At 71.7% G+C, this 57,671-nt stretch carries 49 protein-coding genes, 2 pseudogenes and 1 riboswitch (2 of these 52 cut by a window edge); of the genes and pseudogenes, 19 read left to right on the top strand and 32 right to left on the bottom strand.

Features of this window, described 5'->3' with window-relative positions; translation table 11 throughout:
- The 5 genes from ung to IF46_RS0118795 form a co-directional block, all read right to left on the bottom strand.
- On the bottom strand, positions 1 to 323 hold the start of the coding sequence (gene ung / locus IF46_RS0118815) for a uracil-DNA glycosylase (protein WP_030489653.1). 379 nt of this gene lie to the left of the window's left edge; only the first 323 of its 702 coding nucleotides appear in the window; its start codon is at positions 321 to 323; its stop codon lies beyond the left edge, outside the window.
- Positions 324 to 389: 66 nt separating this feature from the next.
- Positions 390 to 872: a tRNA (adenosine(37)-N6)-threonylcarbamoyltransferase complex ATPase subunit type 1 TsaE gene (gene tsaE, locus IF46_RS0118810; RefSeq protein ID WP_030489652.1), complete on the bottom strand. Its 483-nt coding sequence runs from the start codon at positions 870 to 872 to the stop codon at positions 390 to 392.
- Positions 869 to 1,972, bottom strand: coding sequence for an alpha/beta fold hydrolase (locus tag IF46_RS0118805; protein ID WP_030489651.1), 1,104 nt, complete (start codon positions 1,970 to 1,972; stop codon positions 869 to 871). The genes tsaE and IF46_RS0118805 overlap by 4 nt, the downstream gene beginning before the upstream one ends.
- Complete coding sequence (gene alr, locus IF46_RS0118800) at positions 1,969 to 3,087, bottom strand: alanine racemase (protein ID WP_030489650.1); 1,119 nt, start codon at positions 3,085 to 3,087, stop codon at positions 1,969 to 1,971. Before alr ends, IF46_RS0118805 begins: the two co-directional genes overlap by 4 nt.
- Positions 3,088 to 3,178: 91 nt before the next feature.
- Entirely contained in the window at positions 3,179 to 4,648 is a 1,470-nt protein-coding gene (locus IF46_RS0118795) for an NAD(P)H-hydrate dehydratase (RefSeq protein WP_030489649.1), read from the bottom strand.
- Between the two features lie 188 nt (positions 4,649 to 4,836).
- On the opposite strand from IF46_RS0118795, the gene IF46_RS0118790 reads away from it, so the two are divergent.
- The gene (locus IF46_RS0118790) at positions 4,837 to 5,133 is read left to right on the top strand and encodes a hypothetical protein (RefSeq protein ID WP_030489648.1); all 297 of its coding nucleotides are present in this window, start codon (positions 4,837 to 4,839) and stop codon (positions 5,131 to 5,133) included.
- Positions 5,130 to 6,737 (top strand): alpha/beta hydrolase, encoded by a 1,608-nt coding sequence (locus IF46_RS0118785; protein ID WP_030489647.1) that lies wholly within the window; start codon positions 5,130 to 5,132, stop codon positions 6,735 to 6,737. Before IF46_RS0118790 ends, IF46_RS0118785 begins: the two co-directional genes overlap by 4 nt.
- Positions 6,738 to 6,740: 3 nt before the next feature.
- On the opposite strand, the gene glmS is transcribed toward IF46_RS0118785, so the two are convergent.
- Entirely contained in the window at positions 6,741 to 8,654 is a 1,914-nt protein-coding gene (gene glmS / locus IF46_RS0118780) for a glutamine--fructose-6-phosphate transaminase (isomerizing) (RefSeq protein WP_030489646.1), read from the bottom strand.
- A gap of 237 nt (positions 8,655 to 8,891) precedes the next feature.
- Here glmS and IF46_RS33855 point away from each other — a divergent pair, with 237 nt between their 5' ends.
- Together IF46_RS33855 and IF46_RS0118770 are read left to right on the top strand one after the other, a co-directional pair.
- The gene (locus IF46_RS33855; protein WP_084597953.1) at positions 8,892 to 9,893 is read left to right on the top strand and encodes an MmpS family transport accessory protein; all 1,002 of its coding nucleotides are present in this window, start codon (positions 8,892 to 8,894) and stop codon (positions 9,891 to 9,893) included.
- Between the two features lie 78 nt (positions 9,894 to 9,971).
- On the top strand, positions 9,972 to 11,129 hold the full coding sequence (locus IF46_RS0118770) for a pyridoxal phosphate-dependent aminotransferase (RefSeq protein ID WP_051724005.1): 1,158 nt from the start codon (positions 9,972 to 9,974) through the stop codon (positions 11,127 to 11,129).
- On the opposite strand, the gene IF46_RS0118765 is transcribed toward IF46_RS0118770, so the two are convergent.
- Positions 11,095 to 11,727 (bottom strand): helix-turn-helix transcriptional regulator, encoded by a 633-nt coding sequence (locus IF46_RS0118765; RefSeq protein WP_051724002.1) that lies wholly within the window; start codon positions 11,725 to 11,727, stop codon positions 11,095 to 11,097. The two genes, IF46_RS0118770 and IF46_RS0118765, sit on opposite strands and share 35 nt — an antisense overlap.
- A 75-nt stretch (positions 11,728 to 11,802) precedes the next feature.
- Here IF46_RS0118765 and IF46_RS0118760 point away from each other — a divergent pair, with 75 nt between their 5' ends.
- Both IF46_RS0118760 and IF46_RS0118755 read left to right on the top strand, forming a co-directional pair.
- Entirely contained in the window at positions 11,803 to 14,628 is a 2,826-nt protein-coding gene (locus tag IF46_RS0118760) for an FtsX-like permease family protein (protein ID WP_030489642.1), read from the top strand.
- Positions 14,629 to 14,634: 6 nt separating this feature from the next.
- The gene (locus IF46_RS0118755; protein ID WP_030489641.1) at positions 14,635 to 15,381 is read left to right on the top strand and encodes an ABC transporter ATP-binding protein; all 747 of its coding nucleotides are present in this window, start codon (positions 14,635 to 14,637) and stop codon (positions 15,379 to 15,381) included.
- 18 nt (positions 15,382 to 15,399) lie between these two features.
- Here the strand turns inward: IF46_RS0118755 and glmM are convergent, their stop codons facing one another.
- The 11 genes and pseudogenes from glmM to IF46_RS0118700 all read right to left on the bottom strand — a co-directional run bounded on the left by glmM (position 15,400) and on the right by IF46_RS0118700 (position 22,380).
- The gene (gene glmM, locus IF46_RS0118750; protein ID WP_030489640.1) at positions 15,400 to 16,755 is read right to left on the bottom strand and encodes a phosphoglucosamine mutase; all 1,356 of its coding nucleotides are present in this window, start codon (positions 16,753 to 16,755) and stop codon (positions 15,400 to 15,402) included.
- A gap of 117 nt (positions 16,756 to 16,872) precedes the next feature.
- The gene (gene rpsI, locus IF46_RS0118745) at positions 16,873 to 17,364 is read right to left on the bottom strand and encodes a 30S ribosomal protein S9 (protein WP_030489639.1); all 492 of its coding nucleotides are present in this window, start codon (positions 17,362 to 17,364) and stop codon (positions 16,873 to 16,875) included.
- A 20-nt stretch (positions 17,365 to 17,384) separates the two neighbouring features.
- On the bottom strand, positions 17,385 to 17,828 hold the full coding sequence (rplM, locus tag IF46_RS0118740) for a 50S ribosomal protein L13 (RefSeq protein WP_030489638.1): 444 nt from the start codon (positions 17,826 to 17,828) through the stop codon (positions 17,385 to 17,387).
- A 209-nt stretch (positions 17,829 to 18,037) separates the two neighbouring features.
- Positions 18,038 to 19,420 carry a nitrate/nitrite transporter gene (locus tag IF46_RS0118735; RefSeq protein WP_030489637.1) on the bottom strand — a complete coding sequence of 461 codons (1,383 nt, stop codon included), beginning with the start codon at positions 19,418 to 19,420 and terminating at the stop codon, positions 18,038 to 18,040.
- Between the two features lie 157 nt (positions 19,421 to 19,577).
- On the bottom strand, positions 19,578 to 19,871 hold the full coding sequence (locus IF46_RS0118730) for a hypothetical protein (protein WP_030489636.1): 294 nt from the start codon (positions 19,869 to 19,871) through the stop codon (positions 19,578 to 19,580).
- Positions 19,861 to 20,118, bottom strand: a complete 258-nt coding sequence (locus IF46_RS0118725) for a DUF6364 family protein (RefSeq protein ID WP_030489635.1) — start codon at positions 20,116 to 20,118, stop codon at positions 19,861 to 19,863. Before IF46_RS0118725 ends, IF46_RS0118730 begins: the two co-directional genes overlap by 11 nt.
- A gap of 89 nt (positions 20,119 to 20,207) precedes the next feature.
- The gene (locus IF46_RS0118720) at positions 20,208 to 20,903 is read right to left on the bottom strand and encodes a class I SAM-dependent methyltransferase (RefSeq protein ID WP_030489634.1); all 696 of its coding nucleotides are present in this window, start codon (positions 20,901 to 20,903) and stop codon (positions 20,208 to 20,210) included.
- Between the two features lie 117 nt (positions 20,904 to 21,020).
- Positions 21,021 to 21,218, bottom strand: a complete 198-nt coding sequence (locus IF46_RS0118715) for a DUF397 domain-containing protein (RefSeq protein WP_030489633.1) — start codon at positions 21,216 to 21,218, stop codon at positions 21,021 to 21,023.
- Positions 21,209 to 21,313 (bottom strand): annotated as a pseudogene (locus IF46_RS34460) (XRE family transcriptional regulator); the annotation flags it as partial. The pseudogene IF46_RS34460 and the gene IF46_RS0118715, both read right to left, overlap by 10 nt.
- Before the next feature lie 108 nt (positions 21,314 to 21,421).
- Entirely contained in the window at positions 21,422 to 21,616 is a 195-nt protein-coding gene (locus IF46_RS0118705; protein WP_030489632.1) for a DUF397 domain-containing protein, read from the bottom strand.
- Positions 21,613 to 22,380, bottom strand: a complete 768-nt coding sequence (locus IF46_RS0118700; protein ID WP_030489631.1) for a helix-turn-helix domain-containing protein — start codon at positions 22,378 to 22,380, stop codon at positions 21,613 to 21,615. Before IF46_RS0118700 ends, IF46_RS0118705 begins: the two co-directional genes overlap by 4 nt.
- A gap of 273 nt (positions 22,381 to 22,653) precedes the next feature.
- Here IF46_RS0118700 and IF46_RS0118695 point away from each other — a divergent pair, with 273 nt between their 5' ends.
- From IF46_RS0118695 to IF46_RS0118665, 6 genes are all read left to right on the top strand, one after another.
- On the top strand, positions 22,654 to 22,983 hold the full coding sequence (locus IF46_RS0118695) for a hypothetical protein (protein ID WP_051724000.1): 330 nt from the start codon (positions 22,654 to 22,656) through the stop codon (positions 22,981 to 22,983).
- 425 nt (positions 22,984 to 23,408) lie between these two features.
- Positions 23,409 to 25,541 carry a molybdopterin oxidoreductase family protein gene (locus IF46_RS0118685; RefSeq protein ID WP_051723999.1) on the top strand — a complete coding sequence of 711 codons (2,133 nt, stop codon included), beginning with the start codon at positions 23,409 to 23,411 and terminating at the stop codon, positions 25,539 to 25,541.
- A complete protein-coding gene (locus tag IF46_RS0118680) occupies positions 25,538 to 26,977 on the top strand; it encodes an FAD-dependent oxidoreductase (protein WP_030489627.1) in 1,440 nt (479 codons plus the stop codon). Before IF46_RS0118685 ends, IF46_RS0118680 begins: the two co-directional genes overlap by 4 nt.
- Positions 26,974 to 29,496, top strand: a complete 2,523-nt coding sequence (nirB, locus tag IF46_RS0118675) for a nitrite reductase large subunit NirB (protein WP_030489626.1) — start codon at positions 26,974 to 26,976, stop codon at positions 29,494 to 29,496. Before IF46_RS0118680 ends, nirB begins: the two co-directional genes overlap by 4 nt.
- Positions 29,493 to 29,840, top strand: coding sequence for a nitrite reductase small subunit NirD (gene nirD / locus IF46_RS0118670; RefSeq protein ID WP_030489625.1), 348 nt, complete (start codon positions 29,493 to 29,495; stop codon positions 29,838 to 29,840). Before nirB ends, nirD begins: the two co-directional genes overlap by 4 nt.
- Positions 29,840 to 30,928 (top strand): uroporphyrinogen-III synthase, encoded by a 1,089-nt coding sequence (locus tag IF46_RS0118665; RefSeq protein WP_030489624.1) that lies wholly within the window; start codon positions 29,840 to 29,842, stop codon positions 30,926 to 30,928. The genes nirD and IF46_RS0118665 overlap by 1 nt, the downstream gene beginning before the upstream one ends.
- A 44-nt stretch (positions 30,929 to 30,972) precedes the next feature.
- Here the strand turns inward: IF46_RS0118665 and IF46_RS0118660 are convergent, their stop codons facing one another.
- The 4 genes from IF46_RS0118660 to IF46_RS0118645 form a co-directional block, all read right to left on the bottom strand.
- Positions 30,973 to 31,596: a GTP-binding protein gene (locus IF46_RS0118660; protein WP_030489623.1), complete on the bottom strand. Its 624-nt coding sequence runs from the start codon at positions 31,594 to 31,596 to the stop codon at positions 30,973 to 30,975.
- Positions 31,577 to 31,942, bottom strand: coding sequence for a DUF742 domain-containing protein (locus IF46_RS0118655; RefSeq protein ID WP_007465174.1), 366 nt, complete (start codon positions 31,940 to 31,942; stop codon positions 31,577 to 31,579). Before IF46_RS0118655 ends, IF46_RS0118660 begins: the two co-directional genes overlap by 20 nt.
- Positions 31,943 to 32,031: 89 nt before the next feature.
- Complete coding sequence (locus IF46_RS0118650; protein WP_007465177.1) at positions 32,032 to 32,439, bottom strand: roadblock/LC7 domain-containing protein; 408 nt, start codon at positions 32,437 to 32,439, stop codon at positions 32,032 to 32,034.
- Positions 32,436 to 35,558, bottom strand: a complete 3,123-nt coding sequence (locus IF46_RS0118645) for a sensor histidine kinase (RefSeq protein ID WP_030489622.1) — start codon at positions 35,556 to 35,558, stop codon at positions 32,436 to 32,438. Before IF46_RS0118645 ends, IF46_RS0118650 begins: the two co-directional genes overlap by 4 nt.
- Before the next feature lie 446 nt (positions 35,559 to 36,004).
- On the opposite strand from IF46_RS0118645, the gene IF46_RS0118640 reads away from it, so the two are divergent.
- A complete protein-coding gene (locus tag IF46_RS0118640) occupies positions 36,005 to 37,183 on the top strand; it encodes an ABC transporter substrate-binding protein (RefSeq protein WP_030489621.1) in 1,179 nt (392 codons plus the stop codon).
- Positions 37,184 to 37,387: 204 nt separating this feature from the next.
- Here the strand turns inward: IF46_RS0118640 and IF46_RS0118635 are convergent, their stop codons facing one another.
- Together IF46_RS0118635 and IF46_RS0118630 are read right to left on the bottom strand one after the other, a co-directional pair.
- Positions 37,388 to 38,245, bottom strand: coding sequence for an ABC transporter permease (locus IF46_RS0118635; protein ID WP_030489620.1), 858 nt, complete (start codon positions 38,243 to 38,245; stop codon positions 37,388 to 37,390).
- A 103-nt stretch (positions 38,246 to 38,348) separates the two neighbouring features.
- Positions 38,349 to 39,374: an ABC transporter substrate-binding protein gene (locus tag IF46_RS0118630; protein WP_030489619.1), complete on the bottom strand. Its 1,026-nt coding sequence runs from the start codon at positions 39,372 to 39,374 to the stop codon at positions 38,349 to 38,351.
- Positions 39,375 to 39,643: 269 nt separating this feature from the next.
- Here IF46_RS0118630 and IF46_RS0118625 point away from each other — a divergent pair, with 269 nt between their 5' ends.
- The 4 genes from IF46_RS0118625 to IF46_RS0118610 all read left to right on the top strand — a co-directional run bounded on the left by IF46_RS0118625 (position 39,644) and on the right by IF46_RS0118610 (position 44,490).
- Entirely contained in the window at positions 39,644 to 40,429 is a 786-nt protein-coding gene (locus IF46_RS0118625) for an ABC transporter ATP-binding protein (protein ID WP_030489618.1), read from the top strand.
- Positions 40,430 to 40,431: 2 nt separating this feature from the next.
- Positions 40,432 to 41,382, top strand: a complete 951-nt coding sequence (locus tag IF46_RS0118620) for an LLM class F420-dependent oxidoreductase (RefSeq protein ID WP_030489617.1) — start codon at positions 40,432 to 40,434, stop codon at positions 41,380 to 41,382.
- Positions 41,379 to 41,687: a cupin gene (locus tag IF46_RS0118615; RefSeq protein ID WP_030329959.1), complete on the top strand. Its 309-nt coding sequence runs from the start codon at positions 41,379 to 41,381 to the stop codon at positions 41,685 to 41,687. Before IF46_RS0118620 ends, IF46_RS0118615 begins: the two co-directional genes overlap by 4 nt.
- A 76-nt stretch (positions 41,688 to 41,763) precedes the next feature.
- Positions 41,764 to 44,490, top strand: coding sequence for a hypothetical protein (locus tag IF46_RS0118610; protein WP_030489616.1), 2,727 nt, complete (start codon positions 41,764 to 41,766; stop codon positions 44,488 to 44,490).
- Between the two features lie 158 nt (positions 44,491 to 44,648).
- On the opposite strand, the gene thiC is transcribed toward IF46_RS0118610, so the two are convergent.
- From thiC to thiE, 7 genes and pseudogenes are all read right to left on the bottom strand, one after another.
- A complete protein-coding gene (thiC, locus tag IF46_RS0118605) occupies positions 44,649 to 46,241 on the bottom strand; it encodes a phosphomethylpyrimidine synthase ThiC (RefSeq protein ID WP_030489615.1) in 1,593 nt (530 codons plus the stop codon).
- Between the two features lie 17 nt (positions 46,242 to 46,258).
- Positions 46,259 to 47,044: a bifunctional hydroxymethylpyrimidine kinase/phosphomethylpyrimidine kinase gene (gene thiD, locus IF46_RS0118600; RefSeq protein WP_030489614.1), complete on the bottom strand. Its 786-nt coding sequence runs from the start codon at positions 47,042 to 47,044 to the stop codon at positions 46,259 to 46,261.
- 194 nt (positions 47,045 to 47,238) lie between these two features.
- Positions 47,239 to 47,811, bottom strand: a pseudogene (locus tag IF46_RS32615) (thiamine phosphate synthase); the annotation flags it as partial.
- Positions 47,812 to 47,876: 65 nt separating this feature from the next.
- Positions 47,877 to 48,656 carry a thiazole synthase gene (locus IF46_RS0118590; RefSeq protein WP_030489612.1) on the bottom strand — a complete coding sequence of 260 codons (780 nt, stop codon included), beginning with the start codon at positions 48,654 to 48,656 and terminating at the stop codon, positions 47,877 to 47,879.
- The gene (gene thiS, locus IF46_RS0118585) at positions 48,653 to 48,853 is read right to left on the bottom strand and encodes a sulfur carrier protein ThiS (protein ID WP_030489611.1); all 201 of its coding nucleotides are present in this window, start codon (positions 48,851 to 48,853) and stop codon (positions 48,653 to 48,655) included. The genes IF46_RS0118590 and thiS overlap by 4 nt, the downstream gene beginning before the upstream one ends.
- Entirely contained in the window at positions 48,844 to 50,007 is a 1,164-nt protein-coding gene (thiO, locus tag IF46_RS0118580; protein WP_157563158.1) for a glycine oxidase ThiO, read from the bottom strand. The genes thiS and thiO overlap by 10 nt, the downstream gene beginning before the upstream one ends.
- Positions 50,004 to 50,630, bottom strand: coding sequence for a thiamine phosphate synthase (thiE, locus tag IF46_RS0118575; RefSeq protein WP_030489609.1), 627 nt, complete (start codon positions 50,628 to 50,630; stop codon positions 50,004 to 50,006). Before thiE ends, thiO begins: the two co-directional genes overlap by 4 nt.
- Positions 50,625 to 50,734: riboswitch (TPP riboswitch) on the bottom strand. Its footprint overlaps the gene before it by 6 nt.
- A 369-nt stretch (positions 50,735 to 51,103) precedes the next feature.
- On the opposite strand from thiE, the gene IF46_RS0118570 reads away from it, so the two are divergent.
- Complete coding sequence (locus IF46_RS0118570) at positions 51,104 to 56,878, top strand: ThuA domain-containing protein (protein WP_232234081.1); 5,775 nt, start codon at positions 51,104 to 51,106, stop codon at positions 56,876 to 56,878.
- Between the two features lie 71 nt (positions 56,879 to 56,949).
- A complete protein-coding gene (locus IF46_RS0118565; protein WP_030489607.1) occupies positions 56,950 to 57,498 on the top strand; it encodes a hypothetical protein in 549 nt (182 codons plus the stop codon).
- Positions 57,499 to 57,561: 63 nt separating this feature from the next.
- Here IF46_RS0118565 and IF46_RS0118560 read toward each other — a convergent pair whose 3' ends face one another.
- Positions 57,562 to 57,671 carry the 3' portion of an aldo/keto reductase gene (locus IF46_RS0118560; RefSeq protein ID WP_030489606.1) on the bottom strand. Its footprint extends 853 nt past the window's final position, so the window shows 110 of its 963 coding nt (coding positions 854-963); its start codon lies off the right edge, out of view; its stop codon occupies positions 57,562 to 57,564.

Raw genomic sequence — 57,671 nt, 5'->3', positions numbered from 1 at the left:
TCGCCCAGCTCCTTGAAGACGTTGCGCAACGACGGCGGCACCGTCACACCGTCGCGGACGCTGAAGCTCAACCCGTGTGCCTGCCCGGCCCGGTGGTAAGGATCCTGCCCGAGGATCAGCACCCGGGTGCCCTGCGGCGGGCAGAGCCGATAGGCAGAGAACAGGTCCTCCAGCGGCGGGAAGACGGTCTGCGTCGCATATTCCCGGGCGACGAACTCGCCCAGCGCGGCGGTGCGCGCCGGGTCGAGGTGCGGGGTGAGCACGGCACGCCACTGCTCCGGCAGCAGGGCCAGCAGATCAAGGGCGGGGGCGTCGTCGGGCATCAGGGAACCTCTCACAGCGCGGGTCGGTCCCCCGCACTCTAGGCATCGGGTACGACAGCGGCCGACCTAACCCAGGTCGGCGAGCCGCCGGGCCCAGTCCCCACCGATCGGGTCCAGCTCGACGATGCGGGTGTCGTCGTCGCGGCGGTCGATGCGAACCCGCAGGTGCGCGTCGACCAACTGCTCCACCAGGCCCTCGCCCCACTCCACCACGGTCACCGAATCGTCCACCGACGCGTCGAGGTCCAGGTCGTCGATCTCGGCGCGGGGGTCGGTGGCGTCACCCAACCGGTAGGCGTCGGCGTGCACCAGTGCCACCCGGCCGCCCCGGGCCGGATCGGGGCGGTGCACCCGGGCGATCACGAAGGTCGGCGAGGTGATGTCCCCGAGGACGCCGAGCCCGGCGCCGATGCCCTGGGTGAGGGCGGTCTTGCCGGCGCCCAACGGGCCGGTCAACAGCACCAGGTCGCCGGCGCGCAGCGACCCGGCCAGCCGCCGGCCGAATTCCCGAGTGTCCTCGACGCTCGGCAGCTTGACGACGTAACTCACCGTTCCTCCACGCTCTGCAATGACTCCAGGAACCGCGCCAGCGCGGCGTTGACCTCGTCCGCGTGCTCCAACATCACCACGTGACCGCTGTCCTTGATCTTCACGAACTCGGCGTGCGGCAACCGACGGACGATCTCCTCGGAGTGCGTCACCGGAGTGATCATGTCCTTGTCGCCGACCACCACCAGCACCGGAGTCGCCGCCAACGCCGCCAACGCCGGGAAGCGCGAGTGGGTGGCCAGGGTCCGCAGGTAGCGGGTCACCGTGTCGGCCGACGTCCGGGAGTTCATCGTCTCCACGTAGGACACCAGCGACGGGCTGGGCTTACGGGTGCCGAAGCCGTACTTGCGGGTCAGCAGCCAGGCCACGTTCGACGTCGACTTGCGGGCCTTGTCGATCACCGGCCCGCCGTACCGGGTGGCGTTGCTGACCATGTAGAGCACCGGGCCACCGACCCGGCCGAGCAGCGCAGGCGCGACCAGCTTGGTCTCCGCGATGAGCCCGCCCGACGTGGCCATCAGCACGGTGCCCACCACCCGGTCGCCGAAGAGCTCCGGGAACAACTCGGCGAACGCCATGATGGTCATGCCGCCCATCGAGTGGCCGACCAGCACCAACGGCCCATCCGGGGCGGTCCGGTCGATCACCTGGCGCAGCGTCCGGCCGAGGACCGCGAGGTCGTACTCCCCGGTCTCCAGTCGGCCGGACCGACCGTGACCCGGCTGGTCGTACGACACGATCCGGTAGTCACCGCGGGCGGCGAGCATCTGGCGCTGGAAGTGGAACGTCCCCATGTCCAGGCAGAAGCCGTGCACCAGCACCACTGTCGGGTGCCCCGGGACCGGCCTGGTCGGCTCGACCACCTCGACGTGGATGTCAGTGCCGTCCGGCAGCTCCAGGCGGAACGCCTCGTCGTACCGCTGATCGTCGAACGTCTCGTGCGCGTAGCGGTCGGCCGGGTCGGCCTTGAGCCGGCGGACCAGGGTCCGTTCGGTCGCGACCCCAGCCGCCAGACCCGCCGCGGCGACCCCCACCGCCGCGCCCACGATCCCCGCGACCCGGCCCGCGGCCGTCCGCGGACGCGGAATGCGGTAACTCATGGCCTCTCGCCGTCATAGACCCGAGGCACCCGCGTGCCGCCGAACCGGGTGACGATCTCGTAGTTGATCGTGCCGACCGCCTCGGCCCAGTCGTCCGCGGTCGGCTCGCCGTCGACGCCGCTGCCGAAGAGCGTCGCCACGTCGCCGTCGGCCACCGGGTCGTCGCCGCAGTCGAGCACGAACTGGTCCATGCAGACCCGCCCCGAGATCGTCCGGCGTACGCCGCCGAGCTGCACCGGCCCGGTGTTGGACGCGTGCCGGGGAACCCCGTCGGCGTACCCGAGGGGCACCACGGCCAGGTTCGCGTCGGCTTGCGTCGTGTAGGTGTGCCCGTAGGAGACGCCGGTGCCGGCGGGCACCCGCTTGGTGAGCATCACCCGGGCGCGGGCGGTCATCGCCGGCTTCAGCCCGTACGTCTCGCCGGCCACCGGGGAGAGCCCGTAGATGGCCAAGCCGGGGCGGACCATGTCGAAGTGGGTGTCCGGGCGGGTGAGGGTGGCCGCCGAGTTGGCGAGGTGCCGCCAACGCGGTCGCAGCCCGGCCCGCTCGGCCATGGCGAGCCCCTCGTGGAAGACGGCCAGTTGACGGTCGATGGTCGGGTGACCGGGTGAGTCCGCGTACACGAAGTGGCTCCACACGCCGACCACCTCGACCAGGCCGTCGGCCTGCGCCTTCGCTGCGGCATCCAGCAGTGCGGGCCAGTCGGCGACGGTCGCCCCACCCCGGGACAGCCCTGTGTCGATCTTCAGATGCAGGCGGGCGGGACGCCCGGCGAGGCGACCCGCCTCGATCATCTCGTCCAGCTGCGCCAGGCTGGCCGCACCCAGGTCGACCCCGGCGCTGACCCCCTCGTGCAGCGGCAACCCGGGGGCGAACAGCCAGGCCAGCACCGGCGCGGTCACCCCGGCCCGACGCAGGGTGAGCGCCTCGTCGAGGGTGCAGACGCCGAGCCAGTCCGCCCCGGCGTCGAGCGCCGCGCGGGCGGCCGGAAGCATGCCGTGGCCGTACCCGTCGGCCTTGACCACCGCCATCAGCTCGGCGGTGGTGCCGGAGCGGAGCCTGCTCACGTTCTCGCGGATGGCGTCAAGATCGACGCGTACCTCGGCCTGCCACATGTGCCCAGCCTACTTTCCGCTGTGATCACCGCGGGCGGCGACGCACTCGCCCGACGGGGTGATCCGGTCAACGCACCCGGAACCGACAGGTTCAGCCCAGCCGGGCCAGCACCGGACGCAACGCGGCCGCCACGTCGGGCGCGGTCACCGGGCCGCCCCGGGCCGCCTCCCGCCCGGCGAGCCCGTGCAGGTACGCGGCCGAGGCCGCCGCCCGATCGGCGGGCACTCCGGCCGCCAGCAGCGAGCCGAGCAGCCCGGCCAACACGTCGCCGGTGCCGCCGGTGGCCAGCGCCGGGGTGCCGGTCGGGTTGACGTACGCCCGACCATCCGGCGTGCCGATCACCGTGCGGTCCCCCTTGAGCAGCACCACCGCGTTCATCCAGGCGGCCAGCCGCAGCGCGGCGCTGACCCGGTCGGCGCCGGGCTCCTCGCCGCAGAGGCGCGCGAACTCCCGGTCGTGCGGGGTGACCACGATCGGCGCGTCCCGGCCCCGCAGCCGGTCGGCGAGCGAGCCGTCCACCAGCAGGGTCAGCGCGTCGGCGTCGAGCACCACCGGCACCGGCGCAGCCAGGACGGCGCGCAGCTCGGCCGCCGCGTCCGCGCCAGTGCCCAGCCCGGAGCCACAGACCCAGGCCTGCACCCGGCCCGCGTCGGCGACCCGGCCACTGGCGATCACCGAGGGGTGCTGGTGCAGCACCTCGGCGCGGGCGCTGCCGGCGTAGCGGACCAGGCCGGTCGGCCCGGCCAGCGCGCCGCCCACCGAGAGCACCGCCGCACCGGGGTAGGTCGCCGAACCGGTCGCCACCCCCACCACGCCCCGGGTGTACTTCTCCGACGCCGGGCCCAGCTCGGGCCACCACTCGACCAGGTCGGACCACTCGGTGACCCGCAGCGCCGGGGTGCCGCGCAGCCACGGCCGCAGCCCGATGTCGACAAGCTCGACCTGCCCGGCCAGCGCGGCGGCCGGCCCGACCACCAGGGCGGGCTTCAGCGCACCGAAGGCCACCGTCACGTCGGCGCGGACCGCGGTGGGCCGGCCGGACGCGGAGAGCGGCACGTGGCCGGTGTCGACGGCGACCCCGCTGGGGACGTCGACCGCCAGCACGGTGGCCCGCTCACCGTCGCGTCCGCGCAGCTCACCAAGGTGCTCGACCACCTCGTCCGCGTTCGCCCGCAGCCCACCGGTGCCACCGATGCCGACGATGCCGTCGATGACCAGGTCGACCGGGCCGGCCGGGCCCGGCACCAGCCGGCCGCCAGCGGCTCGCAGCGCGGCCAGGCCGGCGGCGTGCGCCCGCCCGGGGGTGAGCAGCAGGGCGGACACCTGGACGCCTCGGCGGGCCAACCGCTCCCCCGCGTAGAGCGCGTCGCCGCCGTTGTCGCCGGAGCCGACCAGCAGCAGCACCCGGCCGCCGTAGACCCCGCCCCGCTCGGCGAGCAGGAACGCGGCTCGACGGGCCAGGCCGGCGGCGGCCCGCTGCATCAGCGTCCCCTCCGGCAGCGTGGCCATCAATCCCGCCTCGGCCGCCCGTACGTCGGCCACCCGCCACGCCGCTCTCATGCCACCGTGCCCATCACCCCACCCTACCGGCGGGCGAGGCCGCAGATTAGCCGTCGGGCTCGCGCCGGGCAACGCCTGTGGACAGGCCGGCGTACGCCTCGACGCCGGCTGTCCACAGGGCACCGCGCGAGTTCCCCTACGCGCCTAGCGTCAGCGCGTCGATGCCGATCGTCCACGGGGGTGTGGTCATGACCGAGGAGCCGTTCGCCGTCCGGCCGGAGGAGTTGCGCGCGCTCGCCATCCTGCTCGATGACGAGGTGCACCGGTTGGCGTTGGGCGTTGCGGGGCTGCCCGCGCTGCTGGTGGCGGCCCCCGAGTGGGGAGCCGGCACGGCCCTGACCGGGCTGGAGGAAGCTACGCACGCCTGGTTCTGCCGGTTGGCTGCCCGGGTCGCGGCGGTCTCGGGCGGGGTGCGGGCGGCGGCTGAGGCGTACGAGACGGTGGATGACCGGGTCGCCGACCGGTTCTCCGCTCTGCCCCGGTGAGCAGCGTCGGCTACCGACAGCTCTGGGCTGTCGACCCGGGCGGCTGGCGGGCCGCCGGGGCGGCGTGGGCGGGGTTGACCGGGTCGGTCGACCGGAGCGTCGGCGGGCTGCGTACGGCCGGCGGGCGGTTGCGGGGCGGATGGTCGGGTGCGGCGGCCACGGCGGCGGACTCTCGGCTCGCCGGTCTCCGCGACGAGTTGGCCTCGATCGCGCCGGCGCTGATCGAGGTCGACCAGGTGCTGGCCGAGTTTGCTGGTCGACTGACCGTGGCGAAGGCACGGCTCACCGAGGCGGTCGCTCAGGCCGATGCGGCCGGCCTGCTGGTGGACCGCTCGGGCGGGGTGCACGTCGATCCCGCCCGGGTGCGGTCCACCGACCGGGCCGCCGTGGTGGTGGCCAGCACGGCGGCGGCCGGGGTGACCGAGGCCCTACGGTCCGCGCTCGACGGGGCAGCATCGGCGGACCGGGCCGCCGCCGACCGGTTGGACGACCTGGCCCGGGCCGCCGGCACCGGCTGGGCGTCCCCACCACCGCCGGGGCGGCCGCCCCTCGGTGCCGCGCCCGCGCTGGTCAACGCCTGGTGGTCCGGGTTGACCTCGGCGCAGCGACGGTGGCTGATCGGGCGCGAACCGGCCCTGGTCGGCCGGCTGGACGGGGTGCCGGTGGCCGCCCGCGACCAGGCCAACCGGTTGCGGCTCGGGGCCTGGCGTGCGGAGTTGCTGGCCGAGCGGCGACGGCTGCTGTCCCGGGTGCCGCCGGGGCCGCTGGCCTCGATCCGGCTGCGCGGGGTGGCCGGACGGCTGGCCGGCTTGGACGCGCTGGTCGGGCGGTTGACGGCCGACGGGGCACCCCGGGCGTACCTGCTCGGGTTGGATCCGGCCGGTGAGGGCCGGGTGGTGGTGGCGCTCGGCGATCCGGACCACGCCGACCGGGTGCTGACCCACGTGCCGGGGACAACCGCCGGCCTGGACGACACCCCTGGCGAGCTGGGCAGGGCGGCCCGGGTGCTGCAGCGGTGCGCCGCGCTCGCCCCGGGTGAGCGCAGCGCGGCGGTGCTCTGGTTGGACTACGACGCTCCAGATTTTTTGACCGAGGCCGCCTCGGCGGGTCAGGCCCGGGACGCCGGCCCGGCGTTGCACCGCTTCCAGGAAGGGCTGCGCGCAAGCCACGAAGGACCGCCGGCCCGACAGACCGTGCTCGGGCACAGCTACGGGTCGCTGGTGGTGGGGGTGGCGGCCCGGGAGCACGGGCTCGCCGCCGACGCGTTGATCTTCGTCGGCTCGCCCGGTGTCGGCGCGTCGCACGCCGCCGAGCTGGGCGTGCCGCCCCGGGAGGTCTGGGCGAGCAGCGCCCCCGACGACGTGATCCGGGCAGCCCTGCACCCCGACGAGCTGGGCCGACGGGCGCTGCTGCGTACGGCTCCGCTCGCTGCGGTGCTGGGCTGGCCCGGCCAGAGCGGGCACGAGCTGTGGTTCGGGCACGACCCGTCCGATCCCGGCTTCGGCGGTCGGGTCTTCGGCAGTGCGCGCGGTGGCCACAGCGGTTACTGGGACCCGGGCAATCCCGCGCTGGACGGGATGGCCCGGGTCGTGCTGGGCCGCTGAGGGTTACTCGACGGTGACCGACTTGGCAAGGTTTCGCGGCTGGTCCACGTCGTGCCCCCGGGCGGCGGCGATCTCGGCGGCGAGCACCTGCAACGGCACAGTGGTGACGAGCGGGGCCAGCAGGGTGGGCGTACGCGGCACGTAGATCAGGTGGTCGGCGTACCGGACGACGGCCTCGTCGCCCTCCTCCGCGATCACGATGGTCCGCGCGCCGCGCGCCCGGACCTCCTGGATGTTGGAGACGACCTTGTCGTGCAGCATGCCTCGGCCGACCGGCGAGGGCACCACGCAGATCACCGGGGTGCCCTTGTCGATCAGGGCGATCGGGCCGTGCTTCAGCTCACCGGCGGCGAAGCCCTCGGCGTGCATGTACGCCAACTCCTTGAGCTTCAGCGCGCCTTCCAGGGCCACCGGATAGCCGACGTGGCGGCCGATGAACAGCACCGTCGGCTCGGACTTCAGCTCTCGGGCCAGCTCGCGGACGGGCTCGATCCGGTCGAGCAGCTCACGCAGCTTGCCGGGAATCTCCTGCAACTGCGCGACCACCGCGCCGACCTCGTCGGCGAACTTGATCCCGCGCACCTGGGCCAGGTGAAGGCCGATCAGGTAGCAGGCGACGACCTGGGTGAGGAACGCCTTGGTGGAGGCGACGGCGATCTCCGGCCCACCGTGGGTGTAGAGCACCGCGTCCGATTCGCGAGGGATGGTGGAGCCGTTGGTGTTGCAGATCGCCAGCACCCGGGCCTTCTGCTCCTTGGCGTGGCGCAGCGCCATCAGGGTGTCCATGGTTTCGCCGGACTGCGAGATCACCACGATCAGCGTGGACCGGTCGAGCACCGGGTCGCGGTAGCGGAACTCGCTGGCCAGCTCCACCTCACACGGGATCCGGGTCCAGTGCTCGATGGCGTACTTGGCGACCATGCCGGCGTGGTAGGCCGTGCCACAGGCCACGATGAAGATCTTGTCGACGTCGCGCAGATCCTGGTCGCTGAGGCGGACCTCGTCGAGGGCGATCTCACCGCTCTCGGTGAGCCGGCCGAGCAGCGTGTCGGCGATGGCCTGCGGCTGCTCCTCGATCTCCTTGAGCATGAACCAGTCGTAGCCACCCTTCTCGGCGGCCGAGGAGTCCCAGTCGATGTGGAAGTCCTTGCCGGCGGCGGGCTGACCCTCGAAGTCGGTGATCTCGATGCTGTCACCGGTGATCAGCACGATCTGGTCCTGGCCCAGCTCGACCGCTTCCCGGGTGTGCTCGATGAACGCGGCCACGTCGCTGGCCAGGTAGTTTTCCCCGTCGCCTCGGCCGACCACAAGCGGCGAGTTGCGCCGGGCGCCGACGACCGCGCCGGGCACGGCGGCGTCCACCGCGAGCAGGGTGAACGCGCCTTCCAGTCGCTGGCAGACCACTCGCATGCCGGCGGCGAGCAGCTGCGGGCTGTCCGGTTGGCCAGCGGCGCGCAGGTCGGCCAGCGCGGCGGCGAGCAGGTGCGCGGCGCACTCGGTGTCGGTGTCACTGGTGAACTGGACGCCTTCGGCCTCCAGCTCGGTGCGGAGCTTGGCGAAGTTCTCGATGATGCCGTTGTGGATCACGGCAACCCGCCCGTCGGGGGCGACGTGTGGGTGGGCGTTGCGGTCGGTCGGGCCGCCGTGGGTGGCCCAGCGGGTGTGCCCGATGCCGGTGGTGCCGTCACCGATGCCGATCGGGCTGGCCGCGCAGGAGGTCGGGTCCTCGGCGGCCCGCTCGGACAGCACCTTCTCCAGGTTGGCCAGCTTGCCGGCCTTCTTCTCGGTCAGCAGCTGGTCGTCGCAGACGATCGCGACGCCCGCCGAGTCGTAGCCGCGGTATTCCAGCCGCCGCAGCCCGTCGAGGACGATGCCAAGAGCGGGGCGCGCGCCCGCGTATCCCACGATTCCACACATGGCCCGCAGCCTAACCCAGTTTCACTCATGATGGGTGCTCGAAAGTGGGGTTATCAATCACGGAATCTGAGCGATCAGGGCCTGGGCGGCGCCAACGGGACGAGCGTCACACGCCGCTCGCACCCCGCCCTGGACGGCGGGGTTGCGGCACGCCTTCGGGTGCGAAAGTCTCTCGGCGGGTTTGGCGCTCCCGTCCACGGCCCGCTCGTTCCATACCCACTCCCGCCCGGAGCAGCCATGTCCGACGCGTCGTCGCCCGATCCGTCCCCATCATCCGCACCGGACCCGGCATCCTCCGCACCCCCGCCGGATCCGACGGCGTCGCCCTCCTCGGCTCCGTTCCCGGCCTCCGACCCCCTGGCCCCGGGCCAGCCATGGGCACCGCAGGCCCCGTGGACGCCGTCCCCGTGGACGCCATCGCCGCCGGCCGCGCCGTGGGCGCCACCTCCGCCCGCCACCCAGTGGACGCCACAACCACCCGCGACGCCGTGGACGCCCGACGGGCAGACGCCCCCCTGGTCGCCCGACGCCTCGGGCCCGATCCCCGCCGGATCGCCACCGCCGGCGGGGTGGCCCACGCCCGACGGGCAGCCGCCGGCCGCTGGCTGGCCGCCGCCCGGCACCGGATGGCCGCCGCCCGGCTATCCGCCGCCGTACGCCTACCCCGGGTATCCGCAGGTCCCCGGCAAGCCGCCCACGAGTGGCGGGCGGATCGTCGGGATCGTCGTCGCGGCCCTCGTGGTGCTCGTCCTGACCGTGTGCGGCTGCCTCTGCGCGGGCGGTCTGTGGCTCGACTCGACCAACCCGGACCCGACCGCCGAGGAGCCGTGGGGCTATCCCGACGACGACGGCTGGACCCCACCGAGCGCCGGGCCGCTCATCCCGGAGCGGCCCAACACCGAACGGCCCACCGTGGCACCCACCCCGAGCAAGCAGCCGATCACCCGACCGACCTCAGGACCGGCCCCGGTGACTGTGGTCTACGAGGTCACCGGAGCGGGCACCGTCGACCTCGCGTACTTCGACGCCGAGAGTGACCTCATCCACGTCGACGGCCAGAAGCTGCCCTGGCGCACCACCATCCGCACCAACGGCAAGAGCCGGGTCATGGTGGAGGCCAGATGGGTCGATGACGACGGTCAGAAACCACTCGACTGCACCGTCACGGTCACCGGCGTCGGCAAGCCGGTCGTCGTCAGTTACCAGGGGTACTGGGCGACCAGCTGCACGCCAAATTGAGGCTGGGGTTCAGCCGGGGGCACCCGTAGGCTGGCGCAGGTGACGAAGAGCACCGATGTCGACCCGCTGGTGGCCCGGATGCGGCCGTTCGGCACGACGATCTTCGCCGAGATGTCCGCCCTCGCCGTACGCACCGGCGCGGTCAACCTCGGCCAGGGCTTCCCCGACACCGACGGCCCACCGGAGATGCTGGCCGCCGCCGCCGAGGCGCTACGCGGCGGGCACAACCAGTACCCGCCCGGCCCGGGGATCCCCGCCCTGCGCGCGGCGGTCGCGGCCCATCAGCGGCGGTTCTACGACCTGGCGTACGACCCGGACAGCGAAATCGTGATCACGGCAGGCGCGACCGAGGCGGTCGCGGCGAGCATCCTCGGCCTCTGCGAACCGGGCGACGAGGTGGTCTGCTTCGAGCCGTACTACGACTCGTACGCTGCCTCGATCGCGCTGGCCGGCGCGGTCCGCCGGCCGGTGACGCTGCGTCCCACGGCCGACGGCCGGTACGCCTTCGACCCGGCGGCGCTGCGCGCGGCGTTCGGTTCGCGTACTCGGCTGGTGCTGCTGAACTCACCGCACAATCCGACCGGAAAGGTCTTCACCCCGGCCGAGTTGGCGCTGGTCGCCGAGTTGTGCCAGGAGTTCGGCGCGTACGCGGTCACCGACGAGGTGTACGAGCACCTGGTCTTCGCCAACGCAGCGAGCCCACACGTGCCGCTGGCTACCCTGCCGGGGATGCGGGAGCGGACGCTGCGCATCTCGTCGGCCGGCAAGACGTTCTCCTGCACAGGGTGGAAGGTCGGCTGGGCGAGCGGTCCGGCCGCGCTGGTCTCGGCGGTGCTGCGGGTGAAGCAGTTCCTCACCTACGTCAACGCCGCGCCGCTGCAACCGGCGGTGGCCGTGGCGCTGGCCCTGCCGGACGACTACTACACCAGTTTTCGAGACGGGCTACAGCAACGGCGTGACCAGCTCGTCGGTGGTCTCACCGACGCCGGGTTCGAGGTGCTCGACTCGGAGGGGACGTACTTCGTCACCGCTGACATCACCGCCCTCGGCGGCCGGGACGGGGTGGAGTTCTGCCGTTCACTGCCGGAGCGTTGCGGCGTGGTGGCGGTGCCGACGCAGGTCTTCTACGACGACACCGACGCGGGGCGGCGGCTGATCCGGTTCGCCTTCTGCAAGCGCCCGGAGGTGCTGACCGAGGCGGTCACCCGGCTGCGCGCTCTGCGCCCGAGTCGCTGACCGGCCCATCGAGGCCTGCCTCGGGGTCGCTCGACGCCTGAGACACCGTCGACGTCGCGAGTCGGGTGAGCAGTTGACCCCCGTCACCGAGCAGCACCGATTCGGCGTCGTCCACGAACGAAAGATCCGCCGTCACGTGCCGGCTGGCCGCGGTGAGCAGCAACCCGACCACCGGATCCTCGGCGGCCCGCCGTAGGCCGTCCAGATTGCGCAGCTCGCGCAGCAGGTGCCCGCGCTGGTTGCTGAGCACCGCGCGAACCGTGTCCGGTGAGCCGGACCGGGCGGCGGCGGTGACCTTGAGGAAGAAGTCGTCTCGAAATCCGCCGCTGCGCGGGCTCGGTTCGGCCAGCCACCGCGTCAGCTCGGCGCGGCCCTCCGGGGTGATCTCGTAGACCACCCGGTCCGGCTTGATCGGCTGCGGTTGTCGTTCGGCGACGACCAGCTCGTCCCGGGAGAGCCGGTCGAGGATCTGGTAGAGGTGCCCGATGTTCAGCGGCCCCCACTGTGGGCCGACGGCGGCTTCGAACGCGCCCTTGAGCTGGTAGCCGTGGCTGGGGCCACCAGCGAGCAGGGCGAGGACGGCGTGCTGGATCGCCATGTCACCTCCGGTACGGGTCTTGCATTGTCACAATGTATCGCGCAGAGTGGGAGACAGCACACGGGGAGGCGCGACATGTTCGGCTTCATCTGGAGACAACTGCGCGGCCGTGCTGGGAGGTCGGTGGCGCTGCTGGTCGGCGTGCTGGTGGCCACCACCGGCTTCGTGGTCCTGACCGGCGCCACCACCACCTCCCGCCTGGACGTCACCGGCACCGTCGAGCGCAACACGCAGGTCGCCTACGAGATCCTGGTCCGTCCGAAGGGGACCCGCACCCCGCTGGAAGCCGAGCGTGGGCTGGTCCGCCCCAACTATCTCTCCGGGCTCTTCGGCGGCATCACCACCCAGCAGTACGAGCAGGTGAAGCAGGTCCCCGGCATCGAGGTGGCGGCCCCGATCGCGATGCTCGGCTATTCCACCACCTTGCTACCAGCCCCGATCGACCTCACCGACGCCGTCGACCGCTCGCTCGATCGTCAGGTCATCCGGGTCGACCCGACCTTTCACGCCGAACGCGGCCTCTCCAGCGCGCCGGGCAAGCCCCGGTACGTGTACGTGACCACGAAGCCGTTGATCTACCCCCGAATCGAGCAGGGGGCCGACAGCGACACCACACCGTACTCGGATGGGCGGTCCTACCCCTGGTCGGACACCTGCGGGCCCGCTCCGCGGGAGGTACAGCCGGACGGAGGCAGCCTCCCCATCTGCGATCCGGGATTCGCGCTGCTGGGCAACCCGGGCACCTACTCCGAGCGCGAGGACTGGTCCCTGCACGCCGTCCAACTGCTGCCCGACGGCCGGTTCCAAGCCGACTCCTCCGTCCTCGCGACCGACCGGGACGGCTCCTCGACACCCGCCGACCGGCTGGTGATGGCGTACGACCTGACCGTGCCGTTCCTGCTGGCCGCGGTTGACCCGGCGGCCGAGGAACAACTGGTCGGCCTCGACGAGGCCGTGGTCACGGGTCGAGCCGTCCGCACCGACGACACGGTCGCCGTCAACCGCCGGGGCACGGCGGACAACCACGAGGTCCCGGTCCTCGTCACGAACCGACCCTTCATCGACGAGTCGTTGGCTGCCACGTTCACCCGGCTCGCGATCAGCCCCGCAGGGGTGGAGGCGATCGACCTGGAGAAGACGTTGAGCCGCCCTGGGGGGACTCCCGCCGGGTCCGGTCGGCACGACCTCGCCGCCGGGCACCAGGCAATGCTCACCGAGGAGCTTTCCCTGGCTGGGTGCTGCCACGGCCAACTTCAGACGGTCGTGCAGTCGGCCGAAGTGCAGTACGACCGGCTACCCGACGGCAGCCTGCGGGCCCGCCAGCAACCGCCGGGCGACCCCAAGGTGTACGGCAAGATGGAGGCGTTCAACCCGCTGCCCCGCCCCTGGCTCGCCGACGACACCGGTTCCCGATCGATACGGGCGCTGCCGCTACCCGTAGGCGCGAACACCGCCAATCGTTTCTGGCGAGCCGTCGGTGTCTTCGACCCGGGCCGGCTGACCGGGTTCAGTGACCTCGGCCAACTGCCGCTGGAGACCTACCAGGCGCCGACGGCGCGGGGTGCCGACGACCGCAGCCGGGCAGCCCTGGGCGGTCAGCCGCTGGCGCCCAGCGGCAACCCCGCCGGCTACCTCTCCGCCCCGCCGCTGCTGCTCACCAACCTCGGCAGCCTGCCGAAACTCCTGCAAGGCAGCGGCGCACCGCAGGCCAAGGCCCCGATCAGCGCGATCCGGGTACGGGTGACCGACGTGGGCGGCTACAGCGAGCGTTCGGCCGAGCGGGTCCGACTGGTCGCCGAACAGATCGCGGCACGGACCGGGCTGGACGTCGACATCACCCTCGGCTCGTCCGGCGCGCCGCAGACCGTGGAGCTGCCCGCCGGCTCGTTCGGGCGGCCGATGCTGCGGCTGACCGAGAACTGGTCGGCGCTCGGCGTGGCCTCGATCATCACGCAGGCGGTGGACCGTAAGAGCGTGGTGCTCTTCGTGCTGGTGCTGGTGGTCTGCGTGCTGTTCCTCGGCAACGCGGTAAGCGCCGCCGTCCGCGACCGGCGCTCCGAGTTGGCGGTGCTCGCCTGCCTCGGCTGGCCGGTCCGTCGGATCGCGGCGCTGATCCTGGGCGAGGTCGCCCTGCTCGGGCTCGCCGCCGGTCTGCTCTCGCTGGCCCTCGCGATGCCGCTCGGCATGGCGCTCGGCATCGACCTCGACTGGCGGCGAGCCGCTCTGGCCGTACCCATCGCCTTGCTGCTCGCGCTGACTGCGGGCCTGGTGCCAGCGCTGCGGGCCGCGCGCACCCACCCGGCCGCCGCCCTGCGTCCGATGGTCGCTGCCGCCGGCTGGGCACGCCGGCCGCGTACCCTCTTCGGGTTGGCGCTGGTGAATCTGGCCCGCACCCCCGGACGTACGTTCCTTGGCGCCGGTGCGCTGGCAATCGGGGTGGCCGCGCTGACGCTTGTCGCCGCCGCCGCGTGGGCGTTCCGGGGCGCAATCGTCGGCAGCCTGCTCGGCGACGTGGTCTCGCTGAGCGTGCGCGGCGCGGACACGGTGGCCGCTGCCGCCACGGTGCTGCTCGGTGCCGCCGCGGTCGCGGACGTGCTCTACCTGAACATCCGCGACCGGGCCGCCGAGCTGGCCACCCTGCGGGCGATCGGCTGGACCGACGGCGAGCTGGGCCGGCTGGTCGGCTATGAGGGGCTGGCGCTGGGGCTCCTGGGGGCGGTGACCGGATCGGCGGTCGGCCTGGCCAGCGCGGGTTGGCTGATCGGCGACCTGCCCGGCGCGCTGGTCCTGGTCGCCGCGCTGGCGGCGCTGGCGGGGGCGCTGCTCAGCGCTGTCGCCGCGCTGGTGCCCGCCGCCCTGTTGCCGCGCCTACGACCCGCCCGACTTCTGGCAGAGGGGTAGCAGATCATGAGCGAGCAGATCGGCAGCGCGATCTCGGTCGAGCACCTGGTACGACGGTTCGGCACCGGCGCGGACCGACTGACGGCGGTCGACGATGTGTCGCTGAGCATCGCGGCCGGCTCGGTGGTGGCGCTGACCGGGCCGAGCGGGTCGGGGAAGTCGACGCTGCTGCACCTCATCGGCGCGATCGAGCAGCCCGACGAGGGCACCCTCACCGTCGACGGGGTGGTGGTCAGCGATCTGCGTCGTGCCGCGCTGGCCCGCTATCGGCAGGGGGTCGGGTTCGTGTTCCAGCGCTACCACCTGCTGCCCGCGCTCACCGTGCTGGACAACGTGATCGCGCCGGTCCTCCCCCGCCGCGGCCGGGCCGATCACGCGACCCGAGCCCACGAGTTGCTCGACGCGGTCGGCCTGGCCGGGCGGGAGCGCGCCCTGCCCGCGCAGCTCTCCGGTGGCCAGCAGCAGCGGGTCGCCATCGCCCGGGCCCTGATGGGGGCACCGGGCCTGCTGCTGGCCGACGAGCCCACCGGCAACCTCGACTCCACCACCGGCGGGCAGATCCTCGACCTGCTGCTCGACCTCCGCGACCGGCACGGCATGACCATCCTGCTCGCCACACACGAGCAGGCCATCGCCGCCCGCTGTGACCGACTAGTCCGGCTGACCGACGGACGCGTCACCGAGGACCTCGACCTCACCGACGGCGAGGACCCCGCCGACACGTACGAGCGGGCGGCCCAACTGCGGTTGTGAAGCCGCTCGGCGGTGGTCTCAGGCGACGGGGCTGGCGGTGCGGACCAGCTCGGCGATCCGCTCGGCGACGGACCTGGCGGTCGCCTCGGTGGCCGCCTCGACCATCACCCGGACCAGCAGCTCGGTGCCCGACGGGCGCAGCAGCACCCGGCCGGTCTCCCCCAGCTCGGCCTCGGCCCGCTCGACCTCGGCGCGTACGGCTGGCGCGGCGGCGCCGACGGTCCGATCGCCGACCGGCACGTTGATCAGCACCTGGGGCAGCTTGGTGACCACCGAGGCCAGCTCGGCGAGGGACTTGCCGGTGGCCGCCATCCGAGCCATCAGGTGCAGGCCGGTGAGGACCCCGTCGCCGGTGGTGGCGTGCGCGGGCATGACGATGTGGCCGCTCTGCTCACCGCCGAGCGCCAGCCCGGAAGCGCGCAGCTCCTCCAGCACGTACCGGTCGCCGACCTTGGTCTCGATCAGGCGGATGCCCTGCGCGGACATCGCGAGCCGCAGCCCGAGGTTGCTCATCACGGTGGCCACCAGGGTGTCCTGGGTGAGCGTGCCGGCATCCCGCATGGCCAGCGCGAGGATCGCCATGACCTGGTCGCCGTCGACCTCGTCGCCGTCGGCGGAGACCGCCACGATGCGGTCGGCGTCGCCGTCGTGGGCGATGCCCAGGTGCGCGCCGTGCTCGACCACTGCCTCGCGCAGCGCCTCGATGTGGTTGGAGCCACAGTCGTCGTTGATGTTCAGGCCGTTCGGCTCGGCGTGGATCGCGACGACCTCCGCGCCAGCCTCCCGGTAGGCGACCGGGGCGACCTCGGCGGCAGCCCCATTGGCGCAGTCGACCACAACCTTGATCCCGTCCAGCCGGTGCGGCACAGCGCCGACCAGGTGCTGGACGTAGTGGTCAGCACCGTCGAGCAGATCGTGCACCCGGCCGACGCCGGCACCGGTCGGCCGGTCCCAGGCGGTGGTGGCGTTGGCCTCCACCGCCGCCTCGATCTGCATCTCGATCTCGTCGGGCAGCTTGTGCCCGCCGGCGGCGAAGAGCTTGATGCCGTTGTCCGGCATCGGGTTGTGCGACGCCGAGAGCACCACGCCGAGGTCGGCCTTGGTCTCAGCGGTGAGGAACGCCACCGCGGGGGTGGGCAGCACGCCGACCCGCACCACGTTTGCGCCGGCACTGGTCAGGCCGGCGACCACGGCGGCCTCCAACATCTCGCCGCTGGCCCGGGTGTCCCGGCCGACGACGGCGAGCGGCGGATGGCTGCGGTCCGTCTCGGCGAGTGTGTGCGCTGCGGCCACCGCCAGCGCCAACGCCAACTCCGGGGTGAGATCCGCGTTTGCCCGCCCGCGTACGCCGTCCGTGCCGAACAACCGACCCATACCCGCCAACCTCCGAATGAGCACTGCCAGTGAGGAGAAAGCGGAACGGCCGACCCACCTCCCCGCAGAGGGGAGGCGGACCGGCCGTCCGTCAGAAGTACAACGCGCTGGAAAAGATCAGCGCTTCGAGTACTGAGGAGCCTTACGGGCCTTCTTGAGGCCGTACTTCTTGCTCTCCTTGACCCGGGCGTCCCGGGTGAGGAAGCCGGCCTTCTTCAGCGCCGGACGGTCGTCCGGCTCGTTGACGATCAGCGCCCGGGCGATGGCCAGCCGCAGCGCACCGGCCTGGCCGGTGGTGCCGCCGCCACGCAGGTTCGCGATGACGTCGAACATCTCGGGCTTCTCGGCGGTGACCAGCGGGTCCTTGATGAGCTGCTGGTGCACCTTGCTCGGGAAGTAGGCCTCGAGGTCGCGACCGTTGCAGGTGATCTTGCCGGTGCCCGGAACGATACGGACCCGGACGATGGCCTCCTTGCGCCGACCCACGGTCTGGATCGGGCGGTCGTTACGCGGTGCGCGGGCGACGGGCGCCGGCGCCTCGGCAACCTCGGTGACCTCGGCAACCTCGGTGACCTCGGGGGCAACCTCAGTCTCGGTGATGTCGGTCATGCTGCTTCCTTCGCCCGCGCTCACTGCGCGATCTGCTTGATCTCGAACGGCACCGGCTGCTGCGCGAGGTGCGGGTGCTCGGCACCGGCGTAGACCTTCAGCTTCTTGATCAGCTGACGGCCGAGCTTGTTGTGCGGGAGCATCCCCTTCACGGCCAGCTCGATGGCCCGCTCGGGACGCTTGGTCAGCAGCTCCTCGTAGCCGATCTGCTTCAGACCACCCGGGTAACCGGAGTGGCGGTAAGCAACCTTGGTCTGGCGCTTGTTGCCGGTCAGCGCAACCTTGCCCGCGTTCACGATGACGACAAAGTCGCCCGTGTCGACGTGCGGCGCGAAAGTCGGCTTGTGCTTACCACGCAGCAACGTGGCGGCGTGGGTGGCCAGGCGGCCCAGCACGACATCAGAGGCGTCGATGACGTGCCACTGACGCTCGATCTCACCCGGCTTCGGGCTGTACGTACGCACAGGTCTACCTTGTCTCGTCGTCGGTCTGGGGTCGCGCGCCGAGGTGACCAGAACTAGCAGGCCGAACCAGCGCGCACGAACGACCAAGCGTACCTGATGGGGCACGCCTCTGGATGTCGTACAACAGCAGGCAACGATACCCGGCGCCCCCTGCGCAGGTCAAAACGGGGGTGGGGTGCCGCGCAGCGACGCGCCGGCGGTGACCCAGCTCACACGCCGGTGAGCTGATCGGCCCTCGGACGGCGGTAGACGACCCAGGTAACCGCGAAGCACAGCGCGTACCAGCCGATGAAGGCCAGGTAGGCGGCGTCGGCGTTGCCCGAGCTGAGGAACGACTGGCGGAACGCGATGTTGACCAGCACCCCGCCGAAGGCGCCGATCGCACCCGCGATGCCGATCAACGCGCCGGTCATCCGTCGCGCCCACCGCGCGGCGGACTCCGGGTCACGGCGGCCGGTGGCCACCGCGTCCGCCGCCCGGGCCCGGAAGATCGCCGGGATCATCTTGTAGGTGGAGCCGTTGCCGATGCCAGAGAAGACGAAGAGGGCGAGGAACCCGGCCAGGTAGAGCCCGAACGAGCGCTCCCGGGCCGCGTACAGCACGGTGCCCGCGCCGACCGCCATCGCCACGAAGTTCCAGAAGGTCACCCGGGCCCCGCCCAACCGGTCGGCGAGGTGCCCGCCCAGCGGCCGGATCAGCGAGCCGACCAGCGGGCCGAGGAAGGTCAACCAGGCGGCGTCGACCGGGGTGGGAAACCGCTCGGCGAACTGGAGCTGGAGCACCTGACCGAAGGCGAAACCGAAGCCGATGAACGAGCCGAAGGTGCCGATGTAGAGCAGCGACATAACCCAGGTGTGCGGGTCCCGGGCCGCCTCGCGCAGCGCACCCGGCTCGTTGCGCGCACCCGGCACGGTGTCCAACCAGCGGGCCGCCGCCAGCGCGGCCAGCACGATCAGCGGCAGGTAGACCGCCGGCACCAACCGGGGGTACGCCGCCCCCGCGGTGGCGAGGACCGCCAGGCCGACCAACTGCACGGCGGGTACGCCCAGGTTGCCGCCGCCGGCGTTGAGCCCGAGGGCCCGCCCCTTGAGCCGAGACGGGTAGAACAGGTTGATGTTCGCCATCGATGAGGCGAAGTTGCCGCCGCCGACCCCGGTGAGGCAGGCGAGCACCATCAGGGTCGAGTAGGACACCCCGGGTTCCAGCAGGACCGCCATCGGCACCGTGGGCACCAGCAGCAGCAATGCGCTGATGATCGTCCAACGTCGTCCACCGAAGCGGGCCACCGCCAGCGTGTACGGCAGCCGCAGCACCGCGCCCAGTGCCGCCGGCACGGCGGTGAGCAGGAACTTCCCGGCCGGATCGATGCCGTACGCGGGGCCGAGGAAGAGCACGGTGACCGACCAGAGACTCCACACCGAGAAGCCGACGTGCTCCGCGAAGATCGAGACCCAGAGGTTGCGCCGGGCGATCGGCGCTCCGGTGGCCTGCCAGAAGTCCGGGTCCTCGGGGCGCCAGTCGTGCAGCGGCTGCCGGCGACCGGTGCTAGCGGGCGGCTCGGCGGTGACTGCGGTGCTGGTGAGCGTGCTCACGGCGGCTCCTCCTCGTCGATGTGACGAGGAGAAACGCTAGGAACGCGCGGTTACCTCACCGTGCCTGGAATGGGTCGGGCCGGAAACGCCTACCGCACCACGGGCCGGCGGCGATGGTGAGCACGCCACCGGTCTGCGGTCAGGGCTGCATTCGCGGTCAGAGCTGCTGGAGGATGCGCAGCGCGCGGCCGACCCGGCCCATCGTGTCGGTGTCGGCGACGTCCACGCAGTCGGTGAACCACTTCTTCATGGGCGAGGAGATCCGGTCGGGCATCACCACGTACCGGCCCATCGACACGGCGAGCGGCGAGTCCCGCAGCAGCGACTCCTCGACCACCTCGACCACGATCACGATGGGCACGTCGGTGGAGTTGTAGACGTCCGAGCTGACCACGAGGCCGAGGCGTTCCCGGGCGCCCTCGATGCGCCAGATCTCACCCCTACGCAGCACGCGGCCGTCCGTCGGAGAACAGGTCGTTGACCATGCCCACCTCGCGGGCGTCGGCGAGGGCGGCGGACTCCAGATCCAGGCTGGCGCGGCCCATGGCGGCGGCGTGCGCGGTGAAGACCTCGCGCAGCGCCTTCTCCCGGGCGGCCTGGTCCATCCACGCGGAGAGCGACAGCCCCTCGCGCTTGGCGAACCGCCGCGCCTCCTCGATCGTCTCGTCGGTGAACGAGAGAGTCACCTTGGCAGTCATGCCGAGCAGATTACCCAGCGGTGTGACCGCCAGTCATCCTCGTACGCACCGGCTCGCCCCCGGGCGGCGAAACGCACATACCGCCGATCTCACGCGGCCCGACCGCCGAAGACCGCGAAGCGCCACTCCTTGAAGAAGCAGTCGACGTCGACCAGACCCGCCTCGGCGAGCCACCGGCACTGGTCGGTCACGGTCGCCGGGCGGTCGTGCCGCATCCGCTCCCGGGAGGCCGCGATCTCGTCGGGGGACGCACCCAACTCGGCGATCCGCCGCATCCACACCTCGTCGTAGCGCCGGTCCAACTCCGGGGTCGGGCCGGCGACCTGCTCGGCGTTGACGAACACCCCGCCCGGCGTCAGCACGGCGGCGGCCCGTCGGTAGAGCGCCCGCTTGCCGGCGTCGTCCAGGTGGTGGATCGCCAGAGCGCTGACCACGGCGTCGTACCGGCCGGGCGGCAACTCGTCGACCAGGTCCGCCCGGACCGTCCGGTGCGGCACACCCCGGGCGTCCAGTTGGGCGGTGGCGCGGGCGAGCATCGCCGGCGCTCCGTCCACCAGGGTCAGCCGAACTCCGGGCACCGCCGCGGCGAGCAGCAGCGAGAGCAGCCCGGTGCCCGCGCCCAGATCCAACACCTCGGGGGTACGACCGGCAGCCAGCGCGGCACGCAGTGGCGGCGCCGCCACCTCGACCGCTGCGCCGTAGAAAGCGTCGAAGCAGGGAATCAGCCGCCGACGCTCCTCGTCGTAGGTGCCGGCCACCGCGTTGAAAGTGTCCGTGACCCTCATGAAGCCCCTCCCATATTTCGAGACAGATTTCCCACATTATAGGCGCTAGAGGATGGCCTGCGCTGACCCCGGACACGCGAAAGGCCCCCGGTAAACCGGGGGCCTTCGTGGTGCCGGTCAGATCGCGTCGTGCGCCTTCGCCATACCGACGAACGCCTGCCAGGCCGCCGGCCGAAAGACCAACGCGGGCCCCAGCGGGTCCTTCGAGTCCCGCACGCCAACGACGTCGGGCAGGTTGTCTGCAACTTCGACGCAGTCGCCGCCGTTGCCGCTACTGCGGGTGCTCTTGCGCCACTGCGCGCCGGTCAGTTCCATGTCTTCGCCATCTCCGTAAGTAGGTCGACGGATTGCCAGTGGGACAGCGCCTCGCCGCGCACGTTCTCCCACGCCGCCAGCATCGCCGCTATGTCCTCCACACCGGTGCTTCCGTTCCCCCAGCCACGTCCCGAACCCGAACATGCGAAGGCCCCCGCAGCTCCTTGGAATCTAAGCGCCGGGGGCCGTTCGTGCTGCGCTGGTCAGCCGACGGGGCCGATCGCCTTCGCCAGGTCGACGAAGCCGGCCCATGCCGCCGGCCCGAAGGTCAGCGTCCCGCCGTCGCGGTCCTTGGTGTCGCGGACGAGGACGACGCCGGGGAGATTGTCGGCCACCTCGACGCACGAGCCCCCGTTGTTTCCGCTCTTCGTGCTCTTACGCCACTGTGCGCCGGTCATGTCCATGATCCCGCTGCTTTCCTGATCAGGTCTAGAGACTGGTGACGGGAAAGAGCTTCGCTTCGGATGCGCTCCCATCTGCGATTCAGCGTAGCAACGTCCGCAGCTCCATTTACGATCTGCGCCGGTGCCTGACTGTCGATGTGTGCGACCTGATCGCCGTCGGGCAGTTCGGCCACGATGAAGCCCCCGCCAAGGCCCGGATACATCCCGACGTCTTGCGGCACTACGAGCACTTGCACGGCGGGCAGCGCCGCACACTCGGCGAGGTGGGTCACCTGCTCACGCATCAGTGATCGGTCGCCGTATGCCGACTGATACAGGACAAGTTCGTGTACGACTGCGATCAGCAGGGGCGGGCGTTCGCGGCGGAGGATGGCCTGACGGTCGATGCGGGAGGCGACCACGTCGTCAACTTCGCTCCCCGTCAACGCTTCGCCCGCCAATGTCGCCCGCGCGTACGCCTCGGTCTGCAAGAGGCCGGGCACCCATGTGTGCTCGAACCAGCGAATCGCGAGGGCTTCGCGTTCCCAGTCGACCCACTCGCGCAGCCAGTGCGGTTCGCGACGTTTGAGGACATCCGGCCAGAGGTCCCCAACGTCCCTCCCAAGGATCGCGGCCAGCTTCGCGCGCCGACGGGGCTGCGGCACGCGTCCCGGGCTTATCCAGCGCGCTGCCGTCTTCGGATCAACCCCCGTCTGAGCTGCCAGGCTTTCGGCTGTCTCGCCAGATTCGGCCATGGCCGCCTGAAGTGCATGATTCATCCTGCCTCCAAGGAGAACATCCCGAACGTCCCCCGAGAATAGAGCAACGTCGTGTACTGATCCCGTCGCTCTCGGCAATGTGCTCTGTAGACGGCGCGGCCGGCAGGGACCCGAAACCCGGCGGACGCGTTCGTACCGGGGCCGCCCTGGACCTGCGCAGATCTTGGACAGTTCCGTTACGTGAGTTACGTGAGAACGGGAACTGTCCAAGATCTCGACGGGCAAACACTCACGGGGCGGCCTCTTCCCAAAGTTACGAGCAGGGGGAGCACCGTGCCGGACAAGCCGCCCGATCGGGAGCCCACGCCGAGGCCCAAGCCGCGGACGCCGCGCTCGGGTGACGTCCTGCACCTGACCCGCGCCGCGAGCGTGCAGTTCATCCACCCGATTCTCGTGCGGGTGATTCGGGTCCTCGACTGGCCGACGTACGACGGGTGGTTGTGGATCGACGCTTATCAACTGTCCGCGAAGGGCGACGCGGTCGCACGTCGGTCCCTGTTCGTGATGCCGGCCGGCCTGATCTGGCCCGGCACGCCCGCCCCGAAGACTGGTCGCCAAACCGCCCGCGCTTCCGTCAAGAGAGGTCCGGTGCGGGTCGGATGACCCGCCGCCCTCGCCCGCACCATCCGATGCGCCCGGCGTGGCTCTGCCGTAACTGCGCCGCTCCCTGGCCGTGCGTGCCAGCTCAGCTTCACCTCGCGACCGAGTTCTACGGTCATTCGATCGCCCTGGCTTTCTACCTGGCAGCCAACCTGCACGATGCGATTGACGACCTCTACTCCATAGGCGCTCGCCCTGACCTGCGAGCACTTCACGCCCGATTCCTGGGCTGGCTGCCCCTGGCCCGCCGACCACACCGCACCGACTCGCGCTGACCGGCCCCGCTGGTCGCGGCCGTCGGATGCGCAGGTCGAGCGCTACCAGCCACCCGTCAGGCCCGCTGCTCCTGTGCGGTGTGAGCCCCACTTGACAGGACCGAAACAGAAGGGACCCGGACCGGAAACCGCCCGGCGGCACGCTTTCCCGACATGACAGACGGTGCACGGTCGGCAACTCGACCGGGGTTGACGCCCCGGGAGGTGGCGACGCACTGCCCGTACTGCGCGCTGCAGTGCGGGATGACGCTGCGCCAGGACGACACTGGGGTGACGGTCCACCCGCGCCAGTTCCCCACCAACCGGGGCGGGCTCTGCCAGAAGGGTTGGACCTCCGCCGAGCTGCTCGACCACCCGGAGCGGCTGACCACCCCGCTGGTGCGCGACCCGGCCACCGGCGAGCTGCTCCCCGCGAGCTGGGACACCGCGCTCGATCGGGTGGTCACCGGCATCCGCGCCGTTCAGGACGACGCCGGCCCCGACGCGGTCGCCGTCTTCGGCGGTGGTGGCCTGACCAACGAGAAGGCGTACGCGCTGGGAAAGTTCGCCCGGATCGGGCTACACACCCGGCACATCGACTACAACGGACGGTTCTGCATGTCCTCGGCGGCAGCCGCCGGAATGCGCGCCTTCGGCATCGACCGAGGGCTGCCGTTCCCGCTCGCTGACCTGGGCCGGGCCGACACCCTGCTGCTGGTCGGAGCGAACCCGGCGGAGACCATGCCGCCGCTGGTGCGCTGGCTCACCGAGCAGCGCCGGGGCGGCGGCCAACTGATCGTCGTCGACCCCCGGGTCACCGCCACCGCCCGGCAGGCCGACCTGCACCTGCAACCGCTGCCCGGCACCGACCTCGCGGTGGCCAACGCGCTGCTGCACATCGCTCTCACCGAAGGTTGGGTCGACCGGGCGTACGTGGCGGACCGCACCACCGGGTTCGACGAGGTCCGCCGTGGCGTCGCCGCCTGGTGGCCAGCCCGCGCGGAGCAGCTCTCCGGGGTGCCGGTGGCCGACCTGGAGGCGACCGCCCGCGCGCTCGGCACCGGCGGTCGCGTGATCATCCTGACCGCGCGCGGCGCCGAGCAGCACGCCAAGGGGGTGGACACCGTCACCGCGTACGTCAATCTCGCCCTCGCCCTCGGCCTGCCCGGCCGCGACGGCTCGGGGTACGGCTGCCTCACCGGCCAAGGCAACGGCCAGGGTGGCCGGGAGCACGGGCAGAAGGCCGACCAGCTTCCCGGCTACCGGCGGATCGACGACCCGGCGGCCCGGGAGCACGTGGCGGGGGTCTGGGGGGTGCCGGCCGACGAGCTGCCCGGCCCCGGAGTTCCTGCCTACCAACTGCTCGACTCGCTCGGCACTGCGGGCGGCCCGCGCGCGTTGCTGGTGTTCGGGTCGAACCCGGTGGTCTCGGCACCCCGGGCAGGTCGGATCGAGAGCCGGCTGCGCGACCTCGACCTGCTGGTCGTCGCCGACCTCCTGCTCTCCGAGACGGCCGCGCTGGCCGACGTGGTGCTCCCCACCGCGCAGTGGGCCGAGGAGGACGGCACCATGACCAACCTCGAAGGTCGGGTGCTGCGCCGGCGCGCACTGCGCCCACCCCCGGCAGGCGTCCGGACCGACCTGGCGATCATCTCGGACCTGGCGGCGCGGCTGGCCCCCGACCAGGCTGCGGCCACCGACGCGGCGGCCCGCTTCCCGGCCGACCCCGGCACCGTCTTCGCCGAGCTGCGCCGCGCCTCCGCCGGTGGGGCCGCCGACTACGCCGGCATCAGCTGGGACCGGATCGACGCCGACGACGGCGTCTACTGGCCCTGCCCGACCGAGGACGGGCCGGACACGCCACGACTCTTCGCCGAGGAGTTCGCCACGCCGGACGGCCGGGCCCGTTTCCACCCCGTCGACCATCGGCCCGCCGCCGAGCAGGTCTGCGCCACGTACCCGCTGCACTTCACCACCGGCCGGGTGCTTGCGCAGTACCAGTCGGGCACCCAGACCCGACGGGTGGCCGCGCTGCGGCGGGCCGCCCCGGAGGCGTTCGTCGAGCTGCACCCCGACCTGGCCGCCCGGCTGGGCATCGACGACGGCGATCCGGTGCGGGTCACCTCGCGCCGAGGCGAGTTCCGCGCTCCGGCCCGGCTCAGCACCGGGATCCGACCGGACACCGTGTTCGCCCCGTTCCACTACGCGGGGGCAGGCCGGGCCAACTCGGTGACCAACGACGCGGTGGACCCGATCTCCGGGATGCCCGAATTCAAGATCTGCGCCGTCCGGGTGGAGAAGGCATGACCGCCCGGGTGGTCATCGTCGGCAACGGGATGGCGGGTGCGCGTCTCGCCGGGGAGCTGCACGCCCGGGAGGGCGACCGGAAGGTCACCGTGCTCGGGGCCGAGCCGCACCGCGCGTACAACCGGATCCTGCTCTCCACCCTGCTGGCCGGTCGGATCGACGAACCGGACGTGGAGCTGACCGAAGCCGCCGGGCACGGCGTCGACCTGCGCAGCGGCGTGCCGGTGACCGCCGTCGACAGGTCCGCCCGGGAGGTCCGCACCCACGACGGCGAACGAATCTCCTACGACCACCTGGTGCTGGCCACCGGCGCCCGTGCGGTGGTGCCGCCGCTGCCCGGCCTCGACCCGGCGAACCTGCCGGAGCGGGTGGTCCCCTTCCGGACCCTGGACGACTGCCGGCGGATCCTCGCTGCGGCGGACGGCGCCCGCAGCGCGCTGGTGCTCGGCGGCGGGCTGCTCGGCCTGGAGGCCGCCCGAGGGCTGGCCACCCGGGGCCTGGCCACCACAGTGGTGCACCCGCGAGCGCACCTCATGGAACGACAGCTCGACCCGACGGCCGGCGCGGTGCTCGCCGGCACGCTCGCCGGTTTCGGCGTCACCGTCCAGCTGGGGGTGTCGGCGACCGGCGTGGCCGCGGACGCCAGCGGCGTCCGCCTCGACCTGGCCGACGGCCGATCGTTGCGCGCCGACCTGCTGGTGCTCTCCTGCGGCGTACGCCCGGACACCGCCCTCGCGCAGGCCGCCGGCCTGACGGTGCGCCGCGGCGTGGTGGTGGACGACCGGCTGCGCACAAACGACCGGTCCATCTCGGCGATCGGCGACTGCGCCGAGCACGACGGCGCGCTCACCGGGCTGGTCGCGCCGGCCTGGGCCCAGGCCCAGGTGCTCGCCGACGTGCTCACCGGGACGGACCCACTGGCCCGGTACCGGCCCCGGCCGGCGGTGACCCGACTCAAGGCCGCCGGGATCGACCTCGCCTCGATGGGTGACGCGGCCAGCGGCGGGCCGAGCGAGGAGCTGACCTTCGCCGACCCCGCCCGGGGCACGTACGCCCGGCTGCGGATCCGGGACGAGCGGCTGGTCGGCGCGATCCTGCTCGGCGACAACCCGGCCGTCGGCACGGTCATCCAACTCTTCGACCGTGGCCACCCGGTGCCGAGTGACCGGCGGGCGCTGCTGCTGGGCCGGTCACTCGGCGCGGTCGGCGCGACCCCGGCCGCCTCACCGGCGCTGATGCCGGACGCGGCCACGGTCTGTCAGTGCAACACGGTGAGCAAGGGCGCACTCGTCAGAAGCTGGCGCTCCGGCGCCCGGACGGTCGACGCGGTGGTGGCCGCGACCCGGGCCGGCACCGGATGCGGCGGATGCCGGGACGCGGTGACCGGCATCGTCGACTGGCTCAGCCAAGCGGAATCGGTGGAGGTGACGCGATGAGCGGCGGAGATCTGGTCGTCATCGGCAACGGCATGGTCGGGCAGCGCTTCGTGGACGCGCTGCACGCCCGAGACCCACAGGGCAGCTGGCGGGTGACCGTGCTGGCCGAGGAGGACCGCCCGGCGTACGACCGGGTGCGGCTCTCGGCGTACTTCGACGGGGTGAGTGAGAGCGAACTCAACCTGCACACCCCACACGACGGGGTGCGGCTGCGACTCGGCGAGCCGGCCACCGCGGTCGACCGGGATCGACAGGTGGTGACCACCGCCGTCGGCGAATACCGTTACGACGCGCTGGTGCTGGCCACCGGGTCGTACGCGTTCGTGCCACCGGTGGCCGGCACGGAGCTGCCCGGGGTCTTCGTCTACCGGACTCTCGACGACCTGGCGGCGATCCGGGCGTACGCGCGGGGCCGGCGGGTCGGCGCGGTGATCGGCGGTGGGCTGCTCGGTCTGGAGGCCGCGAACGCGCTGCGGCTGCTCGGCCTGAGCACCGACGTGGTCGAGTTTGCGCCCCGGTTGATGCCGGTACAGGTGGACCAGGCCGGCGGCGCGATGCTCCGCCGCTACGTCGACGAGTTGGGCGTACGTACCCATCTCGGGGTGGCGACCACAGCGATCCGTCCCGGCCCGGACGGCGGTGTCGCGGCCCTGGAACTCTCCGACGGCACTGCCCTCGACGCCGATCTGGTGGTGGTGGCCGCCGGCATCCGACCCCGGGACCAGTTGGCCCGGGACGCCGGTCTGCCGCTGGGCCCGCGCGGCGGGGTGCTTGTCGACGCGACCTGCCGCACCGCCGACGAACGGATCTGGGCTGTCGGCGAGTGCGCGGCGGTGGACGGCACCTGCCACGGTCTCGTCGCGCCGGGGTACGCGACGGCCGAGGTGGTGGCCGACCGGCTGGTCGGCGGCGCGGCGACCTTCCCGGGTGCGGACACCGCCACCAAGCTCAAGCTGCTCGGCGTCGACGTGGCCTCGTTCGGCGACGCCCACGGCGCGACCGAGGGCTGCCTGGACGTCACCTTCACCGACCCGGCCACCCGGGTATACGCGAAGCTGGTCCTCTCCGACGACGCGCACACCCTGCTCGGCGGGGTGCTGGTCGGTGACGCCAGCGCGTACCCGACGTTGCGGGCCAGTGTGGGCGGCCCGCTGCCGGCCGCGCCACTGGCGCTGCTCGCCCCGGACGGTGGTGGGGCGGACGCCGGTGCGCTGCCCGCCACCGCCCAGGTCTGCTCCTGCAACGCGGTGACCCGGGGCGACGTGGACGCCGCAATCGCCGACGGTTGCGCGGACGTGCCGGCGTTGAAGGCGTGCACCCGGGCCGGCACCAGCTGCGGATCGTGTGTGCCGATGCTCAAGCAGCTCCTGGACGCGGCCGGGGTGGCGCAGTCCAGCGCGCTCTGCGAGCACTTCGACGTCAGCCGACGGGAGCTGTTCGAGATCGTCCGGGTACGCGGCATCCGCACCTTCTCGCGGCTGATCGCCGAGCACGGTCGGGGCCGGGGCTGCGACATCTGCAAGCCGGTGGTGGCGTCGATCCTCGCCTCGCTGGGCAGCGGGCACGTGCTCGACGGCGAGCAGGCGTCGTTGCAGGACACCAACGACCACTTCCTGGCCAACCTGCAACGCGACGGCAGTTACTCGGTGGTGCCCCGGATCCCCGGCGGCGAGATCACCCCGGAGAAGCTGATCGTGATCGGTGAGGTCGCCCGAGACTTCCAGCTCTACACGAAGATCACCGGCGGGCAGCGGATCGATCTGTTCGGGGCACGGGTGGAGCAGCTGCCACAGATCTGGCGGCGGCTGGTCGACGCCGGCTTCGAGTCCGGCCACGCGTACGGCAAGGCGCTGCGGACGGTGAAGTCGTGCGTCGGCGAGACCTGGTGCCGGTACGGAGTGCAGGACTCGGTGGGGCTGGCCGTCGCGCTGGAGCTGCGTTATCGCGGGCTGCGCGCGCCGCACAAGCTCAAGTCGGCGGTCTCCGGTTGCGCCCGGGAATGCGCGGAGGCGCGCAGCAAGGACTTCGGCATCATCGCCACCGAGACCGGCTGGAATCTCTACGTCGGTGGCAACGGAGGCTTCCGGCCCCGGCACGCCGACCTGTTCGCCACTGATTTGTCGACAGAAACTCTGATTCGACTAATCGATAGATTTTTAATGTATTACATCCGTACCGCCGACCGGCTGCAACGCACGGCCGGCTGGGTCGAGGCGATGGACGGCGGCCTGGACCACCTGCGCTCGGTGATCGTGGACGACTCGCTCGGGCTCTGCGCCGACCTCGACGCGGCGATGGCCCGGCACGTGTCGTCGTACTCCGACGAGTGGCGCGACGTGCTGGACGACCCGGATCGGCTGCGCCGCTACACCTCCTTCGTCAACGCCCCCGACGTGCCCGACCCGTCAATCACCTTCACCCGGGAACGCGGCCAGCCAGTGCCCGTACGCGCTGACGGCCCGCCCGGCGGTCACCGCCGGCAACCCGTCACGCTCGGCCTTCCGGAGGTACGGCGATGAACCAGACCAGCACACTCGACTGGACCGCCGTCTGTGCACTGCACCGGTTGGAACCGGACCGGGGCGTCGCCGCACTCGTCGACGGGGTACAGGTCGCCCTCTTCCGGACTGCCGACGGGCTGTTCGCGATCGACAACCGCGACCCGGTCTCCGGGGCGTACGTGCTTTCCCGGGGCATCGTCGGCAGCCGTAGCGGAGCGCCCACGGTCGCCTCACCGCTGCACAAGCAGGTGTACGACCTGCGCAGCGGGCACTGCCTCGACCTGCCCGGGGTGGCCGTGGCCCGGCACGAGGCGCGTTGCCGAAACGGGCTGGTCGAGGTGCGGCTGCGACAGGAGGGTTGATGCGCGAAGAACTGGCGGGCTTCACCATCGGGGTGACCGCCGACCGGCGGCGCGACGAGTTGGCGGCGCTGCTCGAACGACGGGGCGCCCGGGTGGTGCTCGCCCCGGCGTTGCGGATCGTGCCGTTGTCCGACGACACCGAGCTACGCGAGGCGACCCGCGCCTGCCTCGACCAACCGCCGGACATCCTGATGGCCAACACGGGCATCGGCATGCGCGGCTGGCTGGAGGCGGCCGAGGGCTGGGGGCTGGCCGAGCCGCTGCGCTCCGTGCTGGCCAGCTCGTACGTGGTGGCACGCGGGCCGAAGGCGCGCGGCGCGATCCGGGCGGCCGGGTTGCACGACCAGTGGTCGCCCGCCTCGGAGAGCTGCGACGAGGTCGTCGACCATCTGCGCCGACGTGGCGTGGCCGGGCAGGTGATCGCCATGCAGCTGCACGGCGAGCGGCAGCCCGAGTGCACGCTCGCGCTGGAAGCGGCGGGCGCAACGGTCATCGAGGTGCCGGTCTACCGCTGGGCGCCGCCGACCGACCCGGCCCCGCTGCACCGGTTGATCGACCTGATCGCCGGCCGGTTGGTGGACGCGGTGACGTTCACCTCGGCGCCGGCGGCCGAGGCGTTGCTGCGGGCGGCCGGGGACCGTACCGAGGCGGTGTTGTCCGCGTTGCGCGGCGACGTGCTGGCCAGCTGCGTCGGCGCGGTGACCGCCGAGCCGCTGCTGCGGCACGGGGTGCCGGTGAGCGCGCCGGGACGAGCCCGGTTGGGTGCGCTGGTGCGGACCATCGTCGACGAGTTGCCCCGTCGGACCGTGACGTTCAAGGCAGGCGGGCATCTGCTCACGTTGCGCGGGCACGCCGCGGTGATCGACGGTGAGTTGCGGCCGCTCGCGCCCGCGCCGATGGCGGTGCTGCGGGCGCTGGCCCAGTCCCCCGGTCGGGTGCTGTCCCGCACAGCGTTGCTGCGGACGTTGCCCCGGGGCGCGGACGAACACGCCGTGGAGATGGCCGTCGCCCGCCTACGGGCCGGCCTGCGCGCGCCCCGAGTGGTGCAGACCGTGGTGAAGCGCGGCTACCGCCTCCAGGTCGACTGAACGCGTCACGGCCGGCCGTCGTGGGCCGGCCGTGACGCGACGGTTCAGCCGACCGGCGTGGGGAAGCCCCGCCCGTGCTCGGACTGGAGCCGGAGCATGGCGTGCTCGACCACCGTCACCAGCACCTGCTTGACCGAGTCCCGGTGCCGGGCGTCGGTCATCACCAACGGCACCTGCGGCGAGATGGCCAGCGCCTCGCGCACCTCATCCAGCTCGTACTGGGGGGCGCCGTCGAACCGGTTCAGCGCCACCACGTACGGCAGTTTGCGGTTCTCGAAGTAGTCCAGCGGGGCGAACGCGTCGGTGATCCGGCGGGTGTCCACCAGCACGGCGGCGCCCACCGCCCCCCGGATGATCTCGTCCCACATGAACCAGAACCGGGTCTGACCGGGCGTACCGAAGAGGTACAGGATCAGGTCCTGGGCCATCGTGATACGGCCGAAGTCCATGGCGACCGTGGTGGTCTCCTTGCCCGGCACCTTGGACGGATCGTCGATGCCGACACCCGCCGCGGTCATCAACGCCTCGGTGGTCAGCGGTGTGATCTCGGAGATCGCCCCGACCAGTGTCGTCTTACCGACGCCGAAGCCGCCCGCGACGACGATCTTCGCGGAGACGATTCCCCGGCCCGGCCGCCCCCCTGCGGGGTCATAGCCTGCGAAGTCCACTTAGCACCCTTCCAAGCAGTTCCATCCGCTCCTCGAACCCCTCGGCGGGAGCAGCAGTGTGTAACGTCAGCAGGCTCTCGGCCACCATGTCGGCGACCAACACCCGGGCGACGCCTAGCGGCATCCGGGTGTATGCGGCGATCTCCGCCAGCGATTGTGCTCGGCCCTCACAGACCGTGGCGATGCGGTGCTTGTCATGCCCAGCGAAACGGGACTCGGCGACCTGGGTGGGTGAGGCGGTGAGGACGGCTTCGAGGGCGATGTCCTGCCGGGGCTCGGTACGCCCACGGGTGACCGCGTACGGACGCACCAGCGCGCCGCGCGGGTCAGCGCGTCGTTGGTCCATCCCCGATCACCTCCTCATCCCTCGTCGAGCCGGACTGCGCCGTCTCTTGTCCCTGGTCCGGCGCTCGGAACGAGCGCCGGCTTGCCGTGCTAAGAACGCACCGCGTCGCGTGGCAGCGGCACCAGCGCGGCACCCACCCGCTCGACCAGCAGGGCCATCTCGTAGCCCACCTGGCCCACGTCGCAGCTGCGCGCGGCCAGCACGGCCATCGAAGAGCCGTCGCTGATCGACATCAGGAAGAGGTACCCGCTGTCCATCTCGATGACTGTCTGCAACACCCCGCCCGCGCTGAACATCCGGGCCGCGCCCTCGGTCAGGCTCACCACGCCGGAGGTGATCGCAGCGAGCTGGTCCGCCCGGTCCCCCGGCAGATCCCGGGAGGACGCGAGCAGCAGCCCGTCGGCGGACACCGCCACCACGTGGGCGATGCCTGCCACGCTGTCGGCGAAGTTGGTGAGCAGCCAACCCATGTCCTGCATGGCAGCTGGCCTGTTCATCGGCTCTCCTTGGTCGAGGTGCTGTTCAGGTCCGTTCCGGCCGACCGACCGCGCTGCACACCACGGTGGTAGGCCGACAGCAGACCACGTACTTCATCAGGGGTCCGCCGGCTGCGGTCGCGGCCGCTCTTCGGTTCGATCCCACCCGGCACGAGCTGTGCCTGCGGCGTCCGCTTGGGCAACCCGGATCGCGTGGTGCCGGCGGGAGCTGGCTCGGCGGCCCGACTGGCTCGGGACCAGCCCTCGTCCGCCGCCGTCCGCCAGGCATCGGGGTCCACGGCCGGCGCGGCCGGGGCCGGGGCCGGGGCCGTCCGGGCAGCCGGGGGCGGGGTGTACGACGGCGGAGCCGATGGCCGCGCGTTGAACCCATCGGTGGTCGTGGTGTCGGTGTTGGAGTTGCCCGGGGTGCGGGTCGGCAGTTTCGGTCGAGCCGGTGCCGCGGCCGGCACGGACGCGGCACTCGGCAGGCTCCCGTTGCCCGCGCGCGGGCCGGCGTCGGCCGGAGCGGCGGTGGCGGGCGCCGGCGGCTCGTCGAAGTTGGGCCGGGTGAAGATCGCGGTGGCGTCGTTGCCGTGCGACCGGAACCAGACCGCCTCCATCTCCCGGAAGATCGGAGCCTCGGCGGGGAAATCGGGTCGGGTGCTGACCGGTGCGGCGGGCAGCGACTGCGGAGCCGGCGGTGCCGGCGGTGCCACCGCGCCAGGCCCGGCGACCGGCCCGACCGGAAGGCCCTGGACGCCGTGCCCATCCGCGGCATCCGCGGTGGAGCCACGCCGAGGCAGCGGGTCGATGGTCGGGTAGGCCACCGTCGGGCTGCCCATCGAGGCGCCCGCGCCGTTGCTGTAGGCCGGGCGGGCCGGCGGAAGCGGGGCGGCGGGTGCCGGGGCAGCCGGCGCGGGTACGGGTGGCATGGTCGAGCGCGGGCTGGTGTAGCCACCCGCCTGTACGGCCGGAGTGGTGTCCCGCGAGTCCAGCGGCGACTGCCACTGGGCGGGGGCCGGAGCGCTGGTCCGCCACTGGTCGGGCAGCGTCGCGGCCGACGTGGCGGCACCGGAGAACTGCTCGGCGTGACCGATCGGGGTGAGCGGCGTCTGCTCCACGGCCATCGGCTGACGCGGCCGGGTGAGCACCTGCTCGCGGCCCCGGTTGCTGGGCAGCACCACGGTGGCGGCGGGCAGCGTCACCTGGGCGACGGTGCCGCCCTCGACGTTGCGGCGCAGCTCCACCCGGATGCCGTAGCGGGAGGCGAGCCGACTCACCACGGCCAGACCCATCAGGCGGAACGCGGCGACGTCGACGCTCGGCGCGGCGGCCAGCCGGCGGTTGAGCGAGTCGAGCTGATCGTCGGTGAGGCCGAGCCCACGGTCCTCGATCTGGATCAGGACGTAGTCGCGGATCCGGCGACCGTCGGCGACCACGGTGGTGTTCGGCGGCGAGAACCGGGTGGCGTTGTCGAGGAGTTCGGCGACGAGGCGGACCACGTCGTTGACCGCGTGCGCGGCCACCGAGATGTCGGTGTCCACCGTCCCGAACTCGATGCGGTTGTACAGCTCCACCTCAGACTGGGCGGCGCGCAGGATATCTACCACCAACGCGTTGTCGTGACGCGGTGCGGCGGAGTCGGCCCCGGCCAGGACCAGCAGGTTCTCGTCGTTGCGGCGCATTCGAGTGGCCAGGTGGTCCAGCTCGAAGAGCTGCGCGAGCCGCTTCGGGTCCTCCTCGCCGCGCTCGATCGCGTCCAGCTCGCCGATCATCCGGTCGACCAGGGTCTGACTACGGCGGGCCAGGTTGAGGAACATCGCGGAGACGCTGGTACGCAGTGCCGCCTGCTCGGCGGCGACCCGGACCGCCTCCCGGTGTACGACGTTGAAGGCCAGCGCCACCTGCCCGACCTCGTCGCGGGTGTTGAGCTGGATGGGATCCCGGACCTGCCGGACGATCTCGTCCACCCCGCCGTCACCCACGCTGCCCATGTTCTGCAGCCGCTGCACCGCGTCGGGCAGGTCGTGGTTGGCCACCGAGAGGGCGCCCTCACGCAGCCGGCGCAGCGAGTGGTTGAGCGAGCGGGCCAGCACGACGGCGAGCGAGACGGCGATGAGCAGAGTCAGCAGCACCAGGGTCGACTCGACCACGGCCTGCCGGATGACGTCCGAGCGCGCCTCGTCGGCCTGCTGGAGCAGTCGGTCCTGCAGTTGGATCTCGGCCCAGCGCATCAGGTCGTTCACGGCGCCGATGGCAGCGGTGGCGTCCTGCGCGGAGACCAGGGCACGCTGCCCGACCGAGCGGGTGATGTCGGTGGCCACCCGGTCGGACAGGCCGACCGCGTCACCGGAGACGGTGCTGTCGACCAGGGAACGCTGCACCGGGTCGGCTGCCAGGGAGAAGGAGACCAGTGCCTCCTGCTGGCTGGTCAACGTTGCCACGAAGGAGGAGAACTGCTCCGAGTCGAGCTGACCGGCCGTGAGCGCGGTGAAGGCCACCGCCTCTTCCTCGGCGACGGCGGCCTTGGCGCGGGCGAAGGAGGCGACCGCCCGGCGGCTGTCCGCCAGGCTCTCGTCACCGGGGAGCTGGGCCAGGCCGTCACCGTAGGAGACCATGTCGGTGATGATGACTCCGTAGCGGAGCACCGCCTCGGCGACCGCCATCTGCCGGCGGTCCAGCACCTCTTGCCGGGTGCTGTCCAGGGTGGCCAGGTGGTCGTCGATGGCCTTCAGCCGGTCCCGCAGGGCCGCCGGCACCTCACCGATTTCGCCCCGCTCGGCGCGGTACGCGTCCACCTGCTGCTGCGTCTTGCGGACTCGCAGGTTGTACGCGTCGGCCGTCTGCTGCGGGTTGGCCAGGAACGCGGCCGCGGCCATCCGTTCGGCCTGGAGGTCCTGCGTCAGGGCGCTGACGTCGATGGAGAGAGCCGTCAGTGACCGGGCCCGGGTGGCGTCGAAGGCACCCTCGCCGACGGAGATCAGGCGGACCGTGGCCAGCGCGATCACCGCCGCCACCGGGACAACCAGGATCAGCGCCAGTTTGGACCGGATCCGGGCGTCCCGCAGCCTCGGCAACCGTCGGCGAGTACGCCGACCGCCATCGCCGAGCGCGGGCAGAGTCGTCGGTCCGGTGCTCACGACATCGCCTCCGTCGTTTCTTCCCCGCTTGAACCCCCGAGCCATGCCGTAAGCGGAGGGGACCACGCGCGGCACGGCCGCGATTTCATCAGAGAAGATCCTGTTTGGGAAGCCGCAGTGAGGTAGGAAACGGTCGGAGGGAGCGCATCCCGTGATCCGGGCAACTGATACCTTCATTTCCGCAGGCCCCTGAACAGGGCATGTGACTCCAGAGTGGTGACGCGTGTATGCAAAGTGAGCTTTTGCAAACATTGCGTTACCCCAGCATGTGGGATGGCCGTCCCGAAAATGCAGCCGGGGTCCGCGCTTGACCACAGCGCCGGCCATTGGCAAGGTTTTGCAGGCTTCGCGCACACACCGTACGTCAGAGGAGATCCCGTCCTCCACTGAGGACGGATTAGCGGCGGTGACCGGGCAGCGCCCGCGCCCGCACCTGGAGGACTGAGTTGAGCCCCATCCGCTCCGCGACCATCGCGGCGCTCGCATCGGCCGTAGTGGCCACCACGCTCACCGGCTGCCAGTTTGGTGGAGCGGAGCAGGACACAAGTCCGATCGTGATCGCCGTTGACCTCGAACTGTCCGGCGCTGCGGCCCCGGTTGGCCGGACATACCAGCGAGCCCTCGAACTCAAGCGCGATCAGTTGAACGCCTCTGGGGCGCTCAACGGCCGGAAGGTCGAGCTGAAGGTGAAGGACAACCGTTCCGACTCAGCCGAGTCACTTCGCAACATCGTCGACTTCAGCAGCGATTCACGGGTCAGTGCCATCATCATGGGCGGCTGCAACGAATGTGCCGTCGGCGCAGTCGGGACCATCAACGAGAAGCAGATTCCCACTATTGCGCTGGCCGCTTCCGGTGCGATCGCCAGCCCAGTCGCCGCTCGGCGCTACATGTTCAAGCTGGGCCCCAACGCCCAGGACAGCGCCGCCGCACTGACCACCGAACTGCGTCGTAACAACATCCGCAAGGTGGGGATGCTGGTCAGTGACGACGACTACGGTCGGGAGGGCGCGACCGCACTCAAGAGCGAGCTGGACAAGGCCAGAATCACGCTCCGCGAGCAGCGGGCCAAGACCACCGACACCGACGTCAGCCAGCAGGTCCAGCAGCTCGCGTCGGGCAAGCCCGACGCGCTGGTCTTCTGGACCTCTCCGGAGCAGGCGACGCTGGCCGCCACCAGCGCCCAGCAGACCACCTTCCGTGGATCGCTCTACTTCGACGCGGGGGCGGCCGGTGACCTCTTCCTCGGCGCAGCGGCCAAGGCGACCGAGAAGGCCACGCTGATCTTCACGCAGACCATGGTGATCGACGACGTGATCGCGACCACGCCGGCCAAGGCGGCGCGGCGGCAGTGGTTCCAGGACTACACGGCACGCTTCGGTGGCTACAACGGGTCCTCGTCCTTCGCCGCCGATGCCATCCAGCTGATCGCCGACGCGGAACTGCGCGCCGGTGGCGAGGTCGGGAAGGTGAACCGCAACGGCCTTCGGGACGTGCTAGAGACGTCCCAGATGGACGGCCTCTCCGGCCCGATCCGGATGACGCCGGACAACCACAGCGGCCTGATGCCGCAGGCGCTCACCACGCTTGTCGCCCGTAATGGGCGCTGGCGGTTGGCGGGGTAACGCTTCTGGCCTTTCATCTGGCGGGCTCGTCGGGTGCCAGGTGGGGGTGTGGCCGACCGTGCCCGGCTCCGGGCGGTCAGGCTTGATCCCTCCGCCGGGCACGGTCGGCCACACCTAGCTCGCCTGCGGCTTCGACGGAACGGGCCGGCCTCCTACCGGGAGGCCGGCCCTTTCGTTTCTGGGGGGGTGTTCTCTTTTGTTGGGTTAGCGGCTGCTTGTGGTTTCTCGAACCCAGGGCAGGGCGATCCGCTCGATCAGCAGGAGCGCCGAGTAGAGCAGGATGCTCACAAGTGCCACCAGCATGATCGCCGCCCAGGCGGTGGCGGTGTCGCCGTTGCCGGCGTACTGGGTGATGAGGTAGCCGAGGCCGCGCTCGCCGGCCTGGAACTCACCGATCACCGCGCCGATCGCGGCCAGCGGCATGGCCACCTTGAGCCCGACGAAGATCTGCGGCAACGCGGCCGGGAAGCGCACCTTGCGGAAGGCCTGCCAGCGGGAGGCGTTCCAGGAGCGCACCAACTCGGCCAGGTCGGCCGGCGTGGTGGTCAGCCCGGTCGCGGTGGAGAGCACGATCGGGAAGAAGCACAGCAGGAACACCATGGTCAGGATCGGCTTCTGACCCCAGCCGAGCGCCACCACCAGCAGCGGGCCCAGCGTGATCTTCGGCACTGCGTTCACCGCGACCAGCAGCGGCGTGAACATCCGCTCCACAGCGCGGGAGCTGGCCAGGGAGAGCCCGATCAGCACACCGGCGGCCACCGAGAGGGCGAAGCCGGTCAGGATCTCCAGCATCGTGTCCCAGGTGTGCTCCAGCAGCTGGGCGGGCTTCTCGACGAACGCGCCGAGCACGTCGCCGGGGGGCGGCAGGGCGGCAGGGTGGACCAGCTCCAGTCGGGCGATCAGCCACCACACGGCCAACGCGATCAGGATGCCGACCACGGGTAGCGCCGCCCCGGCCCCGGCCCGCAGACCGGCACCTCGACCCACGCGCCCCGCCTCGGGACCGGCACCAGGGGGTGGAGGTTGCGCCACCACCGGGTCCGCTGACCGGACGTCGGTCATCTCTGTCCTCCTCGAAATCCCACGGCCCGCCGGGGGCCGACGAGCGACGGGGGTACGCCCCACCCAGATCGGCGGGACGTACCCCCTGATGACGACCGGACGATCAGGCCTTCGGCGCGAGGCTGAAGTCGATGATCTGCTCGGGGGTGATGTTCTGCTTCAGCGCGCCAGCGCCCTGCAGGATGGCGATGCTCTTGGCGACCCGGCCGCTGTCCAGGGTGCCGATCGCGGTGCCGGTGTTGCCGGAACGCACGTACGCGGCCATCAGCTCGAGCTCGGCGGCGGCGGCGACCGGGTTGGCGGTGTCGACGTTCTTCTTCAGGATCTCGCCGGCCTCCTTGGGGTTGGCCAGGCTGTACTCCAGACCCTTGAGCAGCGCCGCGGTGAACTTCTTCACCATCTCGGGCTTCTCCTTGGCGATCTTCGAGGAGGTGATCAGCACGTTGCCGTAGAGGTCCTGCATCACGTTGCTGTACGGCAGCATGACGGCCTTCTTCTTGGCCACCGCCTCGATCGTCGGCTGGCCGACGACGAACTGACCGATGCCGTCCACCGAGCCGGAACCCAGCATGCCGATCAGCGCCTGCGCCTCACCGTTGACCCAGGTCACCTTGCTCGCGTCGACACCGGCGAGCCGGGCGTACGTCGGGAACAGGTTGCGGACCACGGAGCCGGGAGTGTCGGCGAGCTTCTTGCCCTCCAGGTCCTTCGGCGAGCTGATGTTCTTGCCCTCGACGGTGGCGATGCCCGCCATGGTGCGCTGCTGGATCGCGGCCACCGCGGTGAAGTCCTTCGCCTGGCCGTTGCCGAGCTGGAGCAGGCCGCCGGTGAGGTCGATCGGGCCGAAGTGGGCCTGGCCGCCGACGATGGTCGAGATCACGCCGCCGGTGCCCTGACCGGGCTTGATCTCGACCTCGAAGCCGGCCTCCTTGAAGTAGCCCTTCTCCCTGGCCACGTAGGCGTAGGAGTCACGGCCGAACGTGCCGAACGAGGTGAGGTAGGTCACCTTCTCCAGCTTGCCGTCGCCGCCCTTGGCTTCGGTCGAATCCGACCCGCTGCTGCAGGCGGAGACGAGGGCGAGGGCGGTGGCCAGCGCGGCCGTAGCGACCGTACGGGTCAGCCTTCTCATCAGTGCACCATGTCCTTTCCGACCGGAGGCGGCAGGCCACCGGAGGGGGTTGTCGTGACGGGCCGACTGGAGGGGTCGAAGCCGGCTCCGCCGTAGTGAAGGGACTCTTCGCGGGCACAGCGTACGAGAAACCCACAGTTGCGACGCCAGGCGTATCGGGTTGCGGAACGGAAACAACCTGACGACCACCCCGGTCGGCGCGATACACCAACGGGCCCGCTAGCCTTTGTCGGGTTCCTGACCGTCCACTCAGCGGAGGTACGCCGGAGATGATCCGACTGGCCGGGGTGTCCCGTACCTTCGAGGGCCGTTCCGGCCGGGTAGAGGCGCTGCGTGGCATCAACCTCGACGTGGCCGAGGGCGAGTTCGTCGCCATCCTCGGCCGCTCCGGCTGCGGCAAGTCCACACTGCTGCGACTGATCGCCGGGCTGCTCCCGCTGACCGCCGGCGAGATCACCGTCGCCGGCACGCCGATCACCCGTCCCCGCCAGGACATCGCCATGCTTTTCCAGAAGCCGGCACTGCTGCCCTGGCGCACCGTGCTGGACAACGTCCTGCTGCCCGTGGAGATCTTCGGCTGGGGCCGTGCCAAGCACCGGGAGCGGGCCCGGCAACTGCTCGACGTGGCCGGGTTGGCCGGCTTCGAGAAGCGGCTGCCGCACGAACTCTCCGGCGGCATGCAGCAACGGGTGTCGCTGTGCCGGTCGTTGATCGGTGAGCCCCGCGTGATGCTGATGGACGAGCCGTTCTCCGCGCTGGACGCGCTCACCCGCGAGGAGCTCTCCGGCGAACTCCAGCGGGTGCACATGGAGAACAAGCCAACAATCGTCTTCGTCACCCACTCGATCGACGAGGCGGTGCTGCTCGCCGACCGGGTGGTCGTGCTGAGCCCCCGCCCCGGCCGGATCCGCAAGGTCGTCGAGGTGGCCATCCCCCGGCCCCGCACCCTCGGCCGCAACGCCCACCTGGCCGACGTGGCCCGGGTCAGCGCCGACCTGCACGAACTACTGATGGAACGCGAGCAGCCGGCCACTGCCGGCGCGAAAGGACACTGACCATGCGGGTGTCGGTCTTCACCGAGCCGAACCGTGGCGCCAGCTACGACACCCAGCTCCGGTTCGCCCGGCTGGTCGAGGCCTGTGGCTACGAGGGTTTCCTCCGCGCCGACCACTACCAGTCGATGGGCGCCGACCCGGGCCTGCCCGGCCCGACGGACGCCTGGCTGACCCTCGCCGCGCTGGCCCGGGAAACCGAGCGGATCCGGCTCGGCACCCTGGTGACGTCGGCCACGTTCCGCCTGCCCGGTCCCCTCGCGGTGATGGTCGCGCAGGTCGACCAGATGAGCGGAGGCCGAGTCGACCTCGGCATCGGCGCCGGCTGGTACGAGCGCGAGCACACCTCGTACGGCATCCCGTTCCCGGCCGTCGGCGAACGCTTCGACCGGCTGGCCGAGCAGCTTGAAGTGATCACCGGGTTGTGGGGAACCCCGTCCGGCGAGACCTACACCTTCAAGGGCGAGCACTACCAGCTGGTGGACGCGCCGGCCCTGCCCAAGCCGGTCCAGGTGCCCGGGCCGCCGATCATCGTGGGCGGTCGCGGCCCCAAGCGCACCCCCGAGCTGGCCGCCCGATACGCCGACGAGTTCAACATGCCGTTCAAGTCCGTGGCGGCCACCGCCGCGGCGTACGACCGGGTGCTCGATGCGTGCGAGCGCACCGGGCGGACGGAGTCCGGGCGTGACCCGCTGGTGCTCTCCGCCGGGATCGTCGTCGCCATCGGCCGGACCGACGCGGAGGCCCAGCGTCGGGCCGCGCCGCTGCACGAGAAGAGCGCGCTGCCGCCGGAGGACCCGGTGGTCGGCTCCCCCGCGCAGCTCGCGCAACGGATCAGCGAGTTCGCCGCGATCGGCACCACGCGGGTCCACCTACGCCTGATCGACTTCAATGATCTCGACCACCTTGAGCTGATCGCCGCCGAGGTGCTGCCCCAACTGGACGGAGCACGATGACCGACGTGATCGACGGAACCGAACTCGGTCCGGTGGGCCAGGAGATCGTGTACGAGAACGACCGGGTCCGGGTGTGGCACATCCGCCTCGAACCGGGCGAGCGGCAACCGCTGCACCGGCACGACCACCCCTACCTGGTGGTGGCGATCGAGGGCGCTAAGAACGTCGTACAGACCGTCGACGGCACCCGGATCGACGCCGACGAGCCCACCGGCGGAGTGGTCTACCGGGACCCGGGCGCCGTACACATGCTCACCAATGTCGGGGATACGACTTACCTGGCCCGGCTGGTCGAACTCAAGTAGACCCGCCGATCGCCACCGGCGTGCCGCGCGGCGCGCCGGTGGCGGTCCGGTGTACCGGGTGCGTAACGTGCCCGACATGGCCTTTCGGACCTGGGGCAGACTGCTGCTCACGGCGCTCGGGGTGAGCGTGCTGGCCGGAGCCGGCCAGCTCGGCGTCGCGTACGGTTTCGGCATCGTTCGCCTGACCGGCGCCTTCACCGGTACGACCGTCAACCAGTGGCCAGCCCAGCTCGTCTGGGTGGGCTGGTTCGCCGCGAACGCCGCCGTCGCCGGCGCTGTCCTGACCGGACGCCTCGCTCACCGCGACGCCCCGGCGGCGAGCACCGGCCGACAGTTGGCGATCGGTGGCGCGGCGGCGCTCGGTGCCACAGTCATCGCCCCGCTCTGCATGCAGCCCGCCCGCGCCGCGGAGCTGATCTCCGTCGACCCGGTCTGGGCGGTCGGCATCTGCGCCGTGGTCGGTGCGGTGATCGGGGCGGGCGCCGCGATCGCCGTCCTGCTCCGGCCCGAGTTGGGCTGGAACATGGCAGCCGTGGCCGGCGTGGTCTGGCTGCTGGCGCTGATCTCCGTCCTACCGTCGCTCGGCACGGTCGGCCCCCTGCCGACCGTCCGGCTCGGCGTACTGGAGCCAAGCTGGCTCAACGACGCCGCCGCACAGCGGCTGGCGCTGCTCCTGCTGCCCACGGTGGCGCTGCTGGCCGGCGCGGCGACCGCCGGGCTGGCTCGCTGGCGGGGCCAGAATCCGCTGGTCAGCGGGGCCACCGGGGTGGCCGGTCCGGTGCTCGTGGCGTTCGCCTACCTGACCGCTGGCCCGGGTGACGCGGTGGACCGCTACCAGGCCGCCCCCTACTACGGCTCCTTGATGGCAATCCTCGCCGGGGCGCTCGGCGCGGCCGCCGCCGCGCTGCTGCGCTGGCCGACGGGCCTCCGCTCCGGCGATCCGCGGGCAATCGAGCCCTCCGCCATCCTGGGCCCGCTGCCCGCCGGCCCGGCCCTGCCGCAAACCGCGTCGACGATCCCGGTGAACGACCCGGACACCGCCGAGCGCACCGACGCCGCGCCGGCTACCGACGCGACGGCCGGTGGCGTCGTTGCGGGCCCGTGGGCAGCCGGCAGCCCCGATGCGGTACGCACCGTCCCGGCCCACTGGGACTGGCCCGAGACCACCGCGAGCGGCCAGCACGGTCCAACTCCCGCCGCGCCGGCGACGCCCGCGGCCTGGCTGACCGCTCCGACCGGTGAGTTCACCGCCGCAGGGCAGACGCCGTCGGCAAGCCTGGACGATGCCCCGGCCACTACCGACACCACCCCGACTGGACGCGCCGACGCCGCGACCCCGACGGGTGACCGGGCGGTCGACGAGCCGACCGGCACGCAGACCGGTGGGCGCAGCACTCCTCAGGAGACCGCCGGCCCCAGCACGGACACGACGAGCAACTCGGACGCGACCACCGCCGCCAGCAGCGCCCCGACGGGCACGGGCAGCACGACGGACAAGACGGTTGCGGCGACCAGCGCGAGCCCGGCCGACCCCGGCACGGCCGATGCGCCGTCGACGCTCAAGCCGCGACGGAGCCGTAAGCCGAAGGCCACCCCGGACACCACGGCGTCCACCTCGGCCGACTACACATCCCCCGCCGACCCGGCAACCACCGCCACGGCAGCCAGCGACCCGGCAGCCAACGACCCGGCAGCCAACGCCACGACGGCCACCGCCGCGACGGTCGCCAGCGAGACAGCAACCACCGCGACGGCTACCGGCCAGACCGCTGTCGGCCGCACGGCGAAGGGCTCGCGGGCCGGTAGTTCCGCCGACAGCGCCGGCTCCGACGCGGCCACCGACACTCAGGTGCCCAGCCAGCAGAGCGTCAGCGCCGAGGCAACCTCCGGTACGGCAGCAGCCGGCGCGAAGCGCACACCGGCCACCCCGTCGGCTGGCTCGAAGCCAGCGTCGGCCACCAGCGCCAGCCGCGCTGGTGGCGCGAAAGCCACCGGTGCGGCCGGCACGGGCAGCAAGGCAGCATTGCCCGACGCGACCTCCCCGATCAGCGATTCTGCGATCGACGAAGCGCGTAACACCGACAGCGCACGGCCCGCAGCCGAGGACGTACCCACCGCTGGGTTGTTCGGGGCCAGCACCCCCAGCCCGGACGCGGACCTGTGGACGCCCGCGCCGTCGGCCTGGCCGGTCACCCCGACCTGGACGGTGCCACCACAGGCATCCGAGCCGGCGGCAACGACCTCGGAGACGCCGGACGGGTCAGCCGAGTCGACCGGGCAGACGCCCAGGTCCCGGCATCGGGCACCGTTGCCGGATCTGAGCCGGGTGGGCACCTGGAATGCGTTCGACACCTCTCGACGTGCGCTGTCGAAGGGCTCGCAGGACAGCTCGACGGCACCGACCACGACGAGCGAGTCGACAACCCAGGTCGAACGCCCCGGCTCAACCGAGTCTGCGGGCCCGGTTGGCGCACCATCCGGTAGCGCCAGCGACGCAACCAGCACCGGCGACGCAACCAGCGGCACCGGCGACTCGGGGCAGACCGACGGCGCGCCGATGCCCCCGAAGGTGGCCGAGCAGCCCTCCCGGCGAGGGCGGCTCGGTGGGCTGTTCCGGCGCAACCGGTCCCGGGCCGAGGAAGAGAGCCCGAAGGCGTCGGACGTGACGGAGCCGCTGGCGACCCAGGACGAGGAGTTCGTCGACTGGGTCGCCGGTCTGAGCAAGCCGGTGTCGGACAACGAGCCAGAGCAGGAGAACGGCCGCCGGTCGCTGCGCTCCTCCGGTCGACACCACCGCGACTGAGGTCATGAGGAGCACAGACGCACCGACCGGCCCCGCTTGATTCACTCGGGTTCATGGATACCGGGCTAACCCACCCGCCGGGACCCCCCGACATCCATGAACCCGAGTCGATCATCGTCCGGCACCAGCGGGCTTGAGGACGGCCGCCTGCGGGCAGGTCAGGCGAGCGGCAGGTAGACCCGGCCGCCGCCGGAGACGAACTCCTCCGACTTGTCCTTCATGCCGCGCGCCGCGTACTCCTTGAGCTCTTGGGTGATCTTCATGGAGCAGAACTTCGGGCCGCACATCGAGCAGAAGTGCGCGGTCTTCGCCGGCTCGGCGGGCAGGGTCGCGTCGTGGTACGAGCGTGCCGTCTCCGGGTCCAGCGAGAGGTTGAACTGATCCTCCCAGCGGAACTCGAACCGCGCCTTCGACAGTGCGTCGTCCCAGGCCTGCGCGCCGGGGTGCCCCTTGGCCAGGTCCGCGGCGTGCGCCGCGATCTTGTACGCGATCACGCCCGCCTTCACGTCGTCCCGGTCCGGCAGGCCGAGGTGCTCCTTCGGCGTGACGTAGCAGAGCATCGCGGTGCCGAACATGCCGATCATCGCGGCGCCGATGGCCGAGGTGATGTGGTCGTACGCAGGCGCGATGTCGGTGGTCAGCGGGCCGAGCGTGTAGAAGGGCGCCTCGTGGCACCACTCCTGCTGAAGGTCGACGTTCTCCTTGATCTTGTGCATCGGTACGTGGCCGGGGCCCTCGATCATCACCTGGACGTCGTACTCCCAGGCGACCTTTGTCAGCTCACCGAGGGTGCGCAGCTCGGCGAACTGCGCCGCGTCGTTGGCGTCCGCGATCGAACCGGGACGCAGCCCGTCGCCGAGGGAGAACGTCACGTCGTAGCGCGCGAGCAGCGCGCACAGCTCCTCGAAGTTGGTGTAGAGGAAGTTCTCCTCGTGATGCGCCAGGCACCACGCCGCCATGATCGAACCGCCCCGGGACACGATCCCGGTCACCCGGTCCACGGCCAACGGCACGTACGGCAGGAGCACCCCGGCGTGCACCGTCATGTAGTCGACGCCCTGCTCGGCCTGCTCGATCACGGTCTCCCGGAACACCTCCCAGCTCAACTTCACCGGGTCGCCGCCGACCTTCTCCAACGCCTGATAGATCGGCACCGTCCCGATCGGCACCGGGGAGTTGCGCACGATCGCCTCGCGGGTCTCGTGGATCCGCTTGCCCGTGGACAGGTCCATCACGGTGTCCGCACCCCAGCGGGTGGCCCAGGTCAGCTTCTCCACCTCCTCGGCGACCGACGAGCTGACCGCCGAGGTGCCGATGTTGGCGTTCACCTTGACCAGGAACGCCTTACCGATGATCGCCGGTTCGCACTCCGGGTGGTTCACGTTGAGCGGGAGCACCGCCCGGCCGGCGGCGATCTCGGCCCGGACCAGCTCCGGGTCGACGTTCTCCCGGATCGCCACGAACTCCATCTCCGGCGTCACCACACCGGCCCGCGCGTACGCGAGCTGGGTGGGTCGGCGACCGTCCACCCCGACCAGCGGCGTGCCCGCACCCCGGGCCGGTGCCACGTCACCCCGCTCGGCGATCCACGGCCCGCGCAGCGGCGGCAGCCCCACCTCCGGGTCCGAACCGGGACCGGACGTGTCGTAGAGCCGCACCGGCGGATGGTCCCCGGTCAGCTCCACCTCGGCGAACGGCACCCGGATATCCGGCCGCGAACCCTCTACGTACACCTTGCCTCGTGCGTGCATGACAGCCTCCCTGGAATTCAAGCGGACCAGCCGAAGTGGTTCAGCGGCCCACGTCCCGCGCCCAACTCCCAGCTCCGCGCGCCGGTCAGCGCACGGAGCACGTACTCCTTTGCGGCCCCCACCGCGACCGGCACCGGGTCGCCCAGACCGAGCCGCACCGCGATCGCCGCCGAGAACGAACACCCGGTGCCGTGGGTGTGTCGGGTCGTCACCCGAGGCGCCCGCAGCAGGGTGGTGACGCCGTCCCCGTGCAGCACGTCGACCGCCTCACCCCCATCCAGGTCGCCGCCGGTGACCACCACGAACTCCGGGCCGCCGGCCACCAGCGCCTCGGCGGCCACGACCATCGCGGCCACGTCGTCCACCGGGCGTCCGGTGATCGCCGCGGCCTCCGCGCAGTTCGGGGTGGCAACCCTGGCGTACGGCAGCAGCCGCTCCACCGCACCCACCACGCCCAACCGGTGACCACTCGTGGCGACCAGCACCGGGTCCACGACGAGCTGAGGCAGCCGGCCATCCCGTGCCGCCTCGGCCACCACGTCCGCGATCGCCGGGGTGCCGAGCATCCCCGTCTTCACCGCGCAGACGGTGAAATCGGTGAGCACGCTGTCCAACTGCTCGGTGACCGTGCGCGGGGGCAGCGGCAGGACGGCGTCGACACCCCTGGTGTTCTGCGCGGTGACCGCCGTGAGGACGCTGGTGCCGTACGTGCCCAGCGCGGCGAAGACCTTGAGGTCGGCCTGGATGCCTGCGCCGCCACCGGAGTCAGAGCCGGCGATGGTGAGGATGGTGTGGGGGGTCACTTCTCCTCCTCGGTCGTTGCGGTTGGGGGCTGCGGCCGACCGTTGCTGGTTGCGGTTGGGGGCTGCGGCCGACCGTGCCCACTCCGGGCGGTCAGGCTTGATCCCTGCGTGGGCACGGTCGGCCGCAGCCCCTCTCGTGGGGACCCGGTGCCTCCGTGCCGGGTTTGGGTCAGCAGAGGGGTGACCGCCTCTACATAGGCGCTGGTCAGGGTGGCGGCTGTTTCGGTGGGGTCTTCTGCTCGCATGAGCGCGCCGAGCACTGCCACTCCGACGGCTCCCGCCTCGACGCAGGCGGTTACCTGGTCTGGGGTTTCCACTCCGCCTAGCGCCAGCAGCGGCACGGCGCTGGACTCGACCAGCTTTCGCAGGCCGTCCGGTCCTAGGGGTGGGCCGTAACCCGGTTTTGTCTTCGTGGGCCAGACCGGGGAGATGGTGGCGTAGTGCTCGGTGGTCAGGCGGTTCAGCTCTGGTTGGTGGTGGCAGGAGCGGCCGACCAGGCCGTGCGTTGGTGGCGGGTACGGGCCGGCGGCGGGCAGGTGCACGGCGTCGCCGCCGAGCGGGTCGGGGCCGGCCACGATGAGGGTGCCGCCGACGTCGGCGAGGATCGCGCGCAGGTCGACGGCGAGGGCGGCGCGTTCGGCGCGGGGCAGGTCCTTTTCCCGCAGCACCACCCAGCGCACTCCCCCAGCCACAACTCCCGCGACAACCAGCTCAAGCCGACCGCGAGCGACCAGCCGATCGGTAAGAACAACAACCCCCGACGGGATCTTGGAAGAAATAGGCCCCTCCAGGGGCAGATTGCTTCCAAGATCTGCGGGCGGCACCAACCCGGTCACAGGTCGGGTCTTCCCTCGTCGGGGGTGGAGGCGAGGGCGTGGAAGCGGCGGGCGATCCGGCCCGCGCCGGCGGCCAAGCGCCCGGCCTCGACCGCGTACCGCATCGCGGTGGCCATCGCCACCGGGTCCGCCGCCCGGGTGACCGCGCTCGCCAGCAGCACCCCGTCACAGCCCAGCTCCATCGCCAGGGCCGCGTCCGACGCGGTGCCGATGCCGGCGTCGAGGATCACCGGCACGTCCACGCCCTGCCGGATGAGTCGAATGTGGTGCGGGTTGCCGATGCCGAGCCCCGAACCGATCGGGGAGCCAGCCGGCATCACCGCGGCGCAGCCCACGTCGGCGAGGCGGCGGGCGAGCACCGGGTCGTCGCTGGTGTAGGGCAGCACGGTGAAGCCGTCGGCGACCAGCTCCTCGGCGGCGCGCAGCAGCTCCACCCCGTCGGGCAGGAGCGTCCGCTCGTCGCCGATCACCTCCAGTTTGATCCAGTCGGTGTCGAACGCGTCCCGGGCCAGCCGGGCCACCTTCACCGCCTCGGTCGCGGTGTGGCAGCCGGCGGTGTTCGGCAGCAGGCGTACGCCGCACCGGTCCAGCAACTCCAGGAGCCCACCGGCGGAGCCCGGCGCGGTGCCCACCCGGCGCAGCGCCAGGGTGACCAGCTCAGTTCCGGACGCCCGGATCGCCTGCTCCAACACGTGCAGGTTCGCGGCACCGCCGGTGCCGAGGATCAGCCGTGAGGTGAACGTCTCCCCACCCAGCTCGAACGACACGCCGCTCACCCGCCCTGGGCCGCGGTGAGGACCTCGACCCGGTCACCGTCGCGCAGCGCCTGGGCCGGCCAGCCGGCCCGGGGCACCACCTCACCGTTGACCGCGACCGCCACCCCACGTGGGTGCGGCACGATGTCACGGACCAGGTCCGCGACCGACGCGCCAGCGGCGACGCTGCGCCCGGTCCCGTTCACCGTCAACTCCACCGGTCCCCCTCCATCGTCGGTTCAGGTCCGCCAAGCGCGGCCACCGCGGCAGCGCCGAAGCGGTCGGCGCGAAACGGCGTGAGCAGCGGGTCGGGTAGCCCACCGAGCACCAGATCGGTGATCAGATCGGCGGTGATCGGGGTGAGCACGATGCCGTGCCGGTGATGCCCGGTGGCGGCCAGGACGTCTGGTCGGCCGGGCAGTGGCCCGAGGATCGGCGCGTTGTCCGGGGTGCCCGGACGCAGCCCGGCGACCGCCTCGACCAGGTCGTACTCGGCCAGCTCGGGCAGCAGGTCGATCCCGGCGCGCAGCAGGCGCTGCACGGCACCGGCGGTGACCGTGGTGTCCGACCGCTCCTCGACCGTCGCGCCGAGCACGACCTCGCCGTCGGCGCGGGGCACCAGGTAGACAGACTCGCCGTCGGCGTACCCCCGGATCACGTGCCGGAAGCCCGGCGCGACGCCGTCGGGCGCGCGGAGCCGGAGGATCTGGCCCTTCACCGGCCGCACCGGCAGGCCGGTGAGCGCGGCGGCCCCGCAGCCGGCGGCGACCACGGTGACGCGTGCGTCCACCTCGGACAGGTGCCGGACCGGCTGCGGCACGAGCACCGCGCCGGCCCGCTGCGCGGCCGTGCGCAGCGCCGGCACCAGCAGCCGGGGGTCGACCTGGTGGTCGGTGGTCGCGAGCGCTCCGCCGCGCACCCGCGGGGCGAGCGCCGGTTCGCGGTCGCGCAGCTCGCTGGGGCGCAACGGCGTCACGGGCAGACCCAACCCCTGTTGGTACGCCCACAGCCGACGCGCCTCGGCCAGGTCGTCGCCGGTCAGCCCGACCATCAGAGTGCCCTCGCCCCGGTAGCCGATCTCGGCGCCGGTCGTCTCGGTCAGCTCGGCGGCGAACGCCGGCCAGCGGGCGGCGGATGCGAGCAGCAACTCGGTCAGCTGCCGCTCACCGAAGTACGCCTCGGCGACCGGGGAGAGCATTCCGGCGGCGACCGCCGACGCCCCCGAGCCGGGCGCTGGATCGTGCACCTCCACCCGCAGCCCACGGCCGGCGCAGCGCCAGGCGATCGCGAGCCCGATCGGCCCCGCCCCCACCACCGCGACGTCCGGCCGGACCCGGTCGCTCGATGGCGGTGACGGGACCCGGCCGGTCAGCACGTCAGGGCCTCGATCAGCTCTGCGGTGGCCCGTGCCGGGTCGGCGGCGGCGCAGACGGCACCGACCACCGCCACCCCGTACGCCCCGGCGGCCCGCAGCGCCGGCACCCGGGCGGCGGTCACGCCACCGATCGCGATGACCGGGACGTCGACGGCGTCGACGACGGCGCGTACCCCGGCGGGCCCGATGGGATCCGGCAGGCCGGTCTTGGTGCTTGTGGTGTGGCACGGCCCGACGCCGAGATAGCTGGCTCCCGCCGCGACGGCCTCGGCCGCCGTGCCCGGCGCACGGGCGGTGGCGCCCAGCACTCCGGTGGGGCCGAGCACCCGGCGGGCGGCGGCGACCGGCAGGTCCTCGGCGCCGACGTGACCACCGGCGGCGCCCACCGCCAGCGCTACGTGCAACCGGTCGTTGACCAGGCAGGTCGCCTCATACGAGGTGCAGAGCGCCAGCACCTGCCGGGCCAGGTCGTACGCCTCGCGGTCGGTGGCGGAATCCTCGACCCGGACCTGCACCACCAGGTCGGCGCGGGCCACGGTGAGGGCGGCCCGGACCACGGCGAGCGGGTCGCGCCCGGGTCGGGTGTCGGTGATGAGATGCAATCGCCCTAGGGACGGCACGGCAACTCTCCTCCCTGCGCCGGCATTACCCGGATCAGGTTCAACGGTCGGGGGCTGTCAGCCCCCCTCTCAGCCCGGTACACCGGGCTCCCGTGGGTTACTTGCGTGTCACCGTACGACAGAACCGCCGGCCTGCCAAGGCGCGGGGGCGGCGGCGGCCGGCGGGCCGCGCCTTGCCAGAACGAGGAAGATCCATGGGGCACTTCATGCGGTCCTGTTCGGAATGTCGCCCCCCGTTGCAGAACCGTTACCCGCTCGCATCTTGCCCGACATCGAGCCAGCCGAATTAATTTGTTCAGCGATTCGACAAAATGTCGGTGGGGGCACCCTGGCACGGTGTGACCACCGACTCCATCAGGGACGGCCTTCGGCGAGCCGACTCCCGCGAGCCATGTCACTACGACACAGGAGGCGGCGTGTCCCGTTCTCGTCGTGCCCGCGTACCCATCACCGCAACCCTAATTTCCCTGGCCATGGCCTCGACCACCCTGTTCGGCACGCCCGCCCAGGCGGCCGCCCAGGTCCCCCCACGGGATGCGAAAGCCGCAGCCCCGGTCAGCCAGGTGGTGCCGAAGGCGCCAAAGGCCGCAGCCGATCCCTTCTCCGTCCTCGTCTTCTCCAAGACCGCCGGCTTCCGGCACGACTCCATCCCCACCGGCATCGCCGCCATCCAACAACTCGGTGCCGCCAACGGATTCACCGTGGACAACTCCGAGGACGGCGCCGCATTCAACGACGCCAACCTGGCGAAGTACAAGGCGGTGATCTGGCTCTCCACCACCGGTGACGTGCTCAACGCCGAGCAGCAGGCGGCGTTCGAGCGCTACGTGAAGGCCGGCGGCGGTTACGTCGGCATCCACGCCGCGTCGGACACCGAGTACAGCTGGGCCTGGTACGGCGACCTGGTCGGCGCGTACTTCGCCAACCACCCGCAGAACCAGCAGGCCACGGTCAAGGTGGAGGACCACGCCCACCCGTCCACGGCCGGGCTGCCGGACCGCTGGTCCCGCTTCGACGAGTGGTACAACTTCCAGACCAACCCCCGGCCGGACGTGCACGTGCTGGCCAGCCTGGACGAGAAGAGCTACACCCCAGGCGCGGGTGCGATGGGCGCCGACCACCCGACCTCCTGGTGTCAGGACTTCGACGGTGGCCGCTCCTGGTACACCGGAGGCGGGCACACCCGGGAGTCGTACGCCGAGCCCGGCTTCCTCTCTCACCTGCTCGGCGGCATCCGCACCGCGGCAGGTGTGGAGAACGCCGACTGCGGCGCCTCGAAGACCTCGAACTTCGAGAAGGTCACGCTGGACAGCAACACCAGCAACCCGATGGAGCTGGACGTCGCCCCCGACGGGCGGGTCTTCTACATCGAGCGCGACGGACGCGTGCAGATCGTCAAGCCGGACACCGGCAACACCGTCACCGCCGTCGACCTGGACGTCTTCAGCGGCAACGAGGACGGCCTCATCGGCATCCGGCTCGACCCGGACTTCGCCACCAACAAGTGGGTGTACCTGTACTACGCCCCGAACGACGGGGTCACCCGCAACCTGCTGTCCCGCTTCACGGTGACCGGCGACACCATCAGCCTGGCCAGCGAGAAGCAGGTGCTGCGGGTCGACACCCAGCGCAACACCTGCTGCCACGCTGGCGGCAGCATGACCTTCGACGGTGACGGCAACCTCTACCTGGCCACCGGTGACAACACCAACCCGTTCGAGTCGAACTCGTACGCGCCGATCGACGAGCGGTCGGGTCGCCAGGACTACGACGCGCAGCGCAGCTCCGGCAACACGAACGACCTGCGCGGCAAGGTGATCCGGATCCACCCGGAGGACGACGGGACGTACACCGTTCCGGCGGGCAACCTCTTCGCCCCGGGCACCGAGAAGACCCGTCCCGAGATCTACGCGATGGGCTTCCGCAACCCGTTCCGGATCGGCACCGACCCGAAGACCAACACGCTGTACGTCGCGGACTACGGACCGGACGCCAACTCGGACAACCCGAACCGGGGCCCCCGCGGTCTGGTCGAGTGGAACGTCGTCACCCCGGGCAACTACGGCTGGCCGTACTGCACCGGGACGAACGAGGCGTACAACGACTACACGTTCCCGTCCGGCCCGAGCGGCGCGAAGTTCGACTGCGCGGCGCCGGTGAACAACTCGCCAAACAACACCGGCCTGACCAACCTTCCGCCGGTGGTCCCGGCGACCGTCGACTACGGGTACGCCGGTGACGCGCGCTACCCGGAGATCGGCGGCGGTGGCGCCCCGATGGGCGGCCCGGTCTACCGGTACGACGCCGATCTCAACTCCAGCCGCAAGTGGCCGGCGTACTACGACGGCAAGGCTCTGCTCGGCGAGTGGAACCAGAACAAGATGTACACCATGCAGATGACCCCCGACGGCAAGTCGTTGGTGGACATCAACCAGCTGCTCACCGGCATGAGCATGATCCGGCCGATGGACTTCGAGTTCGGCCCGGACGGCGCGCTGTACCTGATCGAGTGGGGCAGCGGCTTCGGCGGCAACAACGACAACTCCGGCATCTACCGGATCGACTACACCGCCGGTGACCGCGCGCCGATCGCGGCGGCCTCCGCCAACCCGACCTCGGGTCCGGCGCCGTTGACCGTCACCTTCTCCAGCGCCGGCTCCCGGGACCCGGACGGTGGCACGCTCACCTACGCCTGGACCTTCGGCGACGGGCAGACCTCGACCGAGGCCAACCCGACCCACACGTACGCGGCGGCGGGCAGCTTCACCGCCCAGCTCACCGTCACCAACCCCAAGGGTCGTACCGCGGTGGCCAACGTACCGGTCACCGTGGGCAACACCGCGCCGACGGTGAACATCGAGTTCCCCCCGGACGGCGGCTTCTTCAACTGGGGTGACCAGGTCCGCTACACGATCAAGGTGACCGACCCGGAGGACGGGCAGATCGACTGCTCCCGGGTGCAGCTTCAGGTGCTGCTCGGTCACGACGAGCACGCCCACCCGCTGGAGCAGCACACCGGCTGCACCGGCACCGTCCAGACGTCGCTCGCCTCCGGGCACGGCGCCGAGGCGAACGTCTTCACGGTCTTCGAGGCCACCTACACCGACAAGGGCGGCGCCGGTGGTTCCGGCCCGCTGACCGGCCGGCAGATCGAGGTCCTCCAGCCGAAGCAGAAGCAGGCCGAGTACTTCACCGCCACCGGGCGTGCCCCGGTGAGCACCGGCGGCGGCGACGCCGGCGTGCAGCGGGAGACCGGCGCCGACAGCGCCGGCGGTGGTCAGAACATCGCGTTCATCGAGGACGGCGACTGGTGGTCGGTGGCCCCGGCGGACCTGACCAACATCACCGAGATCCGGTTCCGGGCCGCCTCGGCCGCCGCTGGCGGTCGGATCGAGGTCCGCGCGGGTGCGGTTGACGGACCGGTGGTCGCCACGGCCACCGTGCCGGCGACCGGCGCGTGGCAGACGTACACGGACGTGAGCGCACCGGTCACCGGCGCGGCGAGCGGCTCGCTGTACTTCCTGGCTCGCGATCCGAACGGCGGAACGGGTTCGCTGTTCAACGTCAACTGGATGGACTTCGTCGGCCGCGGTGTCACCGAGAACGGGCCGCCGGTGGTCAGCGCCACGGCTACCCCGGCCACCGGCACCGCACCGGTCACCGTCGCCTTCGACGGCACGGCCACCGACGCCGAGGGCGACACCCCGCTGACGTACGCCTGGGACTTCGGTGACGGCGGCACGGCGACCACCCTGGACGCCAGCCACACCTACACCAGCCCGGGCACCTTCACGGCCACCCTCACGGTGACCGACAGCAAGGGCGCCAAGTCGTACGCCACGGTGCCGGTGAAGGTCGACGCGCCGGACACGTCCTGCTTCGGGGCGCGTTCGGACGACTTCAACGGCAACAGCCTCGACAAGGCCCGCTGGACCAGCGTGATCCGGGAGAACCAGCTCTACTCGCTCAGTGGCGGCGCGCTGCGGCTGCCCACCGGCGTGGGTGACCTCTACGGTTCCCGCAACGACGCCACCAACCTGGTGCTCCAGCCGGCGCCGACCGGCGCGTGGGAGATGACCACGAAGGTGACCCTCCCGGTGACTGCCAACTACCAGCAGGCCGGCCTGCTGGTGTACGGCGACGACGACAACTACGCCAAGCTGGACCTGCTCTACAACGGCAGTCGTCGGGTGGAGTTCATCCGGGAGACGGCGGCCACGCCTCGCAACGAGAGTGCCGACGCCACCGCCGCACCGGCGGGTGACACCGTGTACCTGCGGATCACCAGCGACGGGACGAACCTGACCGCGTCCGCCTCGGGCGACGGGCAGACCTTCACCCCGGTCGGCCGTTCGGCCGCGCTCGCCGGCATCACCAACCCGCGGATCGGTGTCTTCGCCCTCAACGGCGGCACCGAGGCTCCGGTCGTCAACGCGGCGTTCGACTCGTTCCAGGTGACTCCGGACGCTCCGGCTGGCCCGGTCGATCCGTCGGACGAGTTCAACGGTGACTCGCTGGACAAGTGCCGGTGGGACGCGATCCTGCGGGAGGACCCGGCCGGTTACCGGGTCACCGGCGGTGCGCTGCGCATCGACGTGCCCAACGGTGACATCTACGGCACCGACAACACCGGGCCGAAGAACTTCATCCTCCAGACCGCGCCGTCGGGCGACTGGACCCTGGAGACGAAGGTCGACGGCAGTCTGCTGAACGAGCAGTACCAGCAGGCCGGTCTGCTCGTGCAGGCCGACGACGACAACTACCTGAAGTTCGACTTCATCGCGGACAACCAGGCCGGCCAGGCGGTGACGCGGCGGATCGAGTTCCGCAGCGAGATCGCCGGGACGGTGCAGAACCCGCAGCCGGAGGCGGCCAGCCTGACCGCAGCCGTGTGGCACCTGCGACTGGCCCGCACGGGCGACACGTTCACCGCGTCGTACTCGGCCGACGGGACGACCTGGACCGCGTTGACGGCGCTTACCAACAGCGCGGTCGGGGCCACCCCGAAGGTCGGGCTCTTCACCCTCGGCGCCAACCAGACGGCGTCGAAGACCGCCTCGTTCGACTACTTCCGGCTCAGCACGAAGGTGGCCGACGAGACCGCTCCGGTGACCACGGCGTCGGTCTCCGGCACCCCGACCGAGGGGTGGCACACCGGGCCGGTGACGATCACGCTCACCGGTGCCGACGAGGCCGGCGGTAGCGGGCTCGCCAGCACGGAGTACCAGCTGGACGGGGCGACCACCTGGACGGCCTACACCGCTGCGGTGGCGGTCAGCGGGGACGGCGAGCACGAGCTTCGGTTCCGCTCGACGGACAAGGCCGGCAACGTGGAGGCGACGAAGACCGTCTCGGTCAAGATCGACGCCACCGCGCCGGTGACCTCGGCGACGTTCGCTGCGGCGAACGACGCCGGCTGGCACAACGGGACCATCCCGGTCGTGCTGACCTCGACCGACGCCGGTTCCGGCGTCAAGACGGTGGAGTGGTCGCTGGACGGTGGCGCGTGGACGCCGTACTCGACTCCGGTCGAGGTGACCGGCGACGGGCAGCACGAGCTGCTGTACCGCTCGACGGACAAGGCGGGCAACGTCGAGACGCTCAAGTCGGCGGTGGTGCGCATCGACGGCACCAAGCCGACGCTGCTGGTGTCCGGGCTCGCCGACGGCCAGCTCTACGGCGACAGCCAGGACGTCCGAGTGTCCTGGCAGGCCGTCGACCCGACCTCGGGCATCGCCACCGTGGTCGGCCAGCTCGACGGCCAGGCGTACGCCAGCGGCACTCTGCAGGCCATGTACGACCTGTCTCTCGGCCTGCACGAGCTGACCGTGACCGCGACCGACAAGGCGGGCAACAAGACCACCTCGACGGTCCGGTTCTTCGTCACCACCTCGTTCCGGGACATGCAGAGTCTGCTGGACCGGTTCAAGGCGACCGGGCGGCTCTCGACCAAGGCGCACAAGCAGTTGTCGAACAAGCTCGACGCTGTGCGTGCGTCCGAGGCGGCCGGCGACGACAAGGCGGCGGTCCGGCAGCTGACCGCGTTCCGGACGCTCGCCTCCGACGCCACGCTGGTGCCCGAGGCGGAGGTCCGGGACGTGCTGATCCGGGACGCCGACGCCATGATCGTTCGGCTCGGCGGCGCGGCCAGCAAGGCCGGGGTCAAGGCGAACGACGGCGAGACGGTCAAGGGCACCGGGCGGCTCGGTGGCGATGCCACCCGGCTGGCACCCGGTCGCCAGCTCTGATCCGACGAGGTCCCTCCCCGGCGCTGCGGCGTCGGGGAGGGACCTCCCTCATCGGTAGTGGGGAGATGTCCGTGACGGGTATCCGCAAGGTGTTGGCCGCCGTGTTCGTCGGACTGGCCCTGGCCCTGTTCGCCGCTGCCCCGGCGGCGGCTCAGGCGGCTCAGGCCGCCCCGGCGGCTCAGGCCGACAAGCTCAAACTCGCGGTGGCTGGCGACGGGGCTCAGGGCGTCACCATCCAGGCCAGCTACGCCGATGGCCGCCGGCTGGAGCAGGTGGTGCGGCTGGTCCTCACCGGCACCGGCCCGGACGGGCAGCGAATCGGGCCGGTGCAGCTGGAACCGCAGCCCGAGGGCCACGGCTTCTACAGCAGCGGCCCGGTGCTCTCCACCGGCACGTGGAAGGTGACGGTGAAGTCCCCCGCTCCGCTGCAGAGCGAGGCCACCGCCACGGTGCAGGCGAAGGCGGCACAGTCACCGCCGGCGCCCGAGCCGGTCGCGGTGACCAAGCGAGCGGACGACGGGGCGGGTGCCGGCTGGTGGCCGTTCGCGGCGGCCGGTCTCGTGCTCGTCGCCGCGGCGATGGGGGTGGCCATGCTGTTCGGCCGCCGCCGCGCCACCTGACCAAGCAGCATCCAACAACCCGGGCCGGGCCGCGACGAGCGGCCCGGCCCGGTGTCGTTCGGCTCAGAGGATGGCGCGCAGCGCCACCAGGTCCTCGTCGCTGGGCTCCCAGGTCCCGGCTGCGGCGTTGGCACGCACCTGCTCAGCAGTGGTGGCACCGGCGATCACCGAGG

Source organism: Micromonospora chokoriensis (genome assembly GCF_000718555.1).
In the GTDB taxonomy this organism is placed as follows: domain Bacteria; phylum Actinomycetota; class Actinomycetes; order Mycobacteriales; family Micromonosporaceae; genus Micromonospora; species Micromonospora chokoriensis_B.
Note: the sequence above shows the minus strand (reverse complement) of the source record. Positions and strands in the feature narration are given on the sequence as shown.

Bases quoted from the DNA above. Each gene is read 5' to 3' on its own strand.
- IF46_RS0118655 (WP_007465174.1), bottom strand. From the start codon at position 31,942: ATGGACCAACGACGCGCTGACCCGCGCGGCGCGCTGGTGCGTCCGTAC.
- IF46_RS0118720 (WP_030489634.1), bottom strand. From the start codon at position 20,903: ATGAGGGTCACGGACACTTTCAACGCGGTGGCCGGCACCTACGACGAG.
- IF46_RS0118795 (WP_030489649.1), bottom strand. From the start codon at position 4,648: ATGAGAGCGGCGTGGCGGGTGGCCGACGTACGGGCGGCCGAGGCGGGA.
- thiC (WP_030489615.1), bottom strand. From the start codon at position 46,241: ATGCACGCACGAGGCAAGGTGTACGTAGAGGGTTCGCGGCCGGATATC.
- IF46_RS0118705 (WP_030489632.1), bottom strand. From the start codon at position 21,616: ATGACCGGCGCACAGTGGCGTAAGAGCACGAAGAGCGGAAACAACGGG.
- rpsI (WP_030489639.1), bottom strand. From the start codon at position 17,364: ATGACCGACATCACCGAGACTGAGGTTGCCCCCGAGGTCACCGAGGTT.
- IF46_RS0118700 (WP_030489631.1), bottom strand. From the start codon at position 22,380: ATGAATCATGCACTTCAGGCGGCCATGGCCGAATCTGGCGAGACAGCC.
- IF46_RS0118625 (WP_030489618.1), top strand. From the start codon at position 39,644: ATGATCCGACTGGCCGGGGTGTCCCGTACCTTCGAGGGCCGTTCCGGC.
- IF46_RS0118790 (WP_030489648.1), top strand. From the start codon at position 4,837: ATGACCGAGGAGCCGTTCGCCGTCCGGCCGGAGGAGTTGCGCGCGCTC.
- glmS (WP_030489646.1), bottom strand. From the start codon at position 8,654: ATGTGTGGAATCGTGGGATACGCGGGCGCGCGCCCCGCTCTTGGCATC.
- alr (WP_030489650.1), bottom strand. From the start codon at position 3,087: ATGTGGCAGGCCGAGGTACGCGTCGATCTTGACGCCATCCGCGAGAAC.
- IF46_RS0118650 (WP_007465177.1), bottom strand. From the start codon at position 32,439: ATGAACAGGCCAGCTGCCATGCAGGACATGGGTTGGCTGCTCACCAAC.
- IF46_RS0118765 (WP_051724002.1), bottom strand. From the start codon at position 11,727: ATGGCGATCCAGCACGCCGTCCTCGCCCTGCTCGCTGGTGGCCCCAGC.
- IF46_RS33855 (WP_084597953.1), top strand. From the start codon at position 8,892: ATGTCCGACGCGTCGTCGCCCGATCCGTCCCCATCATCCGCACCGGAC.
- IF46_RS0118755 (WP_030489641.1), top strand. From the start codon at position 14,635: ATGAGCGAGCAGATCGGCAGCGCGATCTCGGTCGAGCACCTGGTACGA.
- IF46_RS0118630 (WP_030489619.1), bottom strand. From the start codon at position 39,374: ATGAGAAGGCTGACCCGTACGGTCGCTACGGCCGCGCTGGCCACCGCC.
- nirB (WP_030489626.1), top strand. From the start codon at position 26,974: ATGAGCGGCGGAGATCTGGTCGTCATCGGCAACGGCATGGTCGGGCAG.
- IF46_RS0118665 (WP_030489624.1), top strand. From the start codon at position 29,840: ATGCGCGAAGAACTGGCGGGCTTCACCATCGGGGTGACCGCCGACCGG.
- glmM (WP_030489640.1), bottom strand. From the start codon at position 16,755: ATGGGTCGGTTGTTCGGCACGGACGGCGTACGCGGGCGGGCAAACGCG.
- IF46_RS0118685 (WP_051723999.1), top strand. From the start codon at position 23,409: ATGACAGACGGTGCACGGTCGGCAACTCGACCGGGGTTGACGCCCCGG.
- IF46_RS0118680 (WP_030489627.1), top strand. From the start codon at position 25,538: ATGACCGCCCGGGTGGTCATCGTCGGCAACGGGATGGCGGGTGCGCGT.
- IF46_RS0118610 (WP_030489616.1), top strand. From the start codon at position 41,764: ATGGCCTTTCGGACCTGGGGCAGACTGCTGCTCACGGCGCTCGGGGTG.
- IF46_RS0118725 (WP_030489635.1), bottom strand. From the start codon at position 20,118: ATGACTGCCAAGGTGACTCTCTCGTTCACCGACGAGACGATCGAGGAG.
- IF46_RS0118805 (WP_030489651.1), bottom strand. From the start codon at position 1,972: ATGAGTTACCGCATTCCGCGTCCGCGGACGGCCGCGGGCCGGGTCGCG.
- IF46_RS0118570 (WP_232234081.1), top strand. From the start codon at position 51,104: ATGGCCTCGACCACCCTGTTCGGCACGCCCGCCCAGGCGGCCGCCCAG.
- nirD (WP_030489625.1), top strand. From the start codon at position 29,493: ATGAACCAGACCAGCACACTCGACTGGACCGCCGTCTGTGCACTGCAC.
- IF46_RS0118715 (WP_030489633.1), bottom strand. From the start codon at position 21,218: ATGGAACTGACCGGCGCGCAGTGGCGCAAGAGCACCCGCAGTAGCGGC.
- IF46_RS0118770 (WP_051724005.1), top strand. From the start codon at position 9,972: ATGCGGCCGTTCGGCACGACGATCTTCGCCGAGATGTCCGCCCTCGCC.
- IF46_RS0118760 (WP_030489642.1), top strand. From the start codon at position 11,803: ATGTTCGGCTTCATCTGGAGACAACTGCGCGGCCGTGCTGGGAGGTCG.
- IF46_RS0118620 (WP_030489617.1), top strand. From the start codon at position 40,432: ATGCGGGTGTCGGTCTTCACCGAGCCGAACCGTGGCGCCAGCTACGAC.
- IF46_RS0118615 (WP_030329959.1), top strand. From the start codon at position 41,379: ATGACCGACGTGATCGACGGAACCGAACTCGGTCCGGTGGGCCAGGAG.
- IF46_RS0118635 (WP_030489620.1), bottom strand. From the start codon at position 38,245: ATGACCGACGTCCGGTCAGCGGACCCGGTGGTGGCGCAACCTCCACCC.